The following is a 56537-nucleotide window of genomic DNA, read 5'->3' as shown; positions in this document are numbered from 1 at the left end:
GCGCTCGCGCATCCCCAGCAGGCCGTGGCCGCCGCCCGGGTCGGCCGGGCGGGGCGCGGAGTCCGCCGAGGTGCCCCCGTCGTCCAGCACGGTCACCTCGACCGACGCACCCACCCGCACCACGCTGACCTCGGCGGTAGCGCCCGGCCCCGCGTGCTTGCGCACATTGGTCAGCGCCTCCTGGATCACCCGGTACGCGGCCAGGTCCACGGCCGCCGGAAGGGACCCCTCCCGCCCCAGCTCGACCATCACCTTCACCGGCAGCCCGGCGTTGCGGAAGGTGTCCGTCAGCTCCTCCAGCACCCCCAGCCCCGGCGCGGGCTCCGTCGGCGCCTCCGGGTCACCGGACTGCCGCAGCAGTCCCACCGTGGCACGCAGCTCGTTCAGCGCGGAGCGGCTGGCGTCCCGCACGTGGGCCAGCGCCTCCTTGGCCTGGTCGGGACGCTTGTCCATCACATGCGCGGCCACCCCCGCCTGCACGTTGACCAGGGCGATGTGGTGGGCCACCACGTCGTGGAGGTCCCGCGCGATCCGCAGCCGCTCCTCGGCGACCCGGCGGCGCGCCTCCTCCTCCCGGGTGCGTTCGGCGCGCTCGGCCCGCTCCCGGATGGCGTCGATGAACGCCCGACGGCTGCGCACCGCGTCCCCGGCGGCCGCGGCCATCCCGGTCCAGGCGAAGACGCCGATGTTCTCCTGCGAGTACCAGGGCAACGGTCCGGCCAGCATGGCCACGCCCGTCAGCCCCGCCATGGTGAGCAGGCCCACCTTCCAGGTGGTGGGCCGGTCGGTGCGGGCCGCCAGCGTGTAGAGGGCGATCACCGCGCACATCGCGACGGGCGCCCGGGGCTCCCCGGTGGACAGCTCCAGCAGCGACAGGGCGATGGTCGCGGCGAGCACCGCGCGTGGCCGGCGGCGACGGAACACGAGGGCGGCCGAGCCCAACAGCATCAGCAGCAGCGAGAACGGCTCGGGGGTACGGGTGCCGAAGGTCGGCCCGTGGGGGCCGTGCGGGCTGGCGAAGGAGCCGACAACCATGGCGACGAGCGCACCGACCGCGAGGATGCCGTCGGTGGCCGGCGGATGGAGCCGCAGCCACCGCCGGAGCGCACGGAAGCGTCCCTGCCGGGTGGGGTCTGTCGTCACGGGAAGCCACGGTACGGCCTTCCCCGCGGTCCGGGTCAGTCCCCCGGGGCGGGCGGTGAGGGCGCGGGCGGCGCGGGCGGTGAGGGCGCGGGCGGAGGCCGGCGGCCCAGCGGCGTGCGGGAGCGCTCCGGCCCCCACTTCGCGCGGACCACGCACACCGCCATAACGGCGGCGATGGCCGCGAGGTGTTCCTTGCCCGCCAGGTTGTCCTTGACCAGTACCTCACCGATCATGACGGCGATCACCAACCCGCCGGTCAGGTACGCCCGGTAGCGCCAGCAGACGTAGATGGCGAGCCCCACCACCGCCGCCGACGGCCCGGTGTCGTTGACGACGCGGTCGGACACCGGCAGGCCGAAGGGGTGGTGGGGGCCCAGCGAGAGCCCGATCCGGGCGTACGTGGTCCCGGCGAGCGTGGCCACGTAGCCGATCACCAGCGTGCGCCACCAGCCGATGCAGATCTCGGAGATGCCGAAGACCAGCAGGATCTGCGCGAGCGCCCCCCACACCGGCAGGTCGAGTGCCGGCACGAACAGGGAGAGCGGGGTCCGCAGGAGCGCCAGCCAGAGCGGGTCGGCGGCCTTGACGGAGCCGAGGTCCTGCACCGGCTGGAAACCCCAGGGGGTGTTCTGGACGATCTGGAACAGCGAGGTCAGGGCGACCGCGCCGATGGTCATCGGGATCGCCCGCCACTTGTCGTGGACGAGCGCGTCCCGGATCGTCCGGAACAGTGGCCCCCACTCGCGGCGGGCGAACCGCCGCGGTGAGGGTTTCGACCACGCTGTCAACGACGCGTCTCCAGATGTCTGCGGTGCAGCCACTTCGGCAGGCCGGGTGCCTCCAGGAAGCCCTCGGCCCGGCCCGCCGCGATACCGATCCGCAGCAGGTCGGAACTCTTCTCGAAGAGCATGAACCGCGGTTCCCAGATCGGCCGGTATTTGGCGTTGGCCCGGTAGAGGGACTCGATCTGCCACCAACGGGAGAAGAAGCTCAGCAGCGAGCGCCACATGCGCAGCACCGGACCCGCGCCGAGCTTGGACCCCCGTTCGAAGACGGAACGGAACATCGCGAAGTTCAGTGAGACCTGTGTGACGCCGATCTCCTTCGAGCGCTCCAGCAGTTCGATGACCATGAACTCCATCAGGCCGTTCTCGGAGTCCCGGTCACGACGCATCAGGTCGAGCGACAGCCCCTTGGGGCCCCACGGCACGAAGGACAGCAGGGCGCGCAGCTCGCCCTGGCCGTCGAAGCACTCCAACATCACGCACTGGCCGTCGTCCGGGTCGCCCAGTCGGCCCAGCGCCATGGAGAAACCGCGCTCGGTCGCGCCGTCGCGCCAGTCGTCCGCCCGCTTGAGGAGGTTGTCCATCTCCTCCGTCGGAACGTCGGCGTGACGGCGGATGCGGACGGTGTACCCGGCGCGCTTGACCCGGTTGAACGCCTGCCGGACGGTCCGCATGGCGCGGCCCTCCAGGGTGAACTCGTCCGTCTCGACGATCGCTTCGTCACCCAGTTCCAGCGCGTCCAGGCCATGGCGCGCGTAGATCTGCCCGGCCTCCTCACTGGCACCCATCACGGCCGGGATCCAGCCGTGCTCGCGGGCCTCGACCAGCCAGGGCTCGATGGCGCCCGGCCATGCCTCCGGGTCGCCGATCGGGTCGCCGGAGGCCAGTGACACACCGCCGACGACGCGGTAGGTGACGGCGGCCTTTCCGGTGGGGGACCAGATGACCGACTTCTCCCGGCGCAGCGCGAAGTAGCCGAGCGAGTCGCGGTCGCCCTGCTTGGCGAGCAGCGCCCGCAGCCGCTCCTCGTCCTGCGGGGTCAGCGGGTCGACGGCACGGCGGGCGCGGAACGCCGCGTACAGCACGGCGAGCAGCAGCATCATCGACATGACGTTGATGGAGACGTCCACCCAGGAGGGCGTGGCGATCCCGTCGTAGGCCCGGTCGTTCGGCTCCAGTGTGACCAGCCGCATCACGCCGTACCGCCAGCGGGCCAGGAACGTCGCCTGGGCGCGGTCGGGGTCGGTGTTGGTGGCACCGACCAGCAGGGCCGCGACGAGCGAGGTCAGCAACAGGCCCACGGCGCCGACGACGGTGGCCAGCTTGGGGTTGGACCGGTCGCCCTTGGCGTAGAACTCGTGGCGGCCCAGCACCAGGGCGCCCACGAACGCGGCGGTCAGCATCAACGACACCCAGTTCTGGGCGTGGTCGCGGAACTCGGGGTAGCAGAAGTTGAACCCGCCGCCGGTGCACGGGGCGAAGGCCGCGGTGGCGAAGGCGAACAGCAGCATCCCGCTGATCACCAGGTTGAGGATCCAGGCGGCCCGCTTGCGGCGGCCCATGGTGACCGCGAGGATCAGCGAGAACAGCCCGGACGCGAATCCGGCCGTGAGCAGGTACGGGGTGTAGAAGTCGGCGGTGTTGTGCCGGCGCAGGTCCTGCCCGAGCGAAAGCCACACCGCGCTGAGGAAGTTCACGAAGGTGACGGCTCTCAGGTACCAGACGGCGAAGGCGGCCCCGCGCCGCGATCGTCCCGTCCCCCTGCGGTTCGCCGCCTTGTCGGCGCCGTCACCGCCCGGCTCTTTCCTGCCGTTGGCTGTCGTCGTGGTTTCTACGCTGGTCAAGCGGACCTCTCCCATGGAATGCGATGGTATGGGGCGCCACCGTCCACGGGCGGTTCGAGCGCCCCGGACTGCTCAGGCCCGTGGCGCCCGTCGACTCAGTCCTTCGGTTCCCCCGCCGCCCGCGCGGGCAGGTCCGCCGCTAGCGCGGCGGCCGCTTGGACGAGGGGCAGGGCCAACAACGCCCCGGTTCCTTCCCCCACTGTGACGCCGTGGTCGAGCACGGGGTTGAGCGCCATCCGGTCCAGGGCCTTCGCCTGACCCGGCTCCCCGCTCGCCTGGCCGGCCAGCCACCAGTCCGGAGCGCGGAACGCGGCCCGCTGGGCCACCAGCCCACACGCCGCCGACACGACACCGTCCAGGATCACCGGCGTACGGCGCACCGCGCACTGGAGCAGGAACCCCGTGATGGCGGCGACGTCCGCGCCGCCGACCTTCGCCAGCAGGGCCACCTGGTCGCCGAGGACCGGGCGGGCCCGGCGCAGCGCGTCGCGGATCGCAGCGCACTTGCGCATCCAGGCCAGGTCGTCGACGGGGACCCCGCCACGGCCCGTGACCACGGAGGCGTCGGTGCCGCACAGGGCCGCGATCAACGTCGCGGCCACCGTGGTACCGCCCACGCTGAGGTCGCCGAGCACGACCAGGTCGGTCCCGGCGTCGGCCTCCTCGTCGGCGACGCGCATCCCGAGCCGGAGCGCGGCCTCGGCCTCCTCGGGCGTCAGCGCGTCCTCGACGTCGATGCGCCCGCTGCCGCGCCGGACGCGGTGCCGGGTGACGTCCGCCGGAAGCAGCCCCGGGTCGCAGTCCAGTCCGGCGTCGACGACGCGGATCGTGGCTCCGAACCGGCCGGCCAGCACCGAGACCGGGTTGGCCCCGTCGAGCACCGCGCGCACCAGCTCGTGGGCGGAGCCGGCGGGCCTGGCGGAGACCCCGGCGGCGGCGATCCCGTGGTCGGCGGCGAACAGCACGACGCGCGGTCGCTCGATCGCCCGGACCGGCACGCGGCCCTGGGCGGCGGCCAGCCACTCGCCCAGCTCGTCGAGCCGACCCAACGCGCCGGGCGGCACGGCCAGCCGTTCGCGGCGATCCTCGGCATCACGACGGACGCCCCCGTCGGGGCGTTCGATCAGATCGGAGAACTCGTCGAGGTTCAGCGTGGTCATCTGCCAGAGCGTACAGGCGGTACGGCCCTCCCCGGCCTCTCCGTCAGGCCACCACCGGGTTCCCGTAGGGATGTCGGCGACCTCCCCGCCCCCGTCAGGGCTTCAAGATCAACGCCTGGCCCGCCACGACCAGCAGGACGTGCTCGCACTCGCCCGCCACCGCGTTGTTCAACCGGCCCAGCTCGTCGCGGAAGCGCCGCCCGGAGGCCGTCGCCGGGACCACGCCCGCGCCCACCTCGTTACTGACGAACACCACCGGCCGACGGGTCGCCCGCACGGCCTCCACCAGCTCGCCGGTCCGCTTGCGCAGGCCGGTCATACCGCCCGCCGCCCACACCGAGTCGTCCCAGGCCCCCACCCGGTCCATCGCGTCCGTCAGCCACAGCGCCAGACAGTCCACCAGCAGCGGCGGCCCGTCACCCTCGGCCAGCAGCGGCACCAGCTCGCACGTCTCCACCGTCCGCCAGCCCGCCGGCCGTCGCTCCCGGTGCAGGCCCACGCGCTGCGCCCACTCCGCGTCCCCGTCCCGGGAGCCGCCCGTGGCGACGTAGACCACCTCCGGGAACGCCGCCAGCCGCCGCTCGGCCTCGAACGACTTCCCCGACCGGGCCCCGCCCAGCACCAGCGTCCGTCGCGGCACCTCCGGCAGCGCGCGGTACTCGCCGGTGACCACCGTGGTGCCGTCGGGAACCGTCCGCGCCCCGACCGCAGCGCACCGGCGTTCCAGCTCCCGGCCCGGCGGGACGTCGTGGTCCAGGTGCACGGCGATCACATCGGTGCCCGGGCCGACCGCCCCGTTCGCCCGCAGCCGCGCCAACGCCTCCGGGCGGCCCACCACGTCCGCGAGGACCACGTCGTACGGGGCCTGCGCGCTCCCGGCGGGGCCCAGGCCCGCCGGTGCACCGCCCGGCGGCAGGTACAGCAGCCGGCCGCCGTCCGGGCCGACGACCTCGTACCCCGTCCCGGGCGCGTCCATCGGCACCGCCCGCACCCGGTGCCCGCTGATCACGGCCAGCTCCCGGCCGTCCGGCACCCGGCCGGCGGCGGGCAGTCCGGGCGGCAGCTCCACGGCCGGGCCGTCGTGCGGGTGGGTGAGCAGGACCTGCCGTACGCCCGACAGCGAATGCCCCGCGCGGGCGCCGGCCAGCACCGCCCCCGGGGTCAGGTCCAGCAGCAGCGCGCCGTCCACGAGGACGGCGGTCGCCGCGCGGGCCGCCGGGCCGACGGCCAGGGCGCAGCCGGAGCAGGGACAGCCGGGGCGGGGCAGTCCTTCGGGTGTACCGGTACCGAGGAGAGTGAGTTCCACGGGATGATCCTCCCGCGTCGTCGGGACTGCTGCGCGCCCGGCTACTCTGCGGGCAGACTCAAGGCGGAGTACGCGCGCGAGCGACAGACGAGCGGCGGACGAGCAACGGAGGCGGACATGGCGTGGACGTGGCGGTTCGAGGCGGCCGACGGCGGCGAGACCAACCCGTCGGTGGAGCCTGAGGAGTTCACCACGCAGGGGGACGCGGAGTCCTGGATCGGGGAGTACTGGAAGGACCTTTTGGAGGGCGGCGTCGAGCGGGTGAAGCTGTCCGACGACGGCGGCGCCGAGCTCTACACGATGAGCCTGCGCGAGGCGTTGGACGCGTGAGGGCCTGAGGGGAACGGCGGTGTGCGGGGGCGACCCCGTACACCGCTCGCGGGCGCCGGCCCGGCGGTACCGGCCGGCTCGCGGCGGCCCGGGCGCGTCAGCCCCGTACGCCGCACAGGTGCAGCAGCGCCGCCACACCGCGGTAGGGGTCGGTCCGCCCGGCGCGGTCCTCGGCGGCCAGCAGCCGCTCCAGTTCCGCGTCCCGCGGCAGGCTCTCGCCGGCCTCGGTGCCGTCGGTGAAGACGCGCACGCCGTACCAGGCGTGGAGCGGGGCGCCGATCCCGGACAGGGTCGCGGTCAGATCGGCCAACCGGTCCGCCCGTACCTCCAGGCCGAGCCGGTTCGTGTACTCGACGGTGTCGAAGGCGGCCAGAGCGGCGCTCCAGTCCCCGGCCAACCCCGGTCGCATCGCGAGGGCGTCGCCGTTGCGCACGAGCAGGGACAGCAGTCCGCCCGGAGCCAGCATGCGGGCCAGCCCGGCGAGCATCGCGTCCGCCTCGGGCACGTACATCAGCACACCGTGGCACAGCACCACGTCGAAGCTGCCGGGGCCGAAGTGGGCTCCCGTCTCGCGGCCGTCGCCCTCCAGCAGCCGGACCCGCTCCCGAATCCCGGGCGGCTCGGCGGCCAGCGCGGCGTGCGCGACCGCGAGCATGTCGGGGTCCTGCTCCAGACCGGTGACCATGTGCCCGGCGCGGGCCAGGCGCAGCGCCTGGGTGCCCTGGCCCATGCCGACGTCGAGCACGCGCAGCCGCCGCCCGACAGGGAAGCGATGCACGATCTGCTCGTCGACCTGACGGCCCACGAGTTCCTGGCGGACGGCGTTGCGCAGTCCGCCCAGTCCCTCCAGCCACAGCCGGGCGCCCCCGGCGAAGCCCTGGTTTCCCTCCCCCGACGCCCCCGAGGGGGGCGTCGCTCGGCTCAGGGCCGTTCCCCGCGCTTGACCTGCGGCTTCGGAAGACGCAGGCGGCGCATCTGGAGGGTGCGCATCAGGCCGTACGCGACGGCGCCGCGCTTCGGCTCGTCCGGGAAGCGCGTGTTCACGGCCTTGCGCAGCCGGATGAACAGGCCGACGGAGTCCAGGAGGATCAGGACGATCACACCGAGCCACAGCAGCAGCGCGATGTTCTGGATCGAGGGGATCCGCACCATGCTCAGCACCAGGATGATCACCGCGAGCGGCAGGAACATCTCGGCGACCGAGTAGCGGGAGTCCACGTAGTCGCGGACGAACTTGCGGACCGGGCCCTTGTCACGGGCGGGCAGGTAGCGCTCGTCGCCGTTGGCGAGTGCCTCGCGCTGCTTCGCCAGCTCTACGCGGCGGCGCTCACGGGTACGCTTGGCATCCTCCTTGCGGTTGCCGGTCGAGGCCACCACTGCCTTGCGCTGCGACTGGGCCACAGCACGCTTCGGCGTCGGGCGGCCCTTCGGGGCCTGGGGGTCACGGGGCTGCGAAAGGCCGGCGCCCACCTTTTCGGTGGCGGCGTCCTTGTCTTCCTTGGAGGAACGGCTACCAAACACAAAACCCAAGCGTACGTGCTCGTACGCCCCCGCCCCACCTCCGAGGGGAACGATCCGGCAACGGCGGGCGTCTTCCTTGTGCAGGGTTCTTACGGCGGGTGCACCTCCCGCGCGGGACGTCCGGGGAAGCCCCCGGGAAGCCCCGGGACCTCCAGGGCCCCCGGGGTCTCCTGGGATCACCTACTCCTCACGCCTGATACGGCGTGGGGGGCAGTCGTCCTGGAGGAGGAGCGCATCCGCACCGGAACAGTGCGGTAATAGAGGCAGGGCCCGTACTGTGGGTCCTGCCGGCGGCCGGCTCGGGAGACCGGGCACCGCCGTGGCTGTGACCTGGAGCGAAGTCCGTCTAGAAGGGGGCGCGCGAAGCCCATGAGCGGTGTCATGAAGCGTATGGGGATGATCTTCCGCGCGAAGGCGAACAAGGCCCTTGACCGGGCCGAGGACCCGCGCGAGACCCTCGACTACTCCTACCAGAAGCAGCTGGAACTGCTGCAGAAGGTGCGCCGGGGCGTCGCCGATGTGGCGACCTCCCGCAAGCGGTTGGAACTGCAGCTCAACCAGCTCCAGGGCCAGTCCGCCAAGCTGGAGGACCAGGGCCGCAAGGCACTCGCCCTGGGCCGCGAGGACCTGGCCCGCGAGGCCCTGGCCCGGCGTGCCTCCCTCCAGCAGCAGGTCAGCGACCTTGAGGTGCAGCACCAGACCCTGCAGGGCGAGGAGGAGAAGCTGACCCTCGCAGCCCAGCGCCTCCAGGCCAAGGTGGACGCCTTCCGGACGAAGAAGGAGACCATCAAGGCCACCTACACCGCCGCCCAGGCGCAGACCCGGATCGCCGAGTCCTTCTCCGGCATCTCGGAGGAGATGAGCGATGTCGGTCTCGCCATCCAGCGGGCCGAGGACAAGACCGCCCAGCTCCAGGCCAGGGCCGGCGCGATCGACGAGCTGCTGGCCTCCGGCGCCCTGGACGACCAGAGCGGCCTCGGCTCCAGGGACGACATCCAGGCCGAACTCGACCGCCTCTCCGGCGGGACCGACGTGGAATTGGAGCTCCAGCGGATGAAGGCCGAGCTGGCGGGCGGCCCGTCCGCCCAGCAGCAGGCCATCGAGGGCGGCGCCCCCGGCGCCGGCCAGTCGTCGCAGAGCCCGCACCGGTTCGACAAGCAGTAGGACGGGGCCCGTCATGATTGTCCGCATCATGGGGGAAGGCCAGGTGAAGCTGGCCGACAGCCACTTCGCCGAGCTCACCAAGCTGGACGACGACCTCCTCGCGGAGATGGAGTCCGGTGACGAGCAGGGCTTCCGCACCACGCTCGGCGCGTTGCTCGACGCGGTCCGGCGCCTGGGGGAGCCGCTGCCGGACGACGCGCTGGAGCCGTCGGAACTCATCCTGCCCGCCCCGGACGCCACGCTGGACGAGGTCCGGGAGATGCTCAGCGACGACGGCCTGATCCCGGGCTGAGACCCAGGTCGTTCGTACGCGGAGTCGTACGGGAGGAGGGCTCGCCGCTCAGCGCGGCGGGCCCTTCCTCATGGAGATCCGCTCCGGATCCGGGGTGCCGCCGATGAAGTTCTCGAACCTGCGTCGGGGCGCGGCCCACCGCCGGTCGTGGTGGAAGGCGCGCAGCCCGGCGCGGGCGCGGGCCCTCGGGCGCCGGGCGTAGAACCGCTTGGCGTACGGGGAACCGGGCCGGGCCAGCCGGATCGCGCCGATCAGCGCCACGAAGGGCACGACCGTCCCGAACAGGGCGGTGCGCGGCTTGCCCTTCCACAGGGCGATCAGCGCCAGGAAGAAGTTCCCGGCCATGTTCAAGGCGACCAAGCCCCGACTCTGGCGTTCCCCGGCGCTGAGGTCGTTGACCCCGAACGGCAGGAACCCGCCCAGCACCAGCGCCACCAGAGCGGCCGTCAGGACCACGACCTCCACGCTCTTGCGGCCCTGCTCGCTCCAGTAGACGTCGTCGAGGTGCAGGATCAGCGCGAACTCGTCCAGCACCAGCCCCGCGCCCAGTCCGAAGAGCACGGCAGAGGCCAGTGCGCCGAAGCCGCTCCGGCCGCTGGCGACCGCCCCGAACCCGCCGATGATCACCAGGACCACCCCGGGCACCACGTGGTGGATGTGCAGGCCGCCCGGGGAGACGTTGCGGAACGGCCCTTTCCCCGCTCGGATCAGCCGGGTGATCACACGGGTGACCAGGAACGACAACACGAAGGAGAGCAGGGCGAGCAGCAGCGGCAGCTTCCCCGGTTCGACGATGTTCCGATACCACCAGTGACCCATACCGCCGACTCCTTCCCCGACACCTCCCGGTTTAGCAGGTTTGGGGCAATTTACCGGCCGGCGTGAGCAGGTAGCGTTCGCGCCGATGACAGATTCGTACGAAGATCCGCCGGGCGCCCCGCCCGGGGAGCGCGCTCCGCTGGGCGACGGCATCCGTTTCGCGTTCGGCACGCTCACCGTGCTGCCCGCGCGCATCAACCGCTGGGACCGGCCTGCCGCCCGCACCGGGATGGAGTGCGCCCCGCTCGCCGGCCTCGTCGTCGGGGTGTGCGCGGCGGCGGCCGGAGCCCTCCTGCTGCTGCTCGGCGGCGGCCCGCTGCTGGCCGCGGCCGTCACCGTCGCCGTGCCGGCGGCGCTGACCCGGGGCCTGCACCTCGACGGGCTGGCCGACACCGCCGACGGGCTGGGCAGCGCGAAACCGGCCGAGGACGCGCTGCGGATCATGAAGCAGTCCGACATCGGCCCCTTCGGCGTGATCACCCTGCTGTTCGTCCTGCTGATCCAGGTGGCCGCCTTGGCCGACGCGTACGCGGACGGCTGGGCACGGGGCGCGCCGGCCGCCGTCACCGCCGCCGTCGCGGCCCGACTCGCCATGACCCTCGCCTCGCGCGACGGCGTCCCCGCGGCCCGGCCCGGGGGCCTGGGCGCGGCGGTCGCGGGCGTGGTCCCGCGCCGCTCGGCCGCCGCCGTCACCGCCCTGACCGTGGCGGCCCTCGCCGCCGCGGTCCTCCCGTTGGGGCTGCCCGCCGCGGCGCGGCACGCCGGGGCGGTCGTCCTCGCCCTGGGCGCCGCCGAGCTCCTGCTGCGCCGCTGCGTGCGCCGCTTCGACGGAGTCACCGGGGACGTCTTCGGAGCCCTGTCCGAGGTCGCGGCCACCGTGGCGCTGCTGACCCTCGCCCTGGGCTGAGGGGACGGGCCCCGTACGCTCGGGGCGTGGAAGAGACGCCGACGCCCATCAGGGTGCTGCTCGCCGACGACCAGGCGCTGCTGCGCAGCGCGTTCAAGGTGCTCGTCGACTCCGAGCCCGACATGCACGTCGTGGGCGAGGCGTCCGACGGTGCCCAGGCGTACGCCCTGGCCCGCGAGCACCGGGCCGATGTCGTCCTCATGGACATCCGCATGCCGGGCACGGACGGCCTCGCCGGCACCCGCATGATCACCGCCGACCCGGAACTCGCCGCGGTCCGCGTCGTCATGCTGACCACCTTCGAGGTCGACGAGTACGTGGTGCAGGCGCTGCGGGCCGGCGCCTCCGGCTTCCTCGGCAAGGGCGCCGAGCCCGAGGAACTGCTGAACGCCATCCGCGTCGCCGCCGCCGGCGAGGCGCTGCTCTCCCCGGCCGCCACCAAGGGCCTCATCGCCACCTTCCTCGCCCAGGGCGCCCACGCCGAGCCCCCCGCCCCCGGCTCCGCGCACGCCGAACGGCTCGCCGCGCTGACCGGTCGCGAGCGCGAGGTCCTCGTCCTCGTCGCGGCGGGCCTCTCCAACGACGGCATCGCCGGCCGCCTCGAGGTCAGCCCGCTCACGGTCAAGACGCACGTCAACCGGGCCATGGCCAAGCTCGGCGCCCGCGACCGGGCGCAACTGGTCGTCATCGCCTACGAATCCGGCCTGGTCCGCCCCCGCGCGGACTGAGCGGCGCCGGGCCGGTCCCGTAGTAGGACGGCGTACTGCGGGCGCGGTACGCGGGACGCGAGGACGGCACCTGGGAGCGACGCGGCGCCACCGCGGCGCGGGGGAGGCTGAGGGGCCCCTCGTGTCTGAACCTGCAGAGAGATCCCCAACCATGTCGTGGCTGTCCCGCTTCAGCCTGGCCCAGAGAGCGCTGATCGGCCTCGTGTCGATCGTCGCGCTCTTCTTCGGCGCCATAGCCATCCCACAGCTCAAGCAGCAACTGCTGCCCTCCATCGAACTGCCGATGGTGTCCGTGCTCGCGCCGTACGAGGGTGCCTCGCCCGACGTGGTGGAGAAGCAGGTCATCGAGCCGATCGAGGCCGCCCTCAAGGGCGTCGACGGCATCACCGGCGTCACGTCGACCGCCAGTGAGGGCAACGCCCTGATCACGGCGCAGTTCGACTACGGCGACGACGGCACCAAGCAGCTCGTCGCCGACGTCCAGCAGGCCGTCAACCGGGCCCGGGTCCGGATGCCCGCCGGCGTCGACCCACAGGTGGTGGCCGGCTCCACCGACGACATGCCGACCGTGGTCCTCGCCGCCACCTCCGACAAGGACCAGCAGGCCCTCGCCGATCAACTGGAAAGCTCGGTCGTCCCCGTCCTCTCCGACATCCCCGGTGTCGGCCGGGTCACCGTCGACGGCGTCCGCAAGCTCCAGGTCAGCGTCACCCCGGACCCGGCGAAGCTCGCTGCGGCCGGACTCGACGGCGCCTCCCTCGCCAAGGGCCTCCAGGCCGGCGGCGCCACCGTCCCCGCCGGCTCCTTCGACGAGGACGGCAAGAACCGCACCGTCCGGGTCGGCGCCGGCTACACCTCCCTCAACCAACTGGAGGAGCTGCGCCTGAGCCCGGGGACCGGCAAGCCGGCCGTGCGCCTCGGTGACGTCGCCACGGTGAAGCAGGAGCCCGCCAAGGCCGCGTCCCTCACCCGCACCAACGGCAAGCCCAGCCTCTCCGTCACCCTGACCACGGACAAGGACGGCAGCGCCGTCGCGATCTCCGACGCGGTCAAGGACAAGCTGCCCGAGCTGCGCTCCACCCTCGGCTCCGGCGCCGACCTGGCCGTGATCATGGACCAGGGCCCGGCCGTCGCCAAGTCCATCTCCGGCCTGACCACCGAGGGAGCGCTCGGCCTGGTCTTCGCGGTGCTCGTGATCCTGGTCTTCCTCGCCTCGCTGCGCTCGACGCTGGTCACCGCGGTCTCCATCCCGCTGTCCGTCGTCCTCGCGCTGATCGTCCTGTGGACCCGGGACCTGTCGCTGAACATGCTGACGCTCGGCGCGCTCACCATCGCCATCGGCCGGGTCGTCGACGACTCGATCGTGGTCTTGGAGAACATCAAGCGCCACCTCGGCTACGGCGAGGAGCGCGAGACCGCCATCATCACCGCGGTCAAGGAGGTGGCCGGGGCGGTCACCTCCTCCACCCTCACGACCGTCGCCGTCTTCCTGCCGATCGGGCTCGTCGGCGGCATGATCGGGCAGCTCTTCAGCTCCTTCTCGCTGACCGTCACCGCCGCCCTGCTGGCGTCGCTGCTCGTCTCCCTGACCGTCGTGCCCGTCCTGTCGTACTGGTTCCTGCGCGCCCCGAAGGGCGTGGCCGAGGAGGCCGTCAAGGACGCGGCGAAGGCCCGGCGCGACGCGGAGGAGAAGGAGGCGCGTGGCCGGCTCCAGCGGTTCTACGTCCGCGTCCTGGGCTTCGCCACCCGCCGCAGGCTGACCAGTGTCGCCATCGCGGTGGTGGTCCTCGTCGCCACCTTCGCCATGACCCCGCTGCTCAAGACGAACTTCTTCGACCAGGGCGAGCAGGACACTCTGACGGTCAAGCAGACCCTGGCCCCGGGCACCTCGCTGGCCGCCGCCGACGAGGCGAGCCACAAGGTCGAGCGGGTCCTCGCCTCGGTCGACGGCGTCAAGGACTACCAGGTCACCGTCGGTTCCTCCGGCTTCATGGCGGCGTTCGGCGGCGGCACGGGCACCAACCAAGCCTCCTACCAGGTCACCTTGGACAACGCGGGCGACGCCGATCAGGTCAAGGGACGCATCGAGAGCGAGCTGGGCAAACTCGACGGCGTCGGCGAGACGCGGATCCTCGCGGGCGGCGGCTTCGGCAGCTCCAACCTGAGCGTGGTCGTCAAGGCGGGCGACGCCGGCGTGCTCGCCAAGGCCGCAGGTCAGGTCCAGGCCGAGGTGGCCAAGCTCAAGGACGTCACCGACGTGCAGAGCGACCTCTCGCAGTCGGTGCCCCGCATCTCGGTCACCGCCACCCCCAAGACCGCCGAAGCGGGCCTGGACCAGGCCGCCCTCGGCGCGATCGTCGCCCAGGCCGTACGCGGCACCCCGGCCGGCACGGCCGTACTGGACGACACCGAGCGGGACATCGTCATCACGGCCGCGAAGCCTGCAGGCACCCTGGCCGAACTCCAGGCGCTGCCGGTCGGGCCGACGGCCAAGCTCGGCGACGTGGCCGACGTGAAGATGGTCCCCGGCCCCGTCGCGATGACCCGGATCGACGGCGCCCGCGCCGCCACCATCACCGCCCGGCCGGTCGGCGACAACACCGGCGCCGTCAGCAGCGCGCTGCAGAGCAGCATCAAGGCGCTGGACCTGCCCGCGGGCGCGACCGCGACCATCGGCGGGGTCTCCCAGGACCAGAGCGACGCCTTCGGCTCGCTGGGCCTGGCGATGCTCGCGGCCGTCGCGATCGTCTTCATGCTGCTGGTCGCGACCTTCCGCTCGCTGGTCCAGCCGCTGATCCTGCTGGTCTCCGTGCCCTTCGCGGCGACCGGCGCACTCGGCCTGTTGATCGTCACCGGCACCCCCATGGGCGTCCCGGCGATGATCGGCATGCTGATGCTCATCGGCATCGTGGTGACCAACGCGATCGTCCTGATCGACCTGGTCAACCAGTACCGGGGTCAGGGCCTCGGCGTCGTCGAGGCCGTCATAGAGGGCGGCCGGCACCGCCTGCGGCCCATCCTGATGACCGCTCTCGCGACGATCTTCGCGCTGCTGCCGATGGCGCTCGGCGTCACCGGCGAGGGCGGCTTCATCTCGCAGCCGCTCGCGGTCGTGGTCATCGGCGGCCTGATCAGCTCGACCCTGCTGACCCTGCTCCTGGTGCCGACCCTCTACACGATGGTCGAGCTCTCCAAGGAGCGGCGCCGCGCCAAGAAGCGGGCCCGCCTGACGGTGGTTCCGGCCCCGAGCGAGGGGGAGACCCCGGCGCGGGTGTGACCGTGGGACCGCGTACGCCGAAGGGGCGCCTCCCGGATCACCGGGAGGCGCCCCTTCGGGCATGCGGGCGGGGGCTACGGCAGCGCCAGCATCCGCTCCAGGGCCAGCTTCGCGAAGCTCTCTGTCTCCTTGTCGACCTGGATGCGGTTGACGAGGGTGCCCTCGGCCAGGGACTCCAGCGCCCACACCAGGTGGGGGAGGTCGATGCGGTTCATGGTCGAGCAGAAGCAGACCGTCTTGTCGAGGAAGACGACTTCCTTGTCCTCGGCGGCGAATCGATTCGCCAGCCGCTGGACCAGGTTCAGCTCGGTGCCGATGGCCCACTTGGAGCCGGCCGGGGCGGCCTCCAGCGTCTTGATGATGTACTCCGTCGAGCCCACGTAGTCGGCGGCCGCCACGACCTCGTGCTTGCACTCGGGGTGCACGAGCACGTTCACGCCGGGGATGCGGGCGCGCACGTCGTCGACGGACTCGACCGAGAACCGGCCGTGCACCGAACAGTGCCCGCGCCACAGGATCATCTTGGCGTCCCGCAGCTGCTCGACGGTCAGGCCGCCGTTCGGCTTGTGCGGGTTGTAGAGCACGCAGTCGTCCAGGGACATGCCCATGTCGCGCACGGCGGTGTTGCGGCCCAGGTGCTGGTCCGGCAGGAACAGCACCTTCTCGCCCTGCTCGAAGGCCCACTCCAGGGCCTTCTTCGCGTTGGACGAGGTGCAGATCGTGCCGCCGTGCTTGCCGGTGAACGCCTTGATGTCGGCGGAGGAGTTCATGTACGACACGGGCACCGTGGCGCCGGCGATCCCGGCCTCCGTCAGCACGTCCCAGCACTCCGCGACCTGCTCGGCGGTGGCCATGTCGGCCATCGAGCAGCCCGCCGCGAGGTCGGGCAGCACGACCATCTGGTCGTCCGTCGTCAGGATGTCGGCCGACTCGGCCATGAAGTGCACGCCGCAGAAGACGATGTACTCGGCCTCCGGCTTGGCGGCCGCGTCGCGGGCCAACTTGAAGGAGTCACCGGTCACGTCCGCGAACTCGATGACCTCGTCGCGCTGGTAGTGGTGGCCGAGGATGAAGACCTTGTCCCCGAGCTTCTCCTTGGCCGCGCGGGCGCGCGCCACCAGGTCCGGGTCCGACGGCGAGGGCAGGTCGCCGGGGCACTCCACCCCGCGCTCGCTCTTGGGGTCGGCCTCGCGGCCGAGCAGCAGCAGGGCGAGCGGCGTCGGCTGGACGTCCAGGGGCCGGGTGTCCATAGGCTGGGCGGTGGTCACGACACGCACCCTTTCTGTTCTGCGACAAGGGACTTCCGAAGCCGTTCGGAGCGACTTCTCGTCTATTTGACGCTATCTATCATAGCCGCTTCACGTCAGTTTGACGATGGCGATAGTGTCGATGTGACGAATTCGCCCCGTTCCGCACATCCCACGTCCGTCATGTCCGCCCCCCGGGTCCGGTGTGCGAGCATGAATGTCTGGAACAAGGTGCGGGACCCCGGAATGAATCCGCGGTCGCGCTGGTTGCCACCGACGGCAAGAGTCCGACGTATCCCCAGCCACCGGCGGGGAGCCGCCCACTTCGGGAGTGAATGCAGATGTCCGTACAGGACGAAAAGACCACTGTGAGCGACGGCATCCTCCTGTCCGACGCCGCCGCCGAGAAGGTCAGGACCCTGCTGGAGCAGGAAGGCCGCGATGACCTGGCGCTCCGCGTCGCCGTCCAGCCCGGTGGCTGCTCCGGCCTGCGCTACCAGCTCTTCTTCGACGAGCGCTCCCTCGACGGTGACGTCGTCAAGGACTTCGACGGGGTCAAGGTCGTCACCGACCGCATGAGCTCCCCGTACCTGCACGGCGCGTCCATCGACTTCGTCGACACCATCGAGAAGCAGGGCTTCACGATCGACAACCCGAACGCCACCGGCTCCTGCGCCTGCGGCGACTCGTTCAGCTAAACCCGCGGCCTCCGCGAGGCCCGACGACGAGGGCCCGGACAGCATTCGCTGTCCGGGCCCTCGTCGTACTCGGGCGGCGCGTTACTGGCGGGGGAGCGGCTTGCCCGTCGTCGCGTCGACCACCTTGCGGTCGCCCAGCGGCTTCTGGAGCGTCACCGTCCGCGACATCTCCTTCGCCAGCATGATGCACGCCCGACCCGGGTTGGTCGGGGTGTCGGTGATCTTCACCAGGACGTCGGTCCCCTCCTCGCGCGCCTCCACGGCGTAGGTGCTGCACACCCCGCCCCAGAAGTTCACGGTCAGCGTGCGGTCGGCCTCGGCATACGAGAACCCGGGCACGGTACGCGGCCCGGGGCTCGGTGCGACGGTCTCGCGCGACGAAGCCGGCTCGACCACCGTGTGCGTCTGCGCGCCCTCCTTGGCCACCGCCTGGAAGAGCCAGGCCGGCACCAGACCCCGCCCGCCGTCGTCGAGCGTCCCCGCGGCGAGCCCCAGTACGGCCCCCCGCACGGTCTCCGTCCGCGGCGGCTTCATCGGGCGCGGCTCCGGGTTGCAGGGCAGGGTGTCCGTCGTGCCCGTCGGGGTGTCCGGGGTCAGCGGGACGGAGGTCGCGCAGCCGCTGGGGCCGGGGCCGGAGCCGTTCGACCCGCCGCTGCGGGCGTTGAGCCGGGCCAGCGCCTCCGTGGCCGAGACCACCGGCTCTTCGGCGGCGCGGACCGGCGCCTTCAGCTCCCCGCTGCCCGCCACCACCGTGCCGTCCGGGCCGACGTCGACCTTGCTGGACCAGCCCTGGGTCGGCAGCCCGCCGATCACCGGGTCCGCCGTCACCACCCGGACCGCGCCCTGGGTGAGGCGGGCGTCCAGCGCGGCGTCGGCCTGGCCCGCGCCCGCGAGCACCGGGGCGGCGGCCGTCTTGGCCGCCTGCTCCGAGACGGGCTTGGCCGTGTCGGTCCCGCCCTGGGGGAGGGTGGCCGGGCCGCAGGTGTCCTGGCCGCGCTTGCAGTTGTCGCCGCCGGAGCCGGAGCCGGAGCCGGAGCCGGTGCCCGCGCCGTTGCCGTCGCCGCCCGGCCGGAAGCGGGTGAAGTTCCAGGTGCCGGGGGCCGCACGGGTGACCGTCAGCCGGGGTCCCGAGCCGTCGGCCGCCTCCCCGACCAGCCACTGGTCGCCGGTGAGCCGGGGCGTGCCGGGGATGCCCAGGGCCGCCGCGAGCCGGGCCACCTCCTCGGAGGTCACCTCGCCGGTCGCGGCGAAGGTCGGGGCGGTGGCGGGGGCGTCGGGGAGCTTGACGTCGGCCCGGTAGGTCACCCCGCCGCCCGAGGGGTCCGGTTCGCCGGGCGCGATGCCGGGGCCCGGCGGGGTCGGCGCCACGCGCGGGGCGGAGGCCGCGCTGTCACCCGTACGGTGGCCGCCCGAGCCGTCGCCGTAGGCCGTGGACGCCCAGTAGGCGGTGCCCCCGCCCGCCAGGAGGACGGCCGCCGCGACCGAGCCGACGGCCCAGCCCGGCCGCCGTCGAGTGGGGCGTGATGTGTCGGGTTGTTCGGTGGTCACCTGATCGCTCCTTCGCCTGTCCCGCGTGTCTCGATGCGGGTGTGACGGAGCGGACCGCGAACCGGTTCCCCTCGGACCGGCCCGCGTCGGACCGGCCCGCGTCGAAAGGACGGCTCAGTCGCCGTAGGCGGCGGTGGAGGCGATGAGGCGCGCCGAGGCGGGCGGGACGCGGACGCCGTGGATCTGCGAGGGCGCCACCGGCGCGGGCCGGGGGTCCACCGGAACCGCCCAGTGCGGGGCCATACGGGCGCAGTCGCCCAGCAGCCGCGCGAATCCGGGGCGCGTCCCGGCGGTGTGCTCGGCGTACCCGAAACCATCGGTGTAGGTCATGGAGGGCACGTTAGGCGCGGGCCGCCCGAGGAGAAAGCCCTACTACGGGGTAGTTTCGACGGGTCGGCCGCGCGCCGTCGACCGGGTAGTTTTGACTGTCCCCTCGTCGTCCCCTCGCCGTCCCCCGCAGGAGCGTCCACGCCGTGCGTATCGCAGTCACCGGCTCCATCGCCACCGACCACCTGATGACCTTCCCGGGCCGCTTCGCGGACCAGCTGGTCGCCGACCAGCTCCACACGGTCTCCCTCTCCTTCCTCGTCGACAACCTCGACGTCCGGCGGGGCGGTGTCGGCCCGAACATCTGCTTCGGCATGGGGCAGCTCGGCAGCCGCCCGATCCTGGTCGGCGCCGCCGGCTACGACTTCGACGAGTACCGCGCCTGGCTGGACCGGCACGGCGTCGACACCGAGTCCGTCCGGATCTCCGAGGTGCTGCACACAGCGCGCTTCGTGTGCACCACGGACGCCGACCACAACCAGATCGGCTCCTTCTACACGGGCGCGATGAGCGAGGCCCGCCTCATCGAGCTGAAGGCCGTCGCCGACCGCGTGGGCGGCCTGGACCTCGTCCTCATCGGCGCCGACGACCCCGAGGCGATGCTCCGTCACACGGAGGAGTGCCGCACCCGCGGCATCCCCTTCGCGGCCGACTTCTCGCAGCAGATCGCCCGGATGGACGGCGAGAACATCCGCACCCTGATGGAGGGCGCGACGTACCTCTTCTCGAACGAGTACGAGAAGGGCCTCATCGAGTCGAAGTCCGGCTGGACCGACGCGCAGATCCTCTCCAAGGTCGGCACCCGCGTGACCACCCTCGGTTCCAACGGCGTGCGCATCGAGCGCGAGGGCCGGGAGCCGATCGTCGTCGGCTGCCCGGAGGAGAACGCGAAGATCGACCCGACCGGCGTCGGTGACGCGTTCCGCGCCGGCTTCCTGACCGGTCTCGGCTGGGGCGTCGGGCTGGAGCGGGCGGCGCAGGTCGGCTGCATGCTGGCGACCCTGGTGATCGAGACGCTGGGCACCCAGGAGTACACCCTGGCCCGCGCGCACTTCATGGAGCGCCTCACCAAGGCGTACGGCGACGACGCCGCCGCGGAGGTCCGGACCCACCTGGCGTAACCGGGTCCGCGGTCGACGCCCCCGGCCCGGTGGCCGGGGGCGTCGCCGTCACCGCAGGCGGCGGACCGTGTACGCGACCCCCACCGGCCGCGCGGCCTCGCCCACGTACGCGTGGCCGCGCATCGCGCACCACGCCGGGATGTCGAGCCGGGCCACCTCGTCGTCGGACACCACCGTCACCGTCCCGCCCACGGGCACCGTCCCGATCGCCCGCGCCAGTTCGATGACCGGCTGCGGGCAGCGCAGGCCGAGCGCGTCCAACTCCACCGACTCCGCGACCGGGTCGGCCTCCTGAGCCTCCGGCACCCCGAGCCGTGCCCGTATGCCGGACACCGCCCTCGGCAGCACCTCCAGGAAGCCGTTGACCTCCTCGGCCGTGGTCCCCGGCGGCAGCGACACCCGTACGTTCCCCTCCGACAGCACCCCCATCGCCTTGAGGACGTGTGACGGCGTCAGGGTCGAGCTGGTGCAGGACGAGCCCGACGACACCGAGTAGCCCGCCCGGTCCAGTTCGTGCAGCAGGGTCTCGCCGTCGACGTACAGGCAGGAGAAGGTGACCAGGTGCGGCAGTCGCCGCTCGGCGTCGCCCACCACCTCCACGTCCGGGACCAGCCGCGCGACCCGCCGCCTGATCCGGTCCACCAGGACCCGCAGCCGGGCCGCCTCCGCGTCCGCCTCGGCCCGTACGGCCCGCAGGGAGGCCGCCGCCGCCACGATGGCGGGCAGGTTCCCGAAGCCGGGGGAGCGGCCCGACTCCCGCTCGTCCAGGGGCCCTTGGGGGGCGAACCGGACCCCTTTGCGGACGGCGAGCAGCCCCACCCCGGGCGGGCCGCCCCACTTGTGGGCGCTCGCGGTCAGCAGCGACCACCCGCCCTCGACCGGGCCCCAGCCCAGCGACTGCGCCGCGTCCACCAGCAGCGGCACGCCGACGGCCCCGCAGACCTCGGCGACCTCCGCCACCGGCTGGACCGTACCCACCTCGTGGTTGGCGGACTGGAGGCAGGCCAGAGCGGTGGTCGGGTCCAAGGCGGACGCGTACCCGTCGGGGGACACCGCCCCCAGCCGGTCCACCGGGACCTCCGTCACCGAGCCGCCGGACGCCGCGTGCGCCTCGGCCGCGTGGAGGACCGAACTGTGCTCCACCGCCGACACGACCAGCCGGCTCCCGACCCGCCGGCGGCCGGCGAGCGCCCCCGCGACGCCCGTGTGAACCGCGTGCGTCCCCGAAGGAGTGAACACGAGCTCGTCGGCCCGGCACCCCACCGCCTCCGCGGCCGCCTCCCGGGCCGCGTCGAGCAACAGCCGGGCGCGCCGCCCCTCGCGGTACAGCCGGACGGGGTCGGCCCACCCCTCGTCCAGGGCGGCCAGCAGCGCCTGCCTGGCCACGGGGTGCAGCGGGGCGGCGGAAGCGGAGTCGAAGTACGGCATACGGGCACGCTAGCCGCCCCTTCGCCCCCACCCGAGGTCAGGGCCCGTCAGAAGGGGTGTCCGGGCCGCCGTTCGGGGCCGGATGGCCCGTCCCCCGGACGGCGGATCCATCCCTTCGGGGGCAGTAGCGGCGCGTTGGGCACCCTCCCCGCGCGACCCCAAATAGCGTCCAGTAGGGTTTGGTCCGCATAAACATCCAAACCCCTGCCTGCGTCAGGGCCGGCGACCGACCCGAACACGGCCGCGGCCGGCCGCGCGGGCCGAGACTCTCGGGAAGGCGCTACGTGAGTCCCTACGGCTCCGACCGCTCGCCGCGGCGCCCGATGCGGCGGAAGCTGCTGCAGGCGCTGACTGCGGGCGCGGTCCTGGCGACCGCCACTGGTTGCTCGTACAACTGGCACAACTTCCCCCGCCTCGGAATGCCCACCCCGGTCACGGAGGAGGCGCCTCGCATCCTGTCCCTGTGGCAGGGGTCGTGGGCAGCCGCCCTCGTCACGGGCATCCTGGTCTGGGGCCTGATCCTGTGGAGCGTCATCTTCCACCGGCGCAGCCGGACGAAGGTGGAGGTCCCCCCGCAGACCCGGTACAACATGCCCATCGAGGCTCTGTACACCGTGGTTCCGCTCATCATCGTCTCGGTGCTCTTCTACTTCACCGCGCGTGACGAGTCGAAGCTGCTCTCCCTCTCCGCCAAGCCGGCCCACACGATCAACGTGATCGGCTACCAGTGGAGCTGGGGCTTCAACTACGTCGAGAACGTCGACGGCGACGGGGCCACCCCGAAGGCGGGCGAGGTGCCCAAGAACCTCGCCAACATTCCGGACCGCTTCACCAAGGACTTCCCCGCGGGCGCCGAAGGCGTCTACGACAAGGGCGTCCCCGGCGAGCGGAACCCGCAGACCAACAACCCTGGGCCGACCCTCTACCTGCCCAAGGGCGAGAAGGTCCGCTTCATCCTGTCGTCGAACGACGTCATCCACTCCTTCTGGGTGGTGCCCTTCCTGTTCAAGCAGGACGTGATCCCCGGTCACACCAACGTCTTCGAGGTCACCCCGGACCAGTTCGGCACCTACAAGGGCAAGTGCGCCGAGCTCTGCGGCGTCGACCACTCCCGGATGCTCTTCAACGTGAAGATCGTCTCGCCCGCCGAATACCAGGCGCACCTCAAGGAGCTGGCCGCGAAGGGGCAGACCGGCTTCCTCCCGGCCGGCATCAACCAGACGGACTCGGCCCGGAACGCGGAGACGAACAAACTGTGAGCATCCTCAACGAACCTCAGGGTGCCGCCGCAGCCGACTCGTACGAGAACGAGCTGCCGGTACGGCGCAAGCAGCCGGGCAACGTGGTCGTGAAGTGGATGACCACGACCGACCACAAGACCATCGGCACGATGTACCTGGTCACGTCGTTCGTGTTCTTCCTCATCGGCGGCGTACTGGCGCTCTTCATGCGCGCCGAGCTGGCCCGTCCGGGCTCGCAGATCATGTCGAACGAGCAGTTCAACCAGGCGTTCACCATGCATGGCACGATCATGCTGCTGATGTTCGCCACCCCGCTGTTCGCGGGCTTCGCGAACTGGATCATGCCGCTGCAGATCGGCGCGCCCGACGTGGCGTTCCCGCGGCTGAACATGTTCGCGTACTGGCTGTACCTCTTCGGCTCGACCATCGCGGTGGCCGGCTTCGTCACGCCGAACGGCGCCGCCGACTTCGGTTGGTTCGCCTACTCCCCGCTGTCGGACGCGGTCCGCTCGCCGGGCATCGGCGCCGACATGTGGATCATGGGTCTGGCCTTCTCGGGCTTCGGCACGATCCTCGGCTCGGTCAACTTCATCACCACGATCATCTGCATGCGCGCTCCGGGCATGACGATGTTCCGCATGCCGATCTTCACCTGGAACGTGCTGCTGACCGGTGTCCTGGTCCTGCTCGCCTTCCCGGTGCTCGCCGCCGCGCTCTTCGCGCTGGAGGCCGACCGGAAGTTCGGTGCGCACGTGTTCGACGCCTCGAACGGAGGCGCCCTACTCTGGCAACACCTCTTCTGGTTCTTCGGCCATCCAGAGGTGTACATCATCGCGCTACCGTTCTTCGGCATCGTCTCCGAGATCATCCCGGTCTTCAGCCGTAAGCCGATGTTCGGTTACATCGGTCTGATCGCCGCGACGATCGCGATCGCCGGTCTCTCGGTGACCGTGTGGGCCCACCACATGTACGTCACCGGCGGTGTGCTGCTGCCGTTCTTCTCCTTCATGACCTTCCTGATCGCGGTACCGACCGGTGTGAAGTTCTTCAACTGGATCGGCACCATGTGGAAGGGCTCGCTGTCCTTCGAGACCCCGATGCTCTGGACGATCGGCTTCCTGGTCACCTTCACCTTCGGTGGTCTGACCGGCGTCATCCTGGCCTCGCCGCCGATGGACTTCCACGTCTCGGACTCGTACTTCGTCGTCGCGCACTTCCACTACGTCGTCTTCGGCACCGTGGTCTTCGCGATGTTCGCCGGCTTCCACTTCTGGTGGCCGAAGTTCACGGGCAAGATGCTGGACGAGCGCCTGGGCAAGATCACCTTCTGGACGCTGTTCATCGGCTTCCACGGCACCTTCCTGGTGCAGCACTGGCTCGGTGCCGAGGGCATGCCGCGTCGTTACGCGGACTACCTCGCCGCCGACGGCTTCACCGCGCTGAACACGATCTCCACGATCAGCTCGTTCCTGCTCGGCCTGTCGATGCTGCCCTTCATGTACAACGTCTGGAAGACGGCGAAGTACGGCAAGAAGGTCGAGGTCGACGACCCGTGGGGTTACGGCCGTTCGCTGGAGTGGGCGACCTCCTGCCCGCCGCCGCGGCACAACTTCCTCACCCTGCCGCGGATCCGGTCCGAGTCCCCGGCGTTCGACCTGCACCACCCGGAGATCGCGGCCCTCGACCACCTTGAGGACCACACCGCCGGTGCCACCAAGGCCCTCACCGGCGACAAGGAGGCCGGCAAGTGAAGATCCAGGGCAAGCTGTTCCTCTGGCTCTCCTTCTTCATCCTGATCATGGCCGTCGTGTACGGCGTGTGGTCGAAGGAGCCCGTAGGCACCACCGCGCTCTTCCTGGCCTTCGGCCTGAGCGTCATGATCGGCTACTACCTGGCCTTCACGGCCAAGCGCGTGGACGAGATGGCCCAGGACAACCTGGAGGCCGACGTCGCCGACGAGGCGGGCGAGCTGGGGTTCTTCTCCCCGCACAGCTGGCAGCCGCTCTCGCTGGGCATCGGCGGCGCGCTCGCGTTCATGGGCGTCATCTTCGGCTGGTGGCTCATGTACTTCTCGGCCCCGATCATCGTGATCGGCCTGTGGGGCTGGGTGTACGAGTACTACCGCGGTGAGAACCAGAACCAGTAGCGACACCTCGCAGGACCCTTGAGCACGACCCCGGGGCCCGGACACCTCCAACGGAGGAGTCCGGGCCCCTCGTTTGCAGTCACCCCGCGCGCCGTAATTGTCATATCTTCATAGCGTTGGCTCCATGAAGCACTCACCGCGTCTTTGGACGGTACTCGGCTGCTCCCTGCTGGTCGCGTCCCTCGGGGCCGGCGCCACCGCGTGCGGGGGGTCCGACGACAACCCGCTGTCCGCCCGCCCGTACGACGCGGGCGACCACGTCGCTTTCAACCAGGCCGCCGGCGGGCGCCCCGTCGACCCCAACCGGCCGCTGGAGGTCACCTCGAAGGGAACCGGGGCCCGGATCACCGACGTGACCGTCGTGGACACCCACGGCCGCCGCCTGGCGGGCGAACTCTCCGCCAAGGGCGACCGGTGGCACAGCACCGCCCCGATGGCCGCCGGTGTGCGCTACACGGCCACCGTGAGCACGGAGGACGAGCGGGGCGCCCCCGGGCAGCGCACGCTGACGTTCGACACCACCCCGGCCAAGAAGGTCCTCCAGGTGGAATTCGGCCCGGACGCGGGCAAATACGGCGTCGGACAGCCCCTCACGGCCGAACTGAGCGAGCCGGTCCACGACAAGGCGGCCCGCGCCCTCGTGGAGCGCGGCCTGGTCGTGGACGTGCCGTCCGGTGTCGAGGGCGCCTGGCACTGGGTGGACGACAAGAAGCTGCACTTCCGCCCCAAGGACTACTGGCCCGCCCACTCCACCGTCTCCGTCCGGAGCAACCTGGAGGGCGTCAAGGTCACCGACGACCTCTACGGCACCGCCAGCAAGCCGCTGACGCTGGAGATCGGCGACCGCGTCGAGGTCACCACCGACGCCGCGTCGCACTACCTCACGTTCAAGCGCAACGGAGAAGTGATCAACACCATTCCGGTGACCACCGGAAAGCCCGGCTTCTCCACCCGCAACGGCATCAAGGTGGTCCTGGGCAAGCAGTACTACGTCCAGATGCGCGGCGACACCGTCGGCATCGGCGGCAGCGAGTACTACAACCTGCCCGTCTACTACGCGACGCGCGTAACCTGGAGTGGTGAATATGTTCACGCCGCGCCGTGGTCCGTCGGCTCCCAGGGCTACGAGAACGTCAGCCACGGCTGCACCGGAATGAGCACCGGCAATGCCGCCTGGTTCTACGAGAACATCACCGAGGGCGACATCGTCAAGGTGATCAACAGCATCGGCGAGGACATGGACACCTTCGGCAACGGCTACGGCGACTGGAACATGGACTGGAAGGACTGGCGCGAGGGCAGCGCACTCGTCGGCGGCACCAAGGAAGGCCGCAACGCGGTCGACCAGGCCCGACTGCGCCCGCAGGTCTGAACAGGCCCGCGCACACCCGCCCAGCGGCCTCCAACCGGCCCCCACGAGCCACCAGCGGCCTCCAACCGGCCCCCACGAGCCACCAGCGGCCCCCAACCGGCCCCCCGCGAGCCCCCAGAGGCTCCCGACGGGCCGGTTCCGCTTGAGCGGTGCCCCGCTACGCGTCCAGGGACAGTCGGGCCCGCAGCAGACGCGCCAGGGTCTCCGGGAACTCCACCGGGTCAACCGGAAGGGTGACGGCCGCGTCCGCGCGGCTCCAGGTCGCCAACCAGGCGTCCTGCGGGCGCCCCATGAGCAGCAGCACCGGGGGACAACGGAAGATCTCGTCCTTGATCTGCCGGCACACGCCCATGCCGCCCGCCGGCACGGCCTCGCCGTCCAGCACGCACGCGTCCGCACCGCCCTCGTCCAGGGCCTTGAGGACCGCGGGCAGCGTCGCGCACTCCAGGAACTCCACCGGCGGCAGGTCCGCCGCCGGCCTGCGCCCGGCGGCCAACCGCACCTGCTCCCGGGTGCCCGCGTCGTCGCTGTAGACCAGAACTCGCGCAGTCGCCCGCATTTCGTTCCTCCACGTGTGCCCGTGAATCACGTTGATGTTGCGCGGGATGCTACTCCGTCCGACCGGTTGTCAACATCGGTTCGGCCGGCCTCGCGGACACCCGCCGGTAAGCCGATCTGATGGGCCGTTCGGACCTTGCACACCCCTCTGACACTCCGAACGGCACCCCCCGGGGTGAGGGCGGGATAAGCGACCGACATAATGTCGGTCGTGGCGACAGCAACGACAGTAGATACCGGGCACGCGCACCCGACGGTCAGCCGGCCGAACCTCGTCAGCGTCGGAACCATCATCTGGTTGAGTTCCGAGCTGATGTTCTTCGCGGCCCTCTTCGCGATGTACTTCACCCTGCGATCCGTGACGGGCGCCGAGTACTGGACAGAGCAGGCTTCGGCCTTGAATCTGCCCTTCTCGGCGACGAACACCACGATCCTGGTGCTCTCCTCCCTCACCTGCCAGCTCGGCGTATTCGCCGCCGAGCGCGGTGACGTGAAGAAGCTCAGGACGTGGTTCATCATCACGTTCGTCATGGGTGCGATCTTCATTGGCGGCCAGGTGTTCGAGTACACCTCGCTGGTCAAGGACGAGGGCCTGTCCCTCAAGTCCGGACCGTACGGGTCGGTGTTCTACCTGACCACCGGCTTCCACGGTCTGCACGTGACGGGCGGTCTCATCGCCTTCCTGCTGGTCCTCGGTCGGACGTACGCGGCCAAGAGGTTCACCCACGAACAGGCCACGTCGGCCATCGTCGTGTCCTACTACTGGCACTTCGTCGATGTCGTCTGGATCGGCCTCTTCGCGACGATCTACCTGATCAAGTAGCGAACACGTCGCCGGGCACGCCCGGCAATCCATCCAGAAACACCGACGCAGAAGATCCTGACACCGGGGTAATCCGTGAAAAAGCTCTCCGCACGACGACGCCATCCGCTGGCGGCGGTCGTCGTTCTACTCCTCGCGCTGGCGGCCACTGGGGGGCTTTACGCCGCCTTCGCCCCCGCGGGTAAGGCGCAGGCCGATGAAACCGCCCAGTCCCTCGCCATCGAGGAGGGCAAGAAGCTCTACGCCGTGGGCTGCGCAAGCTGCCACGGAACCGGCGGTCAGGGTTCCACTGACGGCCCCAGCCTGGTCGGCGTCGGCTCCGCGGCCGTCGACTTCCAGGTGAGCACGGGCCGCATGCCGGCCCAGCAGCCCGGCGCGCAGGTGCCGGCGAAGCCTCCGGTCTACACGCAGGCCCAGATCGACCAGCTGGCCGCGTACATCTCCTCCCTGGGGGCCGGCCCGTCCGTGCCCACCCAGAAGCAGGTCGACCCGGCGGGTGCCGACATCGCCAAGGGTGGCGAACTGTTCCGCAACAACTGCGCGCAGTGCCACAACTTCACCGGCGAGGGCGGCGCCCTGACGCACGGCAAGTACGCCCCCAACCTGGCGGACGTCTCGCCCAAGCACATTTACGAGGCCATGCTCACCGGCCCGCAGAACATGCCCTCCTTCCCCGACAGCACGATGCCGGAGAAGCAGAAGAAGGACATCATCGCGTACCTCCAGAACGTGAACGGCGACAAGTCGGTCAGCCCTGGCGGCCTGAAGCTCGGTGGCCTCGGCCCCGTCTCCGAGGGTCTGTTCGGCTGGATCTTCGCTCTGGGTGCGCTGATCGCTGTCGCCGTCTGGGTCGCGGCCCACACCGCTAAGGCCAAGAAGTCATGAGTAGCCAAGACATTCCCGAAGAGAAGCACCTGCCGAGCGAGCAGGGCGACGCGCACCACGGTGGCGTAGCAGTCGCGGACGACCCGTTCGCCGACCCCGGCCTGCCGGTCCACAAGCCGCGCATCCAGGACATCGACGAGCGGGCCGCCAAGCGGTCCGAGCGCGTGGTCGCGATGCTGTTCACGCTGTCGATGCTGGCCACGATCGGCTTCATCGCCGCGTACGTGACCATCCCCGTCGACAGGTACGTCTACATCTTCCCCATCGGGAAGGTGAGCGGCCTGAACTTCGCCCTCGGCCTGACCCTGGGCACGGCCCTCTTCTGCATCGGCGCGGGCGCGGTCCACTGGGCCCGCACCCTGATGTCCGACGTGGAGGTCGCCGACGAGCGCCACGCCATCGCGGCGCCGCCGGAGGTCAAGGCCAAGGTCCTCCAGGACTTCGCCGACGGCGCGAGCGAGTCGGCCATCGGCCGTCGTCCGCTGATCCGCAACACCATGCTGGGCGCGCTGGCCATGCTGCCGCTGTCCGCCGTGATGATCATGCGCGATCTGGGCCCGCTGCCCGAGGACAAGCTGCGCAAGACCCTGTGGGCCAAGGGCAAGCTGCTCATCAACCAGAACACGATGGAGCCGCTGCGTCCCGAGGACGTGGTCGTCGGTTCGCTGACCTTCGCCATGCCCGAGGGCCTGGAGGAGACGCAGCACGACTTCCAGAACCAGATCGCCAAGGCCGCCCTGATGATCGTCCGGCTCCAGCCGCAGGACATCAAGGACAAGCGGGAGCTGGAGTGGTCCCACGACGGCATCGTGGCCTTCTCCAAGATCTGCACCCACGTCGGCTGCCCGATCAGCCTGTACGAGCAGCAGACGCACCACGTGCTCTGCCCGTGCCACCAGTCCACCTTCGACCTCTCCGACGGCGCCCGAGTCATCTTCGGCCCCGCTGGTCACGCGCTTCCGCAGCTGCGGATCGGCGTCAATGACGAAGGCTTCCTCGAAGCGCACGGCGACTTCGAAGAGCCCGTCGGTCCTGCATTCTGGGAGCGCGGATGAGCACTGCCACCACCACCGACAGTCAGCGCAAAGCGCCCGCCGGCGAGCGGGTAGCGGACTGGGCCGACGGCCGCCTGGGCATCTACAGCCTGGCCAAGTCGAACATGCGCAAGATCTTCCCGGACCACTGGTCCTTCATGCTCGGTGAGATCTGCCTCTACAGCTTCATCATCATCATCCTCACGGGTGTGTACCTGACGCTGTTCTTCCACCCGAGCATGAACGAGGTCGTGTACCACGGCCCGTACGTGCCGATGCAGGGCGTCTCGATGTCCGAGGCGTTCGCCTCGACGCTCGACATCAGCTTCGACGTCCGCGGCGGTCTGCTCATCCGGCAGATCCACCACTGGTCGGCGCTCATCTTCGTCGCGGCCATGGTCGTGCACATGATGCGCGTGTTCTTCACCGGCGCGTTCCGCAAGCCGCGTGAGGTCAACTGGATCTTCGGCTTCCTGCTGCTGGTCCTCGGCATGTTCACCGGTTTCACCGGTTACTCCCTGCCGGACGACCTGCTCTCGGGCACCGGTGTCCGCTTCATGGAGGGCGCGATCCTGTCCGTGCCGATCGTCGGCACGTACCTGTCGTTCTTCCTCTTCGGCGGCGAGTTCCCCGGCGGCGACTTCGTCGCGCGGTTCTACTCGATCCACATCCTGCTGCTGCCCGGCATCATGATGGGCCTGCTGGTGGCCCACCTGATCCTGGTCTTCTACCACAAGCACACGCAGTACGCGGGTCCCGGCAAGACGAACAACAACGTCGTCGGCATGCCGCTGCTGCCGGTGTACATGGCCAAGGCCGGAGGCTTCTTCTTCCTGGTCTTCGGTGTCATCGCGGCCATCGCGGCGCTCGCCTCGATCAACCCGATCTGGGCGATCGGCCCGTACCGCCCGGACCACGTGTCCACCGGCGCGCAGCCCGACTGGTACATGGGTATGCCGGAAGGCCTGATCCGTGCCATGCCTGGCTGGGAGATCAACCTGTGGGGCCACACCCTCGTCCTGGGCGTGTTCATCCCGCTGCTGCTCTTCCCGCTGGTGCTGGGCGCGATCGCGGTGTGGCCGTTCATCGAGTCCTGGGTCACCGGGGACAAGCGTGAGCACCACCTGCTGGACCGCCCGCGCAACGTCCCGACCCGCACGGCCTTCGGTGTCGCCTGGATCGCGGAGTACATCGTCCTGCTGATCGGCGGTGGAAACGACATGTTCGCGCAGTACTTCCACCTCTCGATCAACAACATCACCTGGTTCGTCCGGATCGGCTTCTTCGTCGTCCCGGTCCTGGCCTTCATCGCCACCAAGCGCATCTGCCTCGGCCTCCAGCGTCGGGACCACGACAAGGTGCTGCACGGTCGCGAGACGGGCATCATCAAGCGGCTGCCGCACGGTGAGTTCGTCGAGATCCACGAGCCGCTGCCGCAGGCCAAGCTCCACACGCTCACCTCGCACGAGCAGTACCGGCCGGTCGAACTCGGCCCGACGGTCGACGAGAACGGCGTGGAGCGCAAGCCCAAGGCCACGGAGAAGCTCCGCGCGAAGCTGAGCAAGGGCTTCTACGCGGAGAACAACCAGATTCCGAAGCCCACGGTGGAGGAGTACAAGGAGATCCAGAGCGGCCACGGCCACCACTGATCCCCGCATGACCGCTTGAGGGATTGATTCAGGTCAATCCTGGTGTCGCCACGGTGAGAGCCCCGTCCAGGGTCTGGACGGGGCTCTTCGCCGTCCGCCCCCGCTGGATAGGCTGGGCTCCGCACCCCATTCGACGTGGAACTTTCCCGAGCAGCAGGAGCGGACCATGAACGTTGTGACCCCGGCAGGCGGCGACAGCGTGGCGGCCCGCGGCTGGCCGGGTCTCCTCGATGCCCTGCTCACCGGCCGGGACCTCGGCCCGGACGACACCGCCTGGGCCATGGACCGCATCATGCGCGGCGAGGCCACGGACGCGCAGATCGCCGGTTTCATGGTGGCGCTGCGGGCCAAGGGGGAGACCGTCGCGGAGATCAACGGCATGGTGCGTGCCATGTACGAACACGCCAACCTCATCGAGGTCCCGGGCCGGACGGTGGACATCGTCGGCACGGGCGGGGACGGCGCCAAGACGGTCAACATCTCCACCATGTCGGCGCTCGTGGTGGCCGGAACGGGCGCCAAGGTGGTCAAGCACGGGAACCGGGCCGCCTCTTCGGCGAGCGGCTCCTCCGACGTGCTGGAGAAGCTCGGCGTCAATCTCAACCTCACCCCGGCCCGGGTGGTGGAGGTCGCCGAGCAGGCCGGCATCACCCTGTGCTTCGCCGTCAAGTTCCACCCCGCGTTGCGGCACGTGGCGGCGGCCCGCAAGGAGTTGGGCATCCGGACCACCTTCAACTTCCTCGGCCCGCTGACCAACCCGGCGCAGGTGCGCGCGCAGGCCACGGGCGTGGCCGACCCCCGGGTGGCGCCCATCGTCGCCGGGGTGCTCGCGGAGCGTGGCTCCTCGGCGCTGGTCTTCCGCGGCGACGACGGCATGGACGAACTGACCACGACCGCCACCTCGCGGGTCTGGTGGGTCCGCGAGGGCACCGTCACCGAGCTGCCGTTCGACCCGCGCGACGTGGGGATCCCGATCGTGGGCGTCGCGGACCTGCGCGGTGAGGACGCCTCGTACAACGCGGACGTCGCCCGCCGGCTGCTGGCCGGCGAGACCGGTCCCGTACGCGACGCCGTCCTGCTGAACTCGGCGGCGGCCCTGGTGGCGCTGGACCCGGGCACGGGCTCGCTGGAGGAGCAGATCGCCGCGGGCATCACCCGTGCGGCCGAATCCATCGACTCGGGCGCGGCGCGGGCGGCGCTGGAGCGCTGGGTCGCGGCCAGCAACGCGTAGGTCCCCGGTACGGCGATGGGCCCCGGTCCGGAATGTGGACCGGGGTCTTGCGCGTGGGGGATCTTGTGGCAGGATGCTGACCAGGTCACGAGTGACAGCGTTTTGGCCCCGGCTCGCTGTCCGGCAACCCTCCTTCCGTGGCGGGGTGCCCCGGGTGATGACCAGGCCGTAGGCAGTGAGGTCTACGGCAAGCGCGGATCCCTCGACACCAGGGATCCTGGTCCTCGAGGAGCGTTTTCCGTGAGCAAGCGAATGCGATAGGGCGTCTCCGCCCCTTCTTCACCCCTCGGAACAGGGTCGCTTCCGCGTACCCGGACCCCGAGGCATCCCCGTACCCCGGACGGCCGCCGAGCCGTACCCGCGTACGGGCAGACACCGAAGCCATTCCGCCCTGCCTGCCGGGAGACACCGCCATGTCCGCATCCCTGAACGCCACCGCCGAGCACGCCTCCGCCGACGCCGTGCGCGCCGACGCCGTATGTGTCGAGCCGCTGTCCGTGCTCGGTCGGGACGTCACCGTCCCGCTCGTCACCGGCGGCGAGGTCACCTACGCGGCCCTCGACTACGCGGCCAGCGCGCCGGCGCTCCAGCGGGTGTGGGACGACGTGGCCGCGTACGCCCCGTACTACGGCAGCGTGCACCGCGGCGCCGGGTACCTCTCGCAGCTCTCCACCGACCTGTTCGAGCAGAGCCGGGTCACGGTCGCCGAGTTCCTGGACTGCCGCCCCGCCGACCAGGTGATCTTCACCCGGTCCACGACCGACTCGCTGAACCTGCTCGCCGCCGCACTCCCCGCGGACTGCCAGGTGTTCGTCTTCGAGACCGAGCACCACGCCTCGCTGCTGCCGTGGGCCGACGCGCGGGTCACCTACCTCAACGCGCCGCGCACCCCCGACGAGGCCATCGCCACGCTGGAGCGGGCGCTGGCCGGACGGGACCCCCACGGCCCGGCGCTGGTGTGCGTCACCGGCGCGTCCAACGTCACGGGTGAACTGTGGCCGGTGAGGGAACTCGCCGCGGCGGCGCACGCCCACGGCGCGCGGATCGTGCTGGACGCAGCCCAACTGGCGCCGCACCACCCCGTCTCGGTGCGGGAACTGGACGTGGACTGGGTCGCCTTCTCCGGGCACAAGCTGTACGCCCCGTTCGGCTCGGGCGTTCTGGCGGGGCGGGCCGACTGGCTCCGGGAGGCGGAGCCGTACCTGGCCGGCGGCGGCGCCTCGCGGAAGGTGGCCCGGCGCGAGGACGGCGGCGTGGACGTCGAGTGGCACACCACCGCCGCCCGCCACGAGGCCGGCTCCCCGAACGTCATCGGCGTCTACTCCATCGCCTCCGCCTGCCGGGCGCTGACGGAGACGGGCTTCGAGGGCCTCGTCGCCCGGGAGCGGCAGCTGATCGCGAAGGTCCGCGAGGGCCTGGCGGGGGTCCCGGAGGTCCGGGTGCTGTCCCTGTTCGGCGACGACTCCCCGCGGGTCGGCGTCATCTCCTTCGTGGTGGACGGCTGGAACAGCTCCCACTTCGCCGCCGCGCTGTCGGCCGAGTACGGGATCGGCGTCCGCGACGGCCTGTTCTGCGCCCACCCGCTGGTGCGGACGCTGCTGGGCAGCGAGCCGCAGACCCAGGGCGAATGCGGAGCGCCGGAGGCGGCGCCGGGGGAGCGAAGCGAGGTGGGGGTCCCCCCGGCCGAAGGCTGGGGGAGGTCGCTCAACGCGATCCGCGTCAGCTTCGGCGCCGGCACCCCCGACGAGCACGTGGACCGCTTCGTCCGCGCGGTGCGGGAGCTGGTCGCGGACGGCGCGAAGTGGAGCTACCGCACGGAGGAAGGCCGCTGCGTGCCGGTTTCTTGATCTTGTGGCGCCGCTGCCACGCCTCGGCCCTGGCGGACCACCCGGGCTTCGCTCGGCCGCGCCGAGTCCGCCCGCCGTCCACGGGCCGGGGATGCGCCCGGTCCGTGCCCCTTCGGCTTCGCGCCGCTGTGTCGTACTCCGTCCGCTGTTGGCGGGGCGGTGGATACGGCCCCGGGCCGGGGGCGTCCGTACCGTCGGGGCGCTCGTGGTTCCCGATGCCCGGCGCCGCCGGCGCCGGGCACCGGGGATCCGGCTCGGGCGGTCCGGCGTCGCGCACGCGCGGGCGGTGGTCGGGGCCAGCGGCGGGCGAGCCCCTTCCGTCCCGCCGGGGCGCTCGGCGCGCCGTTCGGCGCTGAGCGCTTCCCCCGGCTCCGGGCCGCCGTGCCGGGCTCCGTCCGCGGTGGTCGCGGCTGGTGGTTCGGGCGTCGGGGTGGGAACGACGGGCCTTGGCCTGCCGTGGTGGAGGTGATCGGCCGGCCGCGCGGGGCGGGGAGCGCCGTCTGCGCGCGGCGAGCGGGGGAGGGCCGGGGCCGGGCCGAACCGGTGCGGGCGACTCCGGGCGTCGGCACGTCGGCCACCTCGACCGGGACTCTCGGCGGGGCCGCTCGGACCGGTTCGGCCGACGGGCCGGCCGGAGGGGTGCGCGTCGGGCGCGGGGCACCGGGACCGGGTTACGCCGGGCCCGCGTCGGGCGCGGGGGCGGAACCCCGCCCCGTCAGAACCCCGGCCAGGGGCTACGCGTCGAGGCCGATGGCGAAGGCCGCTTCCAGGTCGTGCTGGGAGTACGTGCGGAACGCCACGTGGGTGTCCGTCGCCTCCACACCCGGGATCTTGCTGATGCGGCCCGGGATGATGTCCGCCAGGTTCTCGTGGCGGGCGACGCGGACCAGCGCGATGAGGTCGTAGGTGCCGGTGACGGAGTACACCTCGCTGACGCTGTCCAGCTGCGCGATGGACTCGGCGATCTCGGGAATCCGGTCCACGCTGGTCTTGATGAGCACGATCGCGGTGATCACGGTTGGCTGTCTCCCTCGCCGGCAGTCACTGGTCGCCTCACTCTAGTCGTACGCCGATACCGCACCCAGGCGTAGGCGAACCCGACGGAGAAGCCCACCACGTGTGCCAGGTACGCCACCCCCGGCCCGCTCGCCGCCCGGTGCGCCGCCAGCCATTGCAGGACGAACCAGAACATCAGCACGATCCACGCGGGGAACCGCAGCGGCAGGAAGAACAGGAACGGGAACAGGCTCGTCACCCGGGCCCGCGGGAACAGACACAGGAACGCCCCCAGGACCGCCGAGATCGCCCCCGACGCGCCGACCAGCGTCTGGTCCGAGGAGGCGTGGGCCGCCGCGTACGTCGCCAGCGCCAGGTACCCCGTGGCGACGTAGAAGAGCAGGAACGCCGGGCGCCCCATCCGCTCCTCCGCCATCGCGCCGAACACGTGCAGGAACAGCATGTTGCCGAGCAGGTGCAGCCAGCTCCCGTGCACGAACAGCGCCGTCAGCGGCGTCAGCAGGGCCCGGGCCGTCCCCCCGAAGAGCCCGTCCGGGACCACGCCCCAGCGCCGGAAGTACGCGGTCCCCGTTTCCAATAACAGGTCACCGGTCCCGTAGACCGGGTTCAGACCGGAGGCGGGCCCGAGGACGAACACCACACAGCAGCCCGCGATCAGCGCGCGGGTGACCACCGGGCCCCGCACGGCCTCCGCCAGGGCAGCCTGCCACCTTACGATCATGCGACAGAGCATGACGCAGCAGAGCCCCCGTCCGGGCGGTGCCAGGCCGTAGGGTGACGTGGTTGCGTATCGCGGCCCGCCGAAGGCCGCCATAGGCCCCCGACGGCTCCGGCGGGCGGCTTTAATTGAATGAGCTACGAAGGAGAGAGCGGCCTGATGACGGTTCCCCTGCCGACAGCCACCACCCGGTGGCGCTGCACCCTGTGCGGCAACCTCACGCGCTTCGACGTCACCCGTTCGTCGAAGGTCGTGGAGTACGTCCACCTGGACCTCGCCGGGGAGCCCACGGTCGAGGAGCGGGAGGTGGTCAATGAGACCATCGAGTCGGTCCGCTGCCGCTGGTGCAACGCGGTGGACCAGATCGAGCTCGTGGACAGGCCGGGCTCGGACTCCTGACGGGAGCCGGGCCCACAGTAGATCACGGTAGGGGTGACGGATTGTGGAGCCAGCAAGCGGCGCTGAGCCGGCCGACGCGGCCGGCGACGCCGCGGAGGTGCTCGACCGCCCGCTGCCGGAAGGCGTGCGGCGCCGGGTCATCGCGCTCGTCTCGGACGCCTTCGGCGGTCTGACGGTCGCGGACCTTCCCGCGCAGCTGCGCCAGTACGCCCGGTTCACCCCGACCCGGCGCGCCAAGTTCGCCGGGAACGCGATGGCGGCGGCCGTGGAGACGGACCCCGTCTTCCGCGGGCGCGTCGCCGAGAAGCTCCGCGACGCCCAGAGGGAACTCGCCGGGGCGCTGGAGTGCGGGGCCCCGCCCGCCGCCGCCGATCCGCTGGACGTGGCGGCGGCCGCGTACATCCTGCGGCCGCCCGGCTGGGTCAAGCTGGTCGCCGCCGCCGGCGAGGAGGTCCAGCGCGCCGACGCCGAGCGGGTCGGTGACGAGACCCGGCGCGAGCTGGAGCGGCTGCGCGAGGAACTGGCCCACGCGCGCGCTTCGCAGCGCTCGGGCGGCGAGCAGGTACGGGCCGAGCTCGACGCCGTCCGCAAGGAAGCGGAATCGCTTCAGCGCAAGCTGCGCAGCGCCCAGAGCGACGTCAAGCGCGGCGAGGCGGCCCTGCGCAAGCTGACCGCGGAGGTCGACGGCATCCGCGGTGACGCGGCCGCCCGGGTCGCCGCCGCCGAGAGTGAGAGCCGCCGGCTCAAGTCCCGTCTGGCGGAGGTGGAATCGGCGCTGGAGACCTCGCGCCGGGCCACCCGCGAGGGACGCAGCATCGAGGACATGCGACTGCGGCTGCTGCTGGACACCGTCCTCGACGCGGCTGCCGGGCTGCGCCGCGAGCTGGCGCTGCCGCCGGTCTCCACGCGGCCCGCGGACACGGTTGACGCGGTGGAGCCCGGCCGGATGACGCCCAAGGACATCGCGGCACGGGCCCTGTCCGAGACCGATCCGGCGTTGCTGGACCAGCTGTTGGCGCTGCCCCAGGCGCATCTGGTGGTCGACGGCTACAACGTGACGAAGACCGGCTACCCGACGATGCCACTGGAGAAGCAGCGGCTGCGGCTGCTGGGCGGCCTGTCGATGCTGGCCGCCCAGACGGGCGCGGAGATGACCTGTGTCTTCGACGGTGCCGAGCTGGCCGCGCCGGTGCTGCTCGCGCCGCCGCGCGGGGTGCGCGTGCTCTTCTCCAAGGCGGGCGTCACGGCGGACGAGCTGATCCGCCAACTGGTGCGGGCCGAGCCGTCCGGCCGCCCGGTGGTCGTGGTGTCCACCGACCGCGAGGTCGCGGACGGCGTGGCCAAGTACGGAGCCCGTCCGGTTACGTCCGCCTTGTTGCTCAAGCGGCTTTCGCGCGTTTCGTGACGTTCGCCCGTTGATGCGGCGGATCGACCCTTCTCACCAAGTAGCGCGATAGATGCCGGAATTGGCGGTGCGTCGTCGGAACGTACCGTCAACTCCCCGGCACCCAGTGTCGACGGCGTGTGAAGAAGTCGGTGAGGGGGCGATTTTTTGCTCCCGGGGATTTGAACTGATCGCAGCCGGGTCACTAGGGTCTGTTCAAACCTTCGTGCGGTAGGTCACTCATTCGGGGTGACGGCGAAGGTGCCGCCGAGCGTGTCGCGTTCCGTTCCGGCGGCGTGAGGAAGAAGGAGCTCGCCTTCGTGGCGTCCCACCGTCGACCCAAGCAGCCGAGCCGCTCGCGCGTGACCGCGCTCACCGCGTTCGCCGCCGCAGCTGTCGCCCTCTCCTCGCAGTCGGCCATGGCCGCCCCGGACAAGCCCAACAAGGACGAGGTCAAGGCCAAGGTCGACGCCCTCTACGGCGAGGCGGAGCAGGCCACCGAGAAGTTCGACGGAGCCAAGGACCGTCAGGACAAGCTCGAAAAGGAGATAGCGCAGCTCCAGGACCAGGTCGCGCGCGGCCAGCTCGAACTCAACGACATGCGCAACACGTTGGGCTCGATGGCCAGCGCCCAGTACCGCACCGGCGGCATCGACCAGTCCCTCACCCTCCTGCTCTCCAACGACCCGCAGAGCTACCTCGACAAGGCGTCCACGCTCCAGCAGTTGAGCGGAAAGCAGATCGAGACCATCGGCAGGATCCAGGCCAAGCAGCGCTCCCTGGCCCAGCAGCGCCAGGAGGCCGCCGGCAAGCTCGCCGACCTCGATGCCACCCGCAAGGAGCTCGGCGAGCAGAAGAAGGCCGCCCAGGACAAGCTCGCCGCGGCCCAGGCCCAGCTGAACACGCTGAGCGCGCAGGACCGGGCACAGCTCCAGGACGAGGAAACCAAGGCCGACAAAAGCGCGGCCCAAAGCGCCGGCAAGGTGAAGGGCTCCGGCCGGGCCGGAGCCGCGCTCGCCGCCGCCGCGACGCAGGAGGGCAAGGGGTACCACATGGGGTCCACCGGCCCGGACCTCTACGACTGCTCCGGGCTCACCCAGTGGGCGTACGCGCAGGCGGGCGTCAGCATCAGCCGTACCACCTTCACCCAGGTGAACGACGGCACGCGCATCGGACGCAGCCAGCTCCAGCCGGGCGACCTGGTGTTCTTCTTCGACGACCTGCACCACGTCGGTCTGTACGCGGGCAACGGCCAGGTCCTTCATGCCTCCCACCCGGGCCCGACCGGCGGCGTCAAGTACGAGCCGATGGACGACATGCCGTTCCAGTTCGGCGTCCGCGTCGGCTGAGCCGAGCCCCCAGGGGACGCGCCGTACACCGCCCATCCGGGCGAATCGCGCGGCGTCGCCCTGACCGCACGCCCCGCCGGTGACCTGCGTCTCCGACGGGGCGTCGGCGTGTGTACCCCCGGACGGTCGTTGGTCGGTGCCCGGCGGCGCGGCTACTGTCTGCCGCGCGGAACCCGGCACACGGCCGTCCACGGGGGGCGGACCCGGGCTGCGCGCAGCGCAAGGGAGCGGTTTCACGTGGCGTCCCATCGCCGGCCCGGGCTCACCGGCCTCGACCGGAGCACCAAGCTCACCGCCTTCACCGCCGCCGCGGCCGGCGCCGCCGTCGCTCTGACGGGGGCCGTCGCGAGCGCGGCCCCGAGCCTGCCCCGGGAGCCCCCGGCGGGCGCACGCGCCCAGGTCGACCGGCTCTTCGAGGAGGCCGAGCAGGCCACCGAGCGCTTCAACGAGGCCGACGAGAAGGCCGGCAAGCTCCGGGCCGAGATCGGCCGCGCGCAGGACGCCGTGGCCCGCGGCCAGGACCGCATCAACACCATGCGCGGCGTCCTCGGCGCCTTCGCCGGGGCCCAGTACCGCTCCGGCGGCCTCGACCCCGCCCTCGCGCTGATGCTGTCCGACGACCCCGACGGCTACCTCGACAACGCCGCCGTCCTCGACCGGCTCAGCGGCCGACAGGCCCGACAACTCGCCGAACTGCGCGAGGAGCAGCGCCGGCTCGGCCAGGAGCGCCAGGAGGCGTCCGGGAAGCTGGCCGAGCTGGAGGCCCTCCGCTCGGACGTCGCACGGCACAAGCGGGACATCACGGCGAAGCTCGCGGAGGCCCGCCGGCTGCTCGACGCGATGCCCTCCGAGGAGCGCGCCGACTTCGAACGGGCCTCGCGGTCGGGGGACCGCGCCGACGCGCTGCCCGACCTGTCCTCGGCCGTGCCCGCCTCGTCCCGGGCCGCGGCCGCCGTGCGCGCGGCACGGGCCGCGGTCGGACGGCCGTACGTGTGGGGTTCCACCGGCCCGTCCGGTTTCGACTGCTCCGGGCTGATGGTGTGGTCCTACCGCCAGGCCGGGGTGTCCCTGCCGCGCACCTCGCAGGAGCAGCGGTACGCGGGCCGGCGGGTGCCGCTGTCGCAGGCGCAGCCGGGGGACCTGGTGACGTACCGCTCGGACGCCAGCCACGTCGCCATGTACGTCGGCAACGGGCAGGTGGTCCACGCCCCCTACCCCGGGGCCCGGGTGCGCTACGACCCGGTCGGGATGATGCCGGTGTCCTCGGTGACCCGGCCCTGACGGGCGGGGTGCGTACGATCGGCTGGTGCCCCCCGGTCGCCGCCTCGTACGCCCTCTGCGCCTCGTGCGCCTCGTGCGCCTCGTACGCCCCCTCACGCTCGCACTGCTGCTGTGCCCGCTCCCGACCGGCTGCGGCGCCGCTCCCGCCGACACAACGGACCCCACTGTCCGGCGGGCCGTCGCCGACTGGGCCGCCGCCCCGCCCGCCCGGCTCGCCGGTATCCCGCTGCAAGGGTGGTCCTACGAGGTCACCTCCGTGCGTCGGGACGGCGCGCGCGCCTTCGCGCGGGCGGCCCTGCACTACCGGCTGGCCGGCTACGACGCCGCCCCGGCGGACGCGCGGCGCGAGGTGGAACTGGTACGGGCCGGCGCGGACGGCTGGCGGGTCGCGGCCGACCGGCCCGCGCCGGGCGCGCCGCCGCAGCTGTGGGACCAGGGCGCGGTGACGGCCGTACGGGGCGCGCACGCGCTGGTGCTGGGCGTCGGCCAGGGCGAGCGGACGCTGTCCGGGATCGCGGCGGAGGCCGACCGGGCGGTGCCCGCGGTGAGCGCCGCCTGGCCGCGGCCCTGGGCGGGCCGGGTGGTGGTGCTCGTCCCGTCGACCCTCGACGCGATGGCGGCGCTGCTCGGCAGGCCTGCCGACGCCTACCGGGGGATGGGCGCCGTCACCACCGGCCGGGTGGGGGCCGGGCCGGCCCCGGCCGACCGGGTCGTGGTCAACCCGGAGGGGTACGCGGGCCTGTCCGAGGCGGGCCGGGGCGTCGTGCTGACCCACGAGACGACCCATGTGGCCACCCGCGCCGCGACCTCCGCGAAGACCCCGCTGTGGCTGTCCGAAGGCTTCGCGGACTGGGCCGCGTACCGGGCCGGCGACCGCGGCCCGGCCGAGGCCGCGCCGGAGCTGGCCCGCGCGGTGCGGCGGGGCGAGCTGCCGGGCGCGCTGCCCGCGGACGCCGACTTCGCCTTCGGCGGCGACCCGGAGGCGTCCGCACGGTCGTACGAGGGCGCGTGGCTCGCCTGCCGGCTCATCGCGGCGAGGTGGGGGGACGCGGCGCTGGTGCGGCTGTACGAGGAGGCGGGCCGGGCACCCCTGCCGACGGCCCTGGAGAAGACCCTGGGGGTCGACGAGGCCGAGCTGACCCGGGCCTGGCGCGAGGCCCTGCGGGAGCAGCTCGGATAGGAGCGGGGGCGTCGGGTACGTTGGCTGGCGATGCACAAGACGCTGATCGTGACCAATGACTTCCCGCCGCGACCGGGCGGCATCCAGGCATTCCTGCACAACATGGCGCTGCGGCTGGATCCCGACCGGATCGTCGTCTACGCCTCCACCTGGAAGCGCGACGAGGAGGGCCGCGCGGCCACCGCCGCCTTCGACGCGGAACAGCCGTTCCGGGTGGTGCGCGACCGGACGACGATGCTGCTGCCGACGCCCCGCGTGACCCGGCGGGCGGTGGAACTGCTGGGCGAACACGGCTGTGAGTCGGTGTGGTTCGGCGCGGCGGCCCCGCTGGGGCTGATGGGCCCGGCGCTGCGGAGGGCGGGGGCCCGGCGGATCGTCGCGACCACGCACGGGCACGAGGCGGGCTGGGCGCAACTGCCCGCCGCCCGGCAGTTGCTGCGGCGGATCGGCGAGGGCACCGACACCCTGACCTACCTGGGGGAGTACACGCGTACCCGGATCGCCTCGGCGTTGACGCGGCGGGCGGCGGCGCGGATGACCCAACTGCCGCCCGGTGTCGACGAGAAGACCTTCCACCCCGGCTCGGGCGGGGCGGCGGTACGGGCCCGGCTGGGCCTGACCGACCGGCCCGTGGTGGTGTGTGTGTCCCGGCTCGTGCCCCGCAAGGGGCAGGACACCCTGATCGAGGCCATGCCGCGGATCCTGGCTGCGGTGCCGGACGCGGTCCTGCTGATCGTGGGTGGCGGCCCGTACGAGGCGGACCTGCGGGCGGTGGCCGCCTCGACCGGCGTCACCGACTCGGTCCTCTTCACCGGGTCGGTCCCCTGGGCGGAACTGCCCGCCCACTACGGCGCCGGGGACGTGTTCGCGATGCCGTGCCGGACCCGGCGCGGCGGCCTCGACGTCGAGGGCCTCGGCATCGTCTACCTCGAAGCCTCCGCGACCGGCCTGCCCGTGGTCGCGGGCGACTCGGGCGGGGCGCCGGACGCGGTGCTGGACGGGGAGACCGGCTGGGTGGTCCGGGGCGGGGCGCCGGACGAGGCCGCGGACCGGATCGTGACCCTGCTGCTGGACCCGGAGCTGCGCCGCCGGATGGGCGAGCGCGGCCGGGCCTGGGTCGAGGAGAAGTGGCGCTGGGACCTGCTGGCGGAGCGCCTGCGCGAGCTGTTGTAGTCCCCGCCCCCACCTTCGCGGGGCGGGGAGGGGATTATCGCCCCTCGCGGTCGATCTCGGGACCCGGTCCGGCAAACCGGGCGGACGCGGGCGGGACCGGGCTACGGTCGCGACATGTCTGACTGTTACTCACAAGCGTGTCAGTGTGCGTTATGGCCGGTTGGGCGGAACCCGCTCATGATGCGCCCATGACCCCCAACCTGACGCGCCGTCAACTCCTCGGGATCGGCGCCCTCCAGACCGCCGCCGCCCTCGGGTTCACCCGTATCGGACTCTCCTCGGCCGCCGCCGTCGAGCCGCCCGCCGCCCAGTACGCCCCCGCCATCGTCGTCGGCTCCGGGTACGGGGCCGCCGTCGCGGCCCTGCGCCTCGGGCAGGCCGGCGTGCGGACCGTCGTCCTCGAAATGGGCCGGCTCTGGGACACTCCCGGGCCCGACGGCAAGGTGTTCCCCTCCACCTCCGCCCCCGACCAGCGCTCCATGTGGTTCCGCAACCGCACCGAGGCCCCGCTCGCCCAGTTCCTCTGGCTCGACGTCGTCAACCGCGACATCAACCCGTACCCCGGCGTCCTCGACCGGGTGAACTACGGCGGCATGTCCGTGTACGTGGGACGCGGCGTGGGCGGCGGCTCGCTCGTCAACGGCGGCATGTCGCCCACACCCCGCAGGACCTACTTCACCGAGGTGCTGCCCCGCGTCGACGCCGACGAGATGTACGGCACCTACTACCCCCGCGCCCGCGCCATGCTGGGTGTCAACGACATCGACCCCGCCTGGTTCGAGTCCACCGAGTGGTACCGCTTCGCCCGGATCTCCCGCAAACACGCCCACAACACCGGGCTCAAGACCACCTTCGTGCCCAACGTCTACGACTTCGGCTACATGCGGCGCGAGGCGGCCGGCACCGCCACCAGATCCGCCCTCGCCGGAGAGGTGATCTACGGCAACAACCACGGCAAGAAGAGCCTCGACAAGACCTACCTCGCCGCCGCCCTCGGCACCGGCAACGTCACCATCGAGACCCTCCAGCGGGTGGTCGCCGTACGCCAGGACCCGGCCGGGGGGTACGTGCTGACCGTCCGCACCATCGACCTCACCGGGCGGGTCACCCGGACCCGCGAACTCGGCTGCGCGCAGCTCTTCCTCGGGGCCGGCAGCCTCGGCACCACCGAGATCCTGCTGCGCGCCCGCGAGACGGGCACCCTGCCCGCGCTGGGGGAGAAGGTCGGACTGGGCTGGGGCCACAACGGCAACGTCATGACCGCCCGCGCCAACCACCTCTGGGACACCGTCGGCGCGAACCAGGCCACCATGCCCGCACTCGGCATCGACGACTGGGACAACACGGCCAACCCGGTCTTCGCCGAGATCGCCCCACTGCCCATGGGGTTCGAGCACTGGATCTCGATGTACCTGGCCATCACCAAGAACCCCGAACGCGGCCACTTCACGTACGACGCGGCGAGCGACTCGGCGCGGCTGAACTGGACCCGGGACCAGAACACCCCGTCCGTCGCCGCCGCCAAGAACCTCTTCGACCGCGTGAACCGGGCCAACGTCACGATCTACCGCTACGACCTGTTCGGCGACAACAAACCCTTCGCCGACGACTTCACCTACCACCCGCTCGGCGGCTGCGTGCTCGGCGACGCGACCGACGACTACGGCCGGGCCAAGGGCTACCGGGGGCTGTACGTCGTCGACGGCTCGCTGATCCCCGGCTCCCTGGGCGTGAACCCGTTCGTCACGATCACCGCCCTCGTCGAGCGGAACATGGCGCGGATCCTCGCGGAGGACCCGCGCTGAGCGCCCGGTAAGGCGCCCGGCGCCGGACCCCCTAGCCCCGGTAGAGGGCGTCGATCTCGTCCGCGAAGTCCTTCGCCACCACATTGCGCTTGAGCTTCAGCGACGGCGTGATGTGGCCCGACTCCTCGGTGAACTGGGCGGCGAGGATGCGGAACTTCCGCACCGACTCCGCCTTGGAAACCGCCGCGTTGCCGTCGTCCACGGCCTGCTGGACGGCGGCGATGAGGTCCGCGTCCTCGCGCAGGTCCGCCGCCGTCACCCCGGCCGGCTTGCCGTGCTCCGCCGCCCACCGGCCGAGGAACTCCTCGTCGATGGTGACCAGCGCGGCCACGAACGGCCGCGCGTCGCCGACCACCATGCACTCCGCGACCAGCGCGTGGGCGCGGATACGGTCCTCGATCACCGCGGGGGCCACGTTCTTGCCGCCGGCCGTGACGATGAGCTCCTTCTTGCGCCCGGTGATCGCGAGGTAGCCGTCCTCGTCGAGGGTGCCGACGTCGCCGGTGTGGAACCAGCCGTCGGACAGCGCCTCGGCGGTCGCCGCATCGTTGTTCCAGTAGCCCGTGAAGACGTGTTCGCCGTGCACCAGCACCTCGCCGTCGTCGGCGATGCGCACCACCGACCCGGGCAGCGGCTGGCCGACCGTGCCGATCTTCGTCCGGTCCCACGGGTTGAAGGCGGTGGCCGCGCAGGACTCGGTCAGGCCGTAGCCCTCCAGGACCGTGAAGCCGATGCCGCGGAAGAAATGGCCGAGGCGCTCGCCCAGCGGGGCTCCGCCGGAGATCGCGTACTCGCCGCGCCCGCCGAGGACGGTGTGCAGCTTGCTGTAGACCAGCTTGGTGAAGAGCTTGTGCTTGAGCCGAAGTCCGAGGGACGGGCCGCCCGGGGCGTCGAGGGCGCGGCTGTAGGCGATGGCCGTCTCGGCGGCGGCGTCGAAGATCTTGCCCTTGCCGTCGCCCTGGGCCTTGGCGCGCGCCGAGTTGTAGACCTTCTCGAAGACGCGCGGCACCCCGAGGATCAGCGTCGGCTTGAAGGACGCCAGCTCGTCGGTCAGGTTCTTGATGTCCGGTACGCAGCCCAGGCGGATCGGCGCCAGTACGGACGCCACCTCCACCAGGCGCCCGAAGACGTGCGCGGCCGGGAGGAAGAGCAGCACGGAGCACTCGCCGGTGCGGAACAGCGGGCTGAGGCGCTCCACGACGTTGCCGCACTCGGCGAAGAAGTTGCGGTGGGTCAGCACGCAGCCCTTGGGGCGGCCGGTGGTGCCCGAGGTGTAGACGATGGTGGCCGTGTCGTCGGCGTTCGCGAGCGAGCACCGCCGGTCGACCTCGTCGTCGGAGATCTCCGCGCCGGCCGCCTTGAGCGTCTCGAAGGCGCCCTGTTCGATCTCCCAGACCTCGCGCAGCTCCGGCAGCCGGTCGCGCAGGGCGGCCACGGTCGCGCTGTGCCCCGGGCTCTCGGCGATCACCGCTGCGGCGCCGGAGTCCCCGAGGATCCACTGGATCTGCTCGGGCGAGCTGGTCTCGTACACGGGGACGGTGACGGCGCCCGCGCTCCAGATCGCGAAGTCGAACAGCACCCACTCGTAACGGGTGCGGGAGATCAGGGCGACGCGCTCGCCGGGCTGGACGCCGGCCGCGATCAGGCCCTTGGCCGCGGCGCGGACCTCGGCGAGGAACTCGGTCGCCGTCACGTCCTGCCACCGGCCGTCGACCTTGCGGCTCATGACGGCGGTGTCGGGATGCTGGGCGGCGTTGCGGCGGATGAGATCCGTCAGGTTCCCGTCCGACGGGACCTCGTACAGGGCCGGAAGGCTGAACTCGCGCAAGACTGCTGCTCCTCTGGGCGCCATCGCCACCGTGTGGACCGACCGGACGTTACCCACCGGTAGTGGGTTCACGATAGAGGGAACCGGCCAGATGTTCCGTGCGTCACATGACGCGGTGGTCCCCTGCCGACACTAGTCGACCCCGCTGACGACTCGGAAGTAACCGCAGGTCCGGCCACTTGCGAGGATGCCCCTACCCGAGGAGCGCAGGCGCCCCTAGGGTGGCGGCATGGGTGGCAGGAAGAGTCGTACGCGGGTCCACGTCGTCAGCGACGTCCACGGCAACACCGAGGCGCTCGCGCGGGCCGGTGACGGCGCCGACGCGCTGATCTGCCTGGGCGACCTCGTCCTGTTCCTCGACTACGCCGACCACTCGCGCGGCATCTTCCCCGACCTGTTCGGCGTCGAGAACGCCCACCGGATCGTGGAGCTGCGCACCCGGCGCCGGTTCGCGGAGGCGCGCGAACTCGGACGGGAGCTGTGGGCCGGACTGGACCGGGAGCGGCTGATCGAAGGCGCGGTGCGGCGCCAGTACGCGGAGATGTTCGCCGCGTTCCCGACCCCGACGTACGCCACCTACGGCAACGTCGACATCCCGGGACTGTGGGCGGAGTACGCCGGCCCCGGCACGACCGTGCTTGACGGCCGGCGGGTGGAGATCGGCGGCCGGGTCTTCGGCTTCGTCGGCGGCGGCCTGCCGACGCCGATGCGGACACCGTACGAGGTGGACGTCGAGGAGTACGCGGCCAAGGTCGAGGCGCTGGGCGAGGTGGACGTGCTGTGCTCGCACATCCCCCCGGAGGTGCCGGAGCTCTGTTACGACACGGTGGCCCGGCGGTTCGAGCGGGGCAGCGAGGCCCTGCTGGCGGCGATCCGGCGGGTACGGCCGCGCTACGCGCTCTTCGGGCACGTCCACCAGCCCCTGGCCCGGCGGATGCGGATCGGGGCCACGGAGTGCGTGAACGTCGGCCATTTCGCGGCGACGGGACGGCCGTGGGCGCTGGAATGGTGAGCGGTGCGGCGCCGCCGGTACCGGGGGAGGCCCTGGAGTGGTGGGGTCCGCACGCGCGGTAGCCTTCACCCGGCGGCCGGAGGCCCCCACACACTTGTCGAACTCCCCGGAGGAGCGACCGCGATGGCGGAACACACCAGCTCGAGCATCACGATCGAGGCGGCCCCGACCGACGTCATGGCCGTGATCGCCGACTTCGCCCGCTACCCCGAGTGGACCGGCGAGGTGAAGGAGGCTGAGGTGCTGGCGACCGACGCCGAAGGCCGCGCGCAGAAGGTCCGGCTGCTGCTGGACGCCGGGGCGATCAAGGACGACCACACGCTCGCATACACCTGGAAGGGCGGGGACGAGGTCAGCTGGACGTTGGACAAGTCGCAGATGCTGCGCCAGTTGGACGGCTCGTACAAGCTGACCCCGGTGGACGGCGGCAAGCGCACCGAGGTCACGTACCAGCTCACGGTGGACGTCAAGATCCCGATGCTGGGCATGATCAAGCGCAAGGCGGAGAAGGTCATCATCGACCGCGCCCTGGCCGGCCTCAAGAAGCGCGTCGAATCCTCCTGAGCCCGTCGAACCCGCTTGAGCCCGTCGAACGCGCCTGAGCGCGTCGAACCCGCCTGAACAGCGATCCGCCGGCCGGCCGGACCGCCGGTCCGCCGACCTGTGACGCGGGTGCGCGGTGCGGGGGCGGCCGGGCCGTGAGGCAACCGCAGCGCATCGAGGAGCACCGCAGCATGCACACCCTGCTCGTCACCGGACCCGGTGGCGCCGGGCGGACCACCGTGGCCGCCGTCACCGCGCTCGCCGCCGCGCGGGACGGGCGGCGCGTCCTGCTGCTGTCCGCGGACCCCGGCGATCCGCTCGGCGCGCTGGTCGACCGGGACGAACCCCGGCTGCGGGTCGCGCGGATCGACTCCGGCGAGGAGTTCCGGGCCGAACTCGTCGCCCTCCAGGAACGCGGCGCGGCCCTCCTCGGCATGCTCGGCAGCCGCCCCCTCGGCGCCGAGGAACTCACCGAACTGCCCGGCGCCGAACAGTTCGCGCTGCTCCGCGCCCTGCGGCGGGCCGCCGCGGCCCCCGACACCGACCTGGTCATCGTGGACATGCCCCCGCTGCACCAGACGGTGACCACCCTCGCCCTCCCCGCCCAGCTGCGCCGCTACCTCGCCCGGCTGCTGCCCGCCGAACGGCAGGCCGCCCGCGCCCTGCGCCCCGTACTGGCCCAGCTCGCCGGGGTGCCGATGCCCGCGCAGTGGCTCTACGAGGCCGCTGCCCGCTGGGACGAGGAACTCGCGGCCGTGCAAGCCGTCGTCGAGGCCCCCACGACCGAGGTACGGCTCGTCGCCGAGCCCGGCCCCGCCGCCGACCGCGCGCTGCGGACCGGCCGCCTCGGGCTCGCCCTGCACCAGCTCCCGGCCGGGTCCCTCGTCGCCAACCGGACCCTGTCCCGGGACGGCGCCGACCCCTGGCCGGCCGGGCTCGTCGCCCAGCGGGAGAAGTACGCGGCCCAGTGGGCCGCCGAGCTCCCCGTGATCCCGCTTCCGCACCTCGGACGGGAGCCCGAGGGGCCCGAGGACACCGCCCGGCTCGCCGGCTCCGCCCCGGGAATCGTCCCCGCGGCGCCCGCGCCCCGCCCGGCCTGGACCGTCGAGGACCGGCGCGCCGAGGACGGCGTACTCGTCTGGGCGATCCCGCTGCCCGGCGCCCGCAAGGCCGACCTCGACCTGGTGCGGCGCGGGGACGAGCTGCTCCTGGCGGCGGGGCCCTACCGCAGGATCGTTCCGCTGCCGTCCGCGCTGCGCCGCTGCGGCGTCTCCGGAGCCGCCCTCGCCGACGGCGTGCTCCGCGTCCGGTTCACCCCGGACCCGCAGCTTTGGCCCCGCGCGCGCTGATTCCCGTACCGCCGTTCGGGTACCGTCGAAGGTAGCCCGTACCGCACGTATCGCAGCCGCCGCAGGAGTGTCCGCCATGAGCGAGGCCACCGACCGCCCCACCGACGACGACGCGTGGGCCAAGGCATGCGCCGAGGACCTCGCCGCCGAGAAGGAGCGCCTGCGCGCGGAGCGGGGCGCCGGGGACAACGGCACCGGCGGCGGGACCGGCACCGCCGCCGAGGAACTGTTCAAGCTCTTCGAGGCCGTCGCCGACAAGGTCTCCGCGCTGAACAACCCGCTGCTGGGCGCCGCCGCCCAGGGCGCGGTCCGCCAGTTCGTGGACCAGGCCAAGACCGCCGTCAAGCCCGTGGTCGAGCGCAACCCCGAGGTCTTCGACCACCTCGCGGCCGCCGGCTCCGAGCTGCTCGCCGCCTACCGCTCCGCCGTCGAGGGCCACGAGCGCCGTTGGACGCGCGAACGGCCGACGACGCCGACCTCGACGTGGACCCCGCGGGCCGAGGACGCCGCCCCCCGCGACGGCGACGGCGACGACGAAGACCCGGGCGCCGGGCCCGCCGAGCGGATCGATCTCGACTGAACCTCCGCCGGGCTCGGGTACGGTTGGCCGTGGCGGGGTTTGACCGGAAACCGAGGGACTAATGGGACTCACCATCGGCGTCGACATCGGCGGCACGAAGATCGCGGCCGGCGTGGTCGACGAAGAGGGCACCATCCTTGAGACGTACAAGGTGCCCACCCCGCCGACCCCGGACGGCGTGACGGAAGCGATCTGCACCGCGGTGTCCGCGGTCGGCAGCAACCACACCATCGACGCCGTGGGCATCGGCGCCGCCGGGTACGTGGACGACAAGCGCGCCACCGTGCTCTTCGCCCCCAACATCAACTGGCGGCACGAGCCGCTGAAGGACAAGGTCGAGCAGCGCATCGGCCTCCCCGTCGTCGTCGAGAACGACGCGAACTGCGCGGCCTGGGGCGAGTACCGCTTCGGCGCCGGCCAGGGCCACGACGACGTCATCTGCATCACCCTCGGAACCGGCCTGGGCGGCGGCATCATCATCGGCAACAAGCTGCGGCGCGGTCGCTTCGGCGTCGCCGCGGAGTTCGGGCACATCCGGGTCGTCCCGGACGGCCTGCTGTGCGGGTGCGGGAGCCAGGGCTGCTGGGAGCAGTACGCCTCCGGCCGCGCGCTGGTCCGGTACGCGAAGCAGCGCGCCAAGGCCACGCCCGAGAACGCGACGATCCTGCTCGGGCTCGGCGACGGCACCCCCGAGGGCATCGAGGGCAAGCACATCAGCCAGGCGGCCCGGCAGGGCTGCCCGGTGGCCGTCGACTCCTTCCGCGAACTGGCCCGCTGGGCCGGGGCGGGGCTGGCCGACCTGGCGTCGCTGTTCGACCCGTCGGCGTTCATCGTCGGCGGCGGGGTCTCCGACGAGGGCGACCTCGTGCTCGACCCGATCCGCAAGTCCTTCAAGCGCTGGCTGATCGGCGGCGCGTGGCGTCCGCACGCGCAGGTGCTGGCCGCGCAGCTCGGCGGCAAGGCCGGACTCGTCGGCGCGGCGGACCTGGCCCGCCAGGGCTGACCAGGCTCGAAGCACGCTGCCCGCCGCCCGCCGCGCCCCCTGGGGGAGCGGCGGGCGGCTGCGTAGGGTGGGGCGGTATGGAGCTGCCTTCGCTGTCGGCCACGCTGCCGAAGTCCCTTACGGAGCCCGACGGTTCCGCCGTGATCCGGGTCCTCAGCTACAACGTGCGCTCGCTGCGCGACGACGAGGAAGCGCTGGTCCGGGTGATCCGGGCGTGCGAGCCGGACCTGGTGTTCGTGCAGGAGGCGCCGCTGTTCTTCCGGTGGCGCAAACACGCGGCGCGGTTGGCCGCGAAGTGTGACCTGGTGGTGTTGAGCGGGGGCGGGAGCGCCGCCGGGCCGCTGCTGCTGTGCTCGCTACGGGCCTTCGTCGAGCGGACCGAGGACGTCCTGCTGCCGTTGACGCCGGGGCTGCACCGGCGGGGCTTCGCGACGGCCGTCGTGCGGTTCGGGGCGGCGGTGCGGGTGGGGGTGGTGAGCACGCACCTGTCGCTGAACGCGGGGGAGCGGGCGGCGCAGGCGGAGCTGTTGCTGGAGCGGGTGCGGTCGATGGACACGCCGTACGCGATCGTGGCGGGCGATGTGAACGAGACCCCGGACGGGCCGGCGTTCGGGCGGCTGGCGTCGCGGATGCAGGACGGGTGGGCGGTGGCGCCCTGGGGCGGGGAGCACACGTTCACGCGGTCCGGACCGCCGAGGCGGATCGACGCGGTGTTCGCGTCGCGGGGGGTGGAGGTCCTGGGCTGCGGCGTCCCGCGGGGCCTGCCGGGGGTTGCGGAGCGGGACCTCCAGGCGGCCACGGACCACCTCCCGGTCCTGGCGGCCCTGCGCCTGTCTCCTTCTTGACGCGCCGCTCGCCCTTTTGACGCGCCGCTCGCACGGCTCGGCCCTGGCGGGCCTCCCCGGCTTCGCACCGCTGCGGCGAACTCCGTCCGCCGGGGGCGCTTGCGCGGCGGCGCCCCGGCGCCGAGCCGTGCGAGCGGCGCAAGAAGAGAAGGTCACACCACCGCGCCGCGGCCCGGGTCGTCCTCGTCGTCGTCATCGTGGGCCATGCGCGCCACCAGCGTCGCGAACCCGCCCAGGAAGCCGCCGATGCCGAGCGTCGTCAGCCACCACGTCATCTCCCACTGCAACAGCACCGCCAGCAGCAGCAGGACCGGGCCGCCCACCACCGCCAGCCAGGCGAACTTCGACGTCGCGTCCGCCGGCGGGAGTTCCGGTTCCGGGGGGACGAAGTGGCCCTCGCCGTCGCCGTCCTCCGGCTCCGCAGGGGTGTGGTCGCGGGGGCCCGGGGTCGGGGCCAGGGACACGCCGGGGGCGAAGACCACCGAGCCGCCCAGCGGCTTCTCCGGCTCGGGCCCCGGCGCGGGCTCCGGCTCGGGCTCGGGCTCCGGCCGGACGTCCTCCTCCGGCAGCATCAGGTTCTCGATCGGGCGGAACGGTCTGGACCCCGGCGGGTCCGGCGGTTCCTGCCCGTACCCGGCGACGATCGCCGCCCACGCCGCCTCCTCGTCCAACGGGGGCACACCCCCGGACGACTCCTCGTGCTCAGCCACCGCTGGCCGCCCCCTCCCGCCCGACGCTCTTCGCGAGCCGCCCGACGAACGCATAGCTGTCCGCGAAGATCCGCTCCGCGTCATGGTCCAACGTCGCGACGTGGTAGCTCTGTTCCAGCAGTGTCTCCGTCACGTCCGTGGACGAGATGCGGGCCAGGATGCGCGCCGAGTCCGCGGGCGGTACGACATGGTCCTGCGGGCTGTGCAGCAGCAGCACCGGCTGGGTCACCTGCGGCAGTTCGGCGTCGACCAGCCGGAAGAACCGGCGCACGGAGTGCGCGGCCCGCGTCGGCACCCGGTCGTACCCGATCTCCACCGACCCCGGCTTCGCGATGTCGCTCGCGATGCCCGGCGTCGAGCGGATGAAGTGCTGCGCCACGGGAAGGGCGAACGCCAGCGGGTCGTGGACCTTGTTGGCCGGGTTGACCAGCACCAGTCCGCTGATCGACTCCCCGTGCTTGGCCGCCAGCCGCAGGCTCAGCGCCCCGCCCATCGACAGCCCGAACACGAACACCTGCTCGCACCGTTCGAGCAGCTCCCGCAGCGCGCGGTCGACCTCGGCGTACCAGTCCTGCCAGCCAGTGAGCTGCATGTCCTGCCACCGGGTCCCGTGTCCGGGCAGCAGCGGCAGCGACACCGTCAGTCCCCGCTCGGCCAGGTACTCGGCCCAGGGGCGGAGCGACTGCGGGGAACCGGTGAAGCCGTGGCAGAGGAGCACGCCGACCGGCCCGCCCTCGTGGCGGAACGGCTCTGCTCCAAGGAGGACGGGCACCAGGGACTCCTTTGAAAGGGTGGGGGGTACGTAGCGCTGTGTGACTTCACCGTACGCGACCGCGCCGGCACCGACCAGGGTCGTCGGGCCGCTCCTGCGGCGGCCAGGGGTTAAGGTCTGTTCGACAGACACAGGAAGGCTTTCGAGTTGATCTACGGCGCTATGAAGTTCTCCATCGGAGGGTCACTGAAGCTCGCCTTCAGGCCGTGGGTGGAGGGCCTCGAGAACATTCCCGCCGAGGGGCCGGCGATCCTCGCGAGCAACCACCTGTCCTTCTCCGACTCCTTCTTCCTGCCGGCCGTGCTGGACCGGAAGGTGACCTTCATCGCGAAGGCGGAGTACTTCACCTCCCCCGGGGTCAAGGGCAAGCTGACGGCCGCCTTCTTCAAGGGCGTCGGCCAGCTTCCCGTGGACCGTTCCGGCGCGCGCGGCGCCGGCGAGGCCGCCATCAAGAGCGGCATCGAGGTCATCGAGCGCGGTGAGCTGTTCGGTATCTACCCCGAGGGGACCCGTTCACCCGACGGCCGCCTCTACCGGGGCAAGCCCGGTGGGCTGGCCCGGGTCGCGCTCGCGACCGGCGCCCCGGTGATCCCGGTGGCGATGATCGACACGGAGAAGATCCAGCCGCCCGGCAAGGTGGTGCCCAAGCTGATGCGCCCGGGCATCCGGATCGGCAAGCCGCTCGATTTCAGCCGCTACCGGGGCATGGAGAGCGACCGGTTCATCCTCCGCTCGGTGACCGACGAGGTCATGTACGAGATCATGAAGCTTTCCGGCCAGGAGTACGTGGACATCTACGCGACGGCGGCCAAGCGGCAGATCGCCGACGCGGAGAAGGCCGCCAAGACGGTCAAGGAGTAGGAACGGGCGGGGGCTCCGGCGCCCGCGCGCGGGGGTGGGGGAGTTGGCGGAACGCGAACGCGTCGTACGCATGTCGGTCGAGCAGCCGCTCTGGCGCGCCCTGACGGTCTACCGGCTCCTCACCATGGTCTACGCGGTGCTGCTGTTCGCCTCCTCGTACAAGGAGTTCGAGCGGCCGTCGGTCGCGGTGGGCTACCTCGCCGTGCTCGCCGTATGGACCCTGGCCACCTACCGGGGCGTGGCGAGCGCCGCCCGCTGCACCAAGCGGTTCCTCGGCGCCGACCTCACCGTCGCGCTCGCCGGCATCCTGCTCACCCCGCTCGCCGACACCCACGAGCGGATCGGCGCCGGGGGCCCCACCCTCCCCAGCATCTGGACGGCCGGCTCCGTCCTCGCCTTCGCCCTCAAGGGCGGCTGGCGCTGGGCCGGTCTGGCCTCCACGCCCGTCGCCGTCGCCAACATCGTCATCCACGGCGGTGATCCGACCCGCGACACCCTGCACAACGTGCTGCTGGTGTGGGTCGCCTCCCTCGCCATCGGCTACGTCGTCGAGGTGGCCCGCGCCAGCGAGGCCACCCTCGCCCGCGCGCTGGAGATCGAGGCCGCCACCCGCGAGCGCGAACGCCTCGCCCGTGACATCCACGACGGGGTCCTCCAGGTGCTCGCCATGGTCCAGCGGCGCGGCTGCGAACTGGGCGGTGAGGCGGCCGAGCTGGGCAGGATGGCCGGGGAGCAGGAGGTGGCGCTGCGCACCCTGGTCTCCAGCGGGCTCCTGCCGGCCTCCAGGGTCTCCCGGGACCAGTCCTCGGGGGCGCTCGTGGACGCCTACGAGGCGGAGGAGCCGGGCGCCGACGAGGGGGAGCTGGACCTGCGGACCCTGCTGGCCCCGCACGCCGGGTCCCGGGTGACCTTCGCCGAGCCGGGCAGCCCCGTGCCGCTGCCGGTCCCCGCCGCCCGCGAGCTGGCGGCGGCGGTCGGCGCCGCACTCGACAACGTGCGCAAGCACGCGGGAGAGGGGGCCCGGGCCTGGATCCTGGTCGAGGACTGGGGCGACGAGGTGATCGTCACCGTCCGGGACGACGGGCCGGGCATCCCGGCCGGCCGGCTCGACCAGGCCGAGGGCGAGGGTCGGATGGGCGTGGCGCTGTCGATCCGGGGCCGACTGCGGGATCTCGGCGGCACCGCCGAGCTGGTGTCCGTCCCCGGACAGGGCACCGAAGTGGAACTGAAAGTACCGAGGGGGAGCACCCGATGACGCAGGCCAACGAGTTCAACGAGCTCAACGAGCCCGGTGGGGCCGGAGCGTTCGGCGCGATCAAGGTGATGGTCGTCGACGACCATCCGATGTGGCGCGACGCGGTCGCCCGCGACCTGGCCGCCGCCGGCTTCGACGTCGTCGCCACCGCCGGGGACGGCCCCGAGGCGGTCCGCCGGGCCGTCCCGGCCGCCCCGCACGTCCTGGTCCTCGACCTCAACCTGCCGGGCATGCCGGGCGTACAGGTGTGCAAGGAACTGGTCGGCGCCAACCCGGCGCTGCGCGTCCTCGTCCTGTCCGCCAGCGGCGAGCACGCCGATGTGCTGGAGGCCGTCAAGTCCGGCGCCACCGGCTACCTGGTGAAGTCGGCCGGCGCGCAGGAGCTGATCGACGCCGTCCGTCGCACCGCGGCCGGCGACCCGGTCTTCACCCCCGGTCTCGCGGGCCTGGTCCTCGGCGAGTACCGGCGCCTGGCCACCGACCCCGCGCCGGTCGCGGCCGACGAGCCGAGGGCACCGCAGCTCACCGACCGCGAGACCGAGGTGCTGCGGCTGGTGGCCAAGGGCCTGTCGTACAAGCAGATCGCGGAACGACTGGTCATCTCCCACCGCACGGTCCAGAACCACGTCCAGAACACCCTGGGCAAGCTCCAGTTGCACAACCGGGTGGAGCTCGTCCGGTACGCCATAGAGCGCGGCCTGGACGACGCGTAATCGCGGTCGTACGTCGTACTCACGTCCTCGTACGAGTGAACGGGTAGACGCAACGCCCCTTGATCCGAGCGGAATTGACCCATCCGCGCCCCTTGCTGTGACCTGAGTCACCACTAGCGTGACCGTCATGCGGGCCCCGCGCCCCCAGCGGGCCCTGTGGCGAAGGGAAATTCCATGAAGGTCGGAGTGCTGACGGGCGGCGGCGACTGCCCTGGTCTCAACGCGGTCATCCGGGGCGTCGTGCGCAAGGGCGTCCAGGAGTACGGCTACCGGTTCGTCGGCTTCAAGGACGGCTGGCGCGGACCCGTCGAAGGGGACACCGTCCCCCT

Annotated in this window: 53 protein-coding genes and 1 riboswitch (2 of these 54 cut by a window edge); of the genes, 35 read left to right on the top strand and 18 right to left on the bottom strand. The window is 71.9% G+C overall.

The window, feature by feature from the left end; all coding sequences use genetic code 11:
* The 5 genes from ABZ934_RS22710 to ABZ934_RS22690 form a co-directional block, all read right to left on the bottom strand.
* Nucleotides 1–1143: the 5' portion of a histidine kinase gene (locus tag ABZ934_RS22710; protein WP_361316094.1), read on the bottom strand. It extends 81 nt beyond the left edge of the window; the window shows 1143 of its 1224 coding nt (coding positions 1–1143); it begins with the start codon at nucleotides 1141–1143; the stop codon falls past the left edge of the window.
* Between the two features lie 35 nt (nucleotides 1144–1178).
* Complete coding sequence (locus ABZ934_RS22705; protein WP_361316091.1) at nucleotides 1179–1931, bottom strand: hypothetical protein; 753 nt, start codon at nucleotides 1929–1931, stop codon at nucleotides 1179–1181.
* Nucleotides 1928–3787, bottom strand: a complete 1860-nt coding sequence (locus tag ABZ934_RS22700) for a phosphatidylglycerol lysyltransferase domain-containing protein (protein ID WP_361316088.1) — start codon at nucleotides 3785–3787, stop codon at nucleotides 1928–1930. The genes ABZ934_RS22705 and ABZ934_RS22700 overlap by 4 nt, the downstream gene beginning before the upstream one ends.
* A gap of 80 nt (nucleotides 3788–3867) precedes the next feature.
* Entirely contained in the window at nucleotides 3868–4932 is a 1065-nt protein-coding gene (gene cobT, locus ABZ934_RS22695) for a nicotinate-nucleotide--dimethylbenzimidazole phosphoribosyltransferase (RefSeq protein WP_361316085.1), read from the bottom strand.
* Between the two features lie 94 nt (nucleotides 4933–5026).
* Complete coding sequence (locus tag ABZ934_RS22690) at nucleotides 5027–6238, bottom strand: bifunctional adenosylcobinamide kinase/adenosylcobinamide-phosphate guanylyltransferase (RefSeq protein WP_361316082.1); 1212 nt, start codon at nucleotides 6236–6238, stop codon at nucleotides 5027–5029.
* A gap of 117 nt (nucleotides 6239–6355) precedes the next feature.
* Between ABZ934_RS22690 and ABZ934_RS22685 the strand changes: the two genes are divergently transcribed.
* Nucleotides 6356–6568 (top strand): hypothetical protein, encoded by a 213-nt coding sequence (locus ABZ934_RS22685; protein ID WP_361316079.1) that lies wholly within the window; start codon nucleotides 6356–6358, stop codon nucleotides 6566–6568.
* Between the two features lie 97 nt (nucleotides 6569–6665).
* On the opposite strand, the gene ABZ934_RS22680 is transcribed toward ABZ934_RS22685, so the two are convergent.
* Nucleotides 6666–7418 carry a methyltransferase domain-containing protein gene (locus ABZ934_RS22680; protein WP_361316146.1) on the bottom strand — a complete coding sequence of 251 codons (753 nt, stop codon included), beginning with the start codon at nucleotides 7416–7418 and terminating at the stop codon, nucleotides 6666–6668.
* Between the two features lie 71 nt (nucleotides 7419–7489).
* Complete coding sequence (locus ABZ934_RS22675; protein ID WP_361316076.1) at nucleotides 7490–8098, bottom strand: DUF3043 domain-containing protein; 609 nt, start codon at nucleotides 8096–8098, stop codon at nucleotides 7490–7492.
* 360 nt (nucleotides 8099–8458) lie between these two features.
* Between ABZ934_RS22675 and ABZ934_RS22670 the strand changes: the two genes are divergently transcribed.
* Both ABZ934_RS22670 and ABZ934_RS22665 read left to right on the top strand, forming a co-directional pair.
* Nucleotides 8459–9253 (top strand): PspA/IM30 family protein, encoded by a 795-nt coding sequence (locus tag ABZ934_RS22670; RefSeq protein ID WP_361316073.1) that lies wholly within the window; start codon nucleotides 8459–8461, stop codon nucleotides 9251–9253.
* Nucleotides 9254–9266: 13 nt separating this feature from the next.
* A complete protein-coding gene (locus ABZ934_RS22665; protein ID WP_361316071.1) occupies nucleotides 9267–9545 on the top strand; it encodes a hypothetical protein in 279 nt (92 codons plus the stop codon).
* A 48-nt stretch (nucleotides 9546–9593) separates the two neighbouring features.
* Here ABZ934_RS22665 and ABZ934_RS22660 read toward each other — a convergent pair whose 3' ends face one another.
* Complete coding sequence (locus tag ABZ934_RS22660; protein ID WP_361316068.1) at nucleotides 9594–10364, bottom strand: hypothetical protein; 771 nt, start codon at nucleotides 10362–10364, stop codon at nucleotides 9594–9596.
* 85 nt (nucleotides 10365–10449) lie between these two features.
* Between ABZ934_RS22660 and ABZ934_RS22655 the strand changes: the two genes are divergently transcribed.
* The 3 genes from ABZ934_RS22655 (at nucleotide 10450) to ABZ934_RS22645 (ending at nucleotide 15276) form a co-directional block, all read left to right on the top strand.
* On the top strand, nucleotides 10450–11271 hold the full coding sequence (locus ABZ934_RS22655; RefSeq protein WP_361316065.1) for an adenosylcobinamide-GDP ribazoletransferase: 822 nt from the start codon (nucleotides 10450–10452) through the stop codon (nucleotides 11269–11271).
* A 26-nt stretch (nucleotides 11272–11297) separates the two neighbouring features.
* Nucleotides 11298–11999, top strand: coding sequence for a response regulator transcription factor (locus ABZ934_RS22650; protein WP_361316063.1), 702 nt, complete (start codon nucleotides 11298–11300; stop codon nucleotides 11997–11999).
* Nucleotides 12000–12150: 151 nt separating this feature from the next.
* Nucleotides 12151–15276, top strand: a complete 3126-nt coding sequence (locus ABZ934_RS22645; protein WP_361316060.1) for an efflux RND transporter permease subunit — start codon at nucleotides 12151–12153, stop codon at nucleotides 15274–15276.
* Nucleotides 15277–15350: 74 nt separating this feature from the next.
* Here ABZ934_RS22645 and nadA read toward each other — a convergent pair whose 3' ends face one another.
* The gene (gene nadA / locus ABZ934_RS22640; RefSeq protein ID WP_361316057.1) at nucleotides 15351–16553 is read right to left on the bottom strand and encodes a quinolinate synthase NadA; all 1203 of its coding nucleotides are present in this window, start codon (nucleotides 16551–16553) and stop codon (nucleotides 15351–15353) included.
* A gap of 311 nt (nucleotides 16554–16864) precedes the next feature.
* On the opposite strand from nadA, the gene erpA reads away from it, so the two are divergent.
* The gene (erpA, locus tag ABZ934_RS22635) at nucleotides 16865–17221 is read left to right on the top strand and encodes an iron-sulfur cluster insertion protein ErpA (RefSeq protein WP_136217385.1); all 357 of its coding nucleotides are present in this window, start codon (nucleotides 16865–16867) and stop codon (nucleotides 17219–17221) included.
* Between the two features lie 81 nt (nucleotides 17222–17302).
* Here the strand turns inward: erpA and ABZ934_RS22630 are convergent, their stop codons facing one another.
* Both ABZ934_RS22630 and ABZ934_RS22625 read right to left on the bottom strand, forming a co-directional pair.
* The gene (locus tag ABZ934_RS22630; RefSeq protein ID WP_361316054.1) at nucleotides 17303–18769 is read right to left on the bottom strand and encodes a hypothetical protein; all 1467 of its coding nucleotides are present in this window, start codon (nucleotides 18767–18769) and stop codon (nucleotides 17303–17305) included.
* 114 nt (nucleotides 18770–18883) lie between these two features.
* Complete coding sequence (locus tag ABZ934_RS22625; protein ID WP_361316051.1) at nucleotides 18884–19099, bottom strand: hypothetical protein; 216 nt, start codon at nucleotides 19097–19099, stop codon at nucleotides 18884–18886.
* A gap of 143 nt (nucleotides 19100–19242) precedes the next feature.
* Between ABZ934_RS22625 and ABZ934_RS22620 the strand changes: the two genes are divergently transcribed.
* On the top strand, nucleotides 19243–20217 hold the full coding sequence (locus tag ABZ934_RS22620) for a carbohydrate kinase family protein (RefSeq protein WP_361316048.1): 975 nt from the start codon (nucleotides 19243–19245) through the stop codon (nucleotides 20215–20217).
* A 48-nt stretch (nucleotides 20218–20265) separates the two neighbouring features.
* Here the strand turns inward: ABZ934_RS22620 and ABZ934_RS22615 are convergent, their stop codons facing one another.
* Nucleotides 20266–21645 (bottom strand): aminotransferase class V-fold PLP-dependent enzyme, encoded by a 1380-nt coding sequence (locus ABZ934_RS22615; RefSeq protein ID WP_361316045.1) that lies wholly within the window; start codon nucleotides 21643–21645, stop codon nucleotides 20266–20268.
* Nucleotides 21646–21929: 284 nt separating this feature from the next.
* Between ABZ934_RS22615 and coxB the strand changes: the two genes are divergently transcribed.
* The 4 genes from coxB (at nucleotide 21930) to ABZ934_RS22595 (ending at nucleotide 26404) form a co-directional block, all read left to right on the top strand.
* Nucleotides 21930–22904: a cytochrome c oxidase subunit II gene (gene coxB, locus ABZ934_RS22610; protein ID WP_361316042.1), complete on the top strand. Its 975-nt coding sequence runs from the start codon at nucleotides 21930–21932 to the stop codon at nucleotides 22902–22904.
* Nucleotides 22901–24637 carry a cytochrome c oxidase subunit I gene (gene ctaD, locus ABZ934_RS22605; protein WP_361316039.1) on the top strand — a complete coding sequence of 579 codons (1737 nt, stop codon included), beginning with the start codon at nucleotides 22901–22903 and terminating at the stop codon, nucleotides 24635–24637. The genes coxB and ctaD overlap by 4 nt, the downstream gene beginning before the upstream one ends.
* Nucleotides 24634–25032 (top strand): cytochrome c oxidase subunit 4, encoded by a 399-nt coding sequence (locus ABZ934_RS22600; RefSeq protein ID WP_136215173.1) that lies wholly within the window; start codon nucleotides 24634–24636, stop codon nucleotides 25030–25032. Before ctaD ends, ABZ934_RS22600 begins: the two co-directional genes overlap by 4 nt.
* 124 nt (nucleotides 25033–25156) lie before the next feature.
* Nucleotides 25157–26404, top strand: a complete 1248-nt coding sequence (locus ABZ934_RS22595) for an Ig-like domain-containing protein (protein WP_361316035.1) — start codon at nucleotides 25157–25159, stop codon at nucleotides 26402–26404.
* A 157-nt stretch (nucleotides 26405–26561) separates the two neighbouring features.
* Here the strand turns inward: ABZ934_RS22595 and ABZ934_RS22590 are convergent, their stop codons facing one another.
* Nucleotides 26562–26963, bottom strand: a complete 402-nt coding sequence (locus tag ABZ934_RS22590) for a hypothetical protein (RefSeq protein WP_361316032.1) — start codon at nucleotides 26961–26963, stop codon at nucleotides 26562–26564.
* A 201-nt stretch (nucleotides 26964–27164) separates the two neighbouring features.
* On the opposite strand from ABZ934_RS22590, the gene ABZ934_RS22585 reads away from it, so the two are divergent.
* The 6 genes from ABZ934_RS22585 to ABZ934_RS22560 all read left to right on the top strand — a co-directional run bounded on the left by ABZ934_RS22585 (nucleotide 27165) and on the right by ABZ934_RS22560 (nucleotide 34431).
* A complete protein-coding gene (locus tag ABZ934_RS22585; protein ID WP_361316030.1) occupies nucleotides 27165–27785 on the top strand; it encodes a heme-copper oxidase subunit III in 621 nt (206 codons plus the stop codon).
* A gap of 75 nt (nucleotides 27786–27860) precedes the next feature.
* Nucleotides 27861–28670 (top strand): c-type cytochrome, encoded by an 810-nt coding sequence (locus ABZ934_RS22580; RefSeq protein WP_361316027.1) that lies wholly within the window; start codon nucleotides 27861–27863, stop codon nucleotides 28668–28670.
* Nucleotides 28667–29725, top strand: a complete 1059-nt coding sequence (locus ABZ934_RS22575; protein ID WP_361316024.1) for a Rieske 2Fe-2S domain-containing protein — start codon at nucleotides 28667–28669, stop codon at nucleotides 29723–29725. The genes ABZ934_RS22580 and ABZ934_RS22575 overlap by 4 nt, the downstream gene beginning before the upstream one ends.
* Entirely contained in the window at nucleotides 29722–31353 is a 1632-nt protein-coding gene (locus ABZ934_RS22570; RefSeq protein WP_361316021.1) for a cytochrome bc complex cytochrome b subunit, read from the top strand. Before ABZ934_RS22575 ends, ABZ934_RS22570 begins: the two co-directional genes overlap by 4 nt.
* A 166-nt stretch (nucleotides 31354–31519) precedes the next feature.
* Complete coding sequence (gene trpD / locus ABZ934_RS22565) at nucleotides 31520–32584, top strand: anthranilate phosphoribosyltransferase (RefSeq protein WP_361316018.1); 1065 nt, start codon at nucleotides 31520–31522, stop codon at nucleotides 32582–32584.
* An 83-nt stretch (nucleotides 32585–32667) separates the two neighbouring features.
* Nucleotides 32668–32784: riboswitch (SAM riboswitch) on the top strand.
* A 213-nt stretch (nucleotides 32785–32997) separates the two neighbouring features.
* Nucleotides 32998–34431, top strand: coding sequence for an aminotransferase class V-fold PLP-dependent enzyme (locus tag ABZ934_RS22560; RefSeq protein ID WP_361316015.1), 1434 nt, complete (start codon nucleotides 32998–33000; stop codon nucleotides 34429–34431).
* Between the two features lie 734 nt (nucleotides 34432–35165).
* On the opposite strand, the gene ABZ934_RS22555 is transcribed toward ABZ934_RS22560, so the two are convergent.
* Both ABZ934_RS22555 and ABZ934_RS22550 read right to left on the bottom strand, forming a co-directional pair.
* Complete coding sequence (locus ABZ934_RS22555; protein WP_007263678.1) at nucleotides 35166–35447, bottom strand: Lrp/AsnC ligand binding domain-containing protein; 282 nt, start codon at nucleotides 35445–35447, stop codon at nucleotides 35166–35168.
* A complete protein-coding gene (locus ABZ934_RS22550; protein WP_361316012.1) occupies nucleotides 35444–36169 on the bottom strand; it encodes a rhomboid family intramembrane serine protease in 726 nt (241 codons plus the stop codon). Before ABZ934_RS22550 ends, ABZ934_RS22555 begins: the two co-directional genes overlap by 4 nt.
* 156 nt (nucleotides 36170–36325) lie before the next feature.
* Between ABZ934_RS22550 and ABZ934_RS22545 the strand changes: the two genes are divergently transcribed.
* The 7 genes from ABZ934_RS22545 to ABZ934_RS22515 all read left to right on the top strand — a co-directional run bounded on the left by ABZ934_RS22545 (nucleotide 36326) and on the right by ABZ934_RS22515 (nucleotide 44737).
* Nucleotides 36326–36565: a hypothetical protein gene (locus ABZ934_RS22545; RefSeq protein ID WP_361316010.1), complete on the top strand. Its 240-nt coding sequence runs from the start codon at nucleotides 36326–36328 to the stop codon at nucleotides 36563–36565.
* A gap of 40 nt (nucleotides 36566–36605) precedes the next feature.
* Complete coding sequence (locus tag ABZ934_RS22540; RefSeq protein WP_361316144.1) at nucleotides 36606–37970, top strand: NYN domain-containing protein; 1365 nt, start codon at nucleotides 36606–36608, stop codon at nucleotides 37968–37970.
* Between the two features lie 299 nt (nucleotides 37971–38269).
* Nucleotides 38270–39298, top strand: a complete 1029-nt coding sequence (locus tag ABZ934_RS22535) for an NlpC/P60 family protein (RefSeq protein WP_361316142.1) — start codon at nucleotides 38270–38272, stop codon at nucleotides 39296–39298.
* A 237-nt stretch (nucleotides 39299–39535) separates the two neighbouring features.
* Nucleotides 39536–40579, top strand: a complete 1044-nt coding sequence (locus ABZ934_RS22530; RefSeq protein WP_361316008.1) for an NlpC/P60 family protein — start codon at nucleotides 39536–39538, stop codon at nucleotides 40577–40579.
* 25 nt (nucleotides 40580–40604) lie between these two features.
* Entirely contained in the window at nucleotides 40605–41759 is a 1155-nt protein-coding gene (locus tag ABZ934_RS22525) for a hypothetical protein (protein ID WP_361316006.1), read from the top strand.
* A 30-nt stretch (nucleotides 41760–41789) separates the two neighbouring features.
* Nucleotides 41790–42932 (top strand): glycosyltransferase family 4 protein, encoded by a 1143-nt coding sequence (locus ABZ934_RS22520; protein ID WP_361316004.1) that lies wholly within the window; start codon nucleotides 41790–41792, stop codon nucleotides 42930–42932.
* Nucleotides 42933–43120: 188 nt separating this feature from the next.
* Nucleotides 43121–44737 (top strand): GMC oxidoreductase, encoded by a 1617-nt coding sequence (locus ABZ934_RS22515; protein ID WP_361316002.1) that lies wholly within the window; start codon nucleotides 43121–43123, stop codon nucleotides 44735–44737.
* 31 nt (nucleotides 44738–44768) lie between these two features.
* Here the strand turns inward: ABZ934_RS22515 and ABZ934_RS22510 are convergent, their stop codons facing one another.
* On the bottom strand, nucleotides 44769–46565 hold the full coding sequence (locus tag ABZ934_RS22510; protein WP_361315999.1) for an AMP-dependent synthetase/ligase: 1797 nt from the start codon (nucleotides 46563–46565) through the stop codon (nucleotides 44769–44771).
* 229 nt (nucleotides 46566–46794) lie between these two features.
* Between ABZ934_RS22510 and ABZ934_RS22505 the strand changes: the two genes are divergently transcribed.
* The 6 genes from ABZ934_RS22505 (at nucleotide 46795) to ABZ934_RS22480 (ending at nucleotide 51897) form a co-directional block, all read left to right on the top strand.
* Nucleotides 46795–47577: a metallophosphoesterase gene (locus ABZ934_RS22505; protein ID WP_361315996.1), complete on the top strand. Its 783-nt coding sequence runs from the start codon at nucleotides 46795–46797 to the stop codon at nucleotides 47575–47577.
* A gap of 123 nt (nucleotides 47578–47700) precedes the next feature.
* The gene (locus ABZ934_RS22500) at nucleotides 47701–48141 is read left to right on the top strand and encodes an SRPBCC family protein (protein WP_361315993.1); all 441 of its coding nucleotides are present in this window, start codon (nucleotides 47701–47703) and stop codon (nucleotides 48139–48141) included.
* A gap of 170 nt (nucleotides 48142–48311) precedes the next feature.
* Nucleotides 48312–49469, top strand: coding sequence for an ArsA-related P-loop ATPase (locus ABZ934_RS22495; RefSeq protein WP_361316140.1), 1158 nt, complete (start codon nucleotides 48312–48314; stop codon nucleotides 49467–49469).
* 76 nt (nucleotides 49470–49545) lie between these two features.
* Nucleotides 49546–50049 carry a DUF5304 domain-containing protein gene (locus ABZ934_RS22490; RefSeq protein WP_361315990.1) on the top strand — a complete coding sequence of 168 codons (504 nt, stop codon included), beginning with the start codon at nucleotides 49546–49548 and terminating at the stop codon, nucleotides 50047–50049.
* Between the two features lie 61 nt (nucleotides 50050–50110).
* Nucleotides 50111–51052, top strand: coding sequence for an ROK family glucokinase (locus tag ABZ934_RS22485; RefSeq protein ID WP_361315987.1), 942 nt, complete (start codon nucleotides 50111–50113; stop codon nucleotides 51050–51052).
* 77 nt (nucleotides 51053–51129) lie between these two features.
* On the top strand, nucleotides 51130–51897 hold the full coding sequence (locus ABZ934_RS22480; protein WP_361315984.1) for an endonuclease/exonuclease/phosphatase family protein: 768 nt from the start codon (nucleotides 51130–51132) through the stop codon (nucleotides 51895–51897).
* A 152-nt stretch (nucleotides 51898–52049) separates the two neighbouring features.
* On the opposite strand, the gene ABZ934_RS22475 is transcribed toward ABZ934_RS22480, so the two are convergent.
* Both ABZ934_RS22475 and ABZ934_RS22470 read right to left on the bottom strand, forming a co-directional pair.
* Entirely contained in the window at nucleotides 52050–52607 is a 558-nt protein-coding gene (locus tag ABZ934_RS22475; RefSeq protein WP_361315982.1) for a hypothetical protein, read from the bottom strand.
* The gene (locus tag ABZ934_RS22470; RefSeq protein ID WP_361315979.1) at nucleotides 52600–53379 is read right to left on the bottom strand and encodes an alpha/beta fold hydrolase; all 780 of its coding nucleotides are present in this window, start codon (nucleotides 53377–53379) and stop codon (nucleotides 52600–52602) included. The genes ABZ934_RS22475 and ABZ934_RS22470 overlap by 8 nt, the downstream gene beginning before the upstream one ends.
* Before the next feature lie 162 nt (nucleotides 53380–53541).
* Here ABZ934_RS22470 and ABZ934_RS22465 point away from each other — a divergent pair, with 162 nt between their 5' ends.
* From ABZ934_RS22465 to ABZ934_RS22450, 4 genes are all read left to right on the top strand, one after another.
* On the top strand, nucleotides 53542–54240 hold the full coding sequence (locus ABZ934_RS22465; RefSeq protein WP_361316137.1) for a lysophospholipid acyltransferase family protein: 699 nt from the start codon (nucleotides 53542–53544) through the stop codon (nucleotides 54238–54240).
* A gap of 43 nt (nucleotides 54241–54283) precedes the next feature.
* Nucleotides 54284–55495 (top strand): DUF5931 domain-containing protein, encoded by a 1212-nt coding sequence (locus ABZ934_RS22460; RefSeq protein ID WP_361315977.1) that lies wholly within the window; start codon nucleotides 54284–54286, stop codon nucleotides 55493–55495.
* A gap of 68 nt (nucleotides 55496–55563) precedes the next feature.
* A complete protein-coding gene (locus ABZ934_RS22455) occupies nucleotides 55564–56208 on the top strand; it encodes a response regulator transcription factor (RefSeq protein ID WP_361316134.1) in 645 nt (214 codons plus the stop codon).
* A gap of 174 nt (nucleotides 56209–56382) precedes the next feature.
* Nucleotides 56383–56537, top strand: partial view of a 6-phosphofructokinase gene (locus tag ABZ934_RS22450; RefSeq protein WP_361315975.1) — the 5' portion only. It continues 874 nt past the right edge of the window; 155 of the gene's 1029 nt are visible here — the first part of the coding sequence; its start codon is at nucleotides 56383–56385; the stop codon falls past the right edge of the window.

This window comes from Streptomyces sp. NPDC046557 (assembly GCF_040645975.1).
Lineage (GTDB): Bacteria > Actinomycetota > Actinomycetes > Streptomycetales > Streptomycetaceae > Streptomyces.
The sequence above is the reverse complement of the archived record's forward strand: the minus strand, read 5'-3'. Positions and strand labels throughout refer to the sequence as shown.

Excerpts from the sequence above, each read along its gene's own strand:
- ABZ934_RS22700 (WP_361316088.1), bottom strand. The coding sequence starts at position 3,787 with ATGGGAGAGGTCCGCTTGACCAGCGTAGAAACCACGACGACAGCCAAC.
- cobT (WP_361316085.1), bottom strand. The coding sequence starts at position 4,932 with ATGACCACGCTGAACCTCGACGAGTTCTCCGATCTGATCGAACGCCCC.
- ABZ934_RS22685 (WP_361316079.1), top strand. The coding sequence starts at position 6,356 with ATGGCGTGGACGTGGCGGTTCGAGGCGGCCGACGGCGGCGAGACCAAC.
- ABZ934_RS22670 (WP_361316073.1), top strand. The coding sequence starts at position 8,459 with ATGAGCGGTGTCATGAAGCGTATGGGGATGATCTTCCGCGCGAAGGCG.
- ABZ934_RS22665 (WP_361316071.1), top strand. The coding sequence starts at position 9,267 with ATGATTGTCCGCATCATGGGGGAAGGCCAGGTGAAGCTGGCCGACAGC.
- ABZ934_RS22660 (WP_361316068.1), bottom strand. The coding sequence starts at position 10,364 with ATGGGTCACTGGTGGTATCGGAACATCGTCGAACCGGGGAAGCTGCCG.
- ABZ934_RS22655 (WP_361316065.1), top strand. The coding sequence starts at position 10,450 with ATGACAGATTCGTACGAAGATCCGCCGGGCGCCCCGCCCGGGGAGCGC.
- ABZ934_RS22645 (WP_361316060.1), top strand. The coding sequence starts at position 12,151 with ATGTCGTGGCTGTCCCGCTTCAGCCTGGCCCAGAGAGCGCTGATCGGC.
- erpA (WP_136217385.1), top strand. The coding sequence starts at position 16,865 with ATGTCCGTACAGGACGAAAAGACCACTGTGAGCGACGGCATCCTCCTG.
- ABZ934_RS22625 (WP_361316051.1), bottom strand. The coding sequence starts at position 19,099 with ATGACCTACACCGATGGTTTCGGGTACGCCGAGCACACCGCCGGGACG.
- ABZ934_RS22615 (WP_361316045.1), bottom strand. The coding sequence starts at position 21,645 with ATGCCGTACTTCGACTCCGCTTCCGCCGCCCCGCTGCACCCCGTGGCC.
- ABZ934_RS22595 (WP_361316035.1), top strand. The coding sequence starts at position 25,157 with ATGAAGCACTCACCGCGTCTTTGGACGGTACTCGGCTGCTCCCTGCTG.
- ABZ934_RS22590 (WP_361316032.1), bottom strand. The coding sequence starts at position 26,963 with ATGCGGGCGACTGCGCGAGTTCTGGTCTACAGCGACGACGCGGGCACC.
- ABZ934_RS22585 (WP_361316030.1), top strand. The coding sequence starts at position 27,165 with ATGTCGGTCGTGGCGACAGCAACGACAGTAGATACCGGGCACGCGCAC.
- ABZ934_RS22575 (WP_361316024.1), top strand. The coding sequence starts at position 28,667 with ATGAGTAGCCAAGACATTCCCGAAGAGAAGCACCTGCCGAGCGAGCAG.
- ABZ934_RS22570 (WP_361316021.1), top strand. The coding sequence starts at position 29,722 with ATGAGCACTGCCACCACCACCGACAGTCAGCGCAAAGCGCCCGCCGGC.
- trpD (WP_361316018.1), top strand. The coding sequence starts at position 31,520 with ATGAACGTTGTGACCCCGGCAGGCGGCGACAGCGTGGCGGCCCGCGGC.
- ABZ934_RS22560 (WP_361316015.1), top strand. The coding sequence starts at position 32,998 with ATGTCCGCATCCCTGAACGCCACCGCCGAGCACGCCTCCGCCGACGCC.
- ABZ934_RS22550 (WP_361316012.1), bottom strand. The coding sequence starts at position 36,169 with ATGATCGTAAGGTGGCAGGCTGCCCTGGCGGAGGCCGTGCGGGGCCCG.
- ABZ934_RS22545 (WP_361316010.1), top strand. The coding sequence starts at position 36,326 with ATGACGGTTCCCCTGCCGACAGCCACCACCCGGTGGCGCTGCACCCTG.
- ABZ934_RS22520 (WP_361316004.1), top strand. The coding sequence starts at position 41,790 with ATGCACAAGACGCTGATCGTGACCAATGACTTCCCGCCGCGACCGGGC.
- ABZ934_RS22515 (WP_361316002.1), top strand. The coding sequence starts at position 43,121 with ATGACCCCCAACCTGACGCGCCGTCAACTCCTCGGGATCGGCGCCCTC.
- ABZ934_RS22505 (WP_361315996.1), top strand. The coding sequence starts at position 46,795 with ATGGGTGGCAGGAAGAGTCGTACGCGGGTCCACGTCGTCAGCGACGTC.
- ABZ934_RS22500 (WP_361315993.1), top strand. The coding sequence starts at position 47,701 with ATGGCGGAACACACCAGCTCGAGCATCACGATCGAGGCGGCCCCGACC.
- ABZ934_RS22495 (WP_361316140.1), top strand. The coding sequence starts at position 48,312 with ATGCACACCCTGCTCGTCACCGGACCCGGTGGCGCCGGGCGGACCACC.
- ABZ934_RS22490 (WP_361315990.1), top strand. The coding sequence starts at position 49,546 with ATGAGCGAGGCCACCGACCGCCCCACCGACGACGACGCGTGGGCCAAG.
- ABZ934_RS22485 (WP_361315987.1), top strand. The coding sequence starts at position 50,111 with ATGGGACTCACCATCGGCGTCGACATCGGCGGCACGAAGATCGCGGCC.
- ABZ934_RS22480 (WP_361315984.1), top strand. The coding sequence starts at position 51,130 with ATGGAGCTGCCTTCGCTGTCGGCCACGCTGCCGAAGTCCCTTACGGAG.
- ABZ934_RS22465 (WP_361316137.1), top strand. The coding sequence starts at position 53,542 with ATGAAGTTCTCCATCGGAGGGTCACTGAAGCTCGCCTTCAGGCCGTGG.
- ABZ934_RS22455 (WP_361316134.1), top strand. The coding sequence starts at position 55,564 with ATGGTCGTCGACGACCATCCGATGTGGCGCGACGCGGTCGCCCGCGAC.